General features: G+C 69.6%; 60 protein-coding genes (2 of these 60 only partly in view). 8 read left to right on the forward strand and 52 right to left on the reverse strand.

The window, feature by feature from the left end; genetic code table 11:
• Both eccE and NYF13_RS02065 read left to right on the forward strand, forming a co-directional pair.
• On the forward strand, positions 1-642 hold the 3' portion of the coding sequence (gene eccE, locus NYF13_RS02060; RefSeq protein ID WP_315653775.1) for a type VII secretion protein EccE. 600 nt of this gene lie to the left of the window's left edge; the window shows 642 of its 1,242 coding nt (coding positions 601-1,242); its start codon lies off the left edge, out of view; its stop codon occupies positions 640-642.
• Positions 639-1,358 carry a hypothetical protein gene (locus NYF13_RS02065; RefSeq protein WP_315653776.1) on the forward strand — a complete coding sequence of 240 codons (720 nt, stop codon included), beginning with the start codon at positions 639-641 and terminating at the stop codon, positions 1,356-1,358. Before eccE ends, NYF13_RS02065 begins: the two co-directional genes overlap by 4 nt.
• A 54-nt stretch (positions 1,359-1,412) precedes the next feature.
• Here the strand turns inward: NYF13_RS02065 and NYF13_RS02070 are convergent, their stop codons facing one another.
• The 44 genes from NYF13_RS02070 to NYF13_RS02285 form a co-directional block, all read right to left on the reverse strand.
• Positions 1,413-2,045, reverse strand: a complete 633-nt coding sequence (locus NYF13_RS02070) for a class I SAM-dependent methyltransferase (protein ID WP_315653777.1) — start codon at positions 2,043-2,045, stop codon at positions 1,413-1,415.
• A gap of 11 nt (positions 2,046-2,056) precedes the next feature.
• A complete protein-coding gene (gene truA, locus NYF13_RS02075; RefSeq protein WP_315657153.1) occupies positions 2,057-2,899 on the reverse strand; it encodes a tRNA pseudouridine(38-40) synthase TruA in 843 nt (280 codons plus the stop codon).
• A gap of 73 nt (positions 2,900-2,972) precedes the next feature.
• Positions 2,973-3,533: a 50S ribosomal protein L17 gene (gene rplQ / locus NYF13_RS02080; protein ID WP_315653778.1), complete on the reverse strand. Its 561-nt coding sequence runs from the start codon at positions 3,531-3,533 to the stop codon at positions 2,973-2,975.
• Positions 3,534-3,574: 41 nt separating this feature from the next.
• A complete protein-coding gene (locus NYF13_RS02085) occupies positions 3,575-4,669 on the reverse strand; it encodes a DNA-directed RNA polymerase subunit alpha (RefSeq protein WP_315657154.1) in 1,095 nt (364 codons plus the stop codon).
• A 99-nt stretch (positions 4,670-4,768) separates the two neighbouring features.
• Entirely contained in the window at positions 4,769-5,374 is a 606-nt protein-coding gene (gene rpsD, locus NYF13_RS02090; protein WP_315653779.1) for a 30S ribosomal protein S4, read from the reverse strand.
• A gap of 23 nt (positions 5,375-5,397) precedes the next feature.
• Entirely contained in the window at positions 5,398-5,805 is a 408-nt protein-coding gene (rpsK, locus tag NYF13_RS02095; RefSeq protein ID WP_315653780.1) for a 30S ribosomal protein S11, read from the reverse strand.
• An 18-nt stretch (positions 5,806-5,823) separates the two neighbouring features.
• Complete coding sequence (locus NYF13_RS02100) at positions 5,824-6,009, reverse strand: hypothetical protein (protein ID WP_315653781.1); 186 nt, start codon at positions 6,007-6,009, stop codon at positions 5,824-5,826.
• A complete protein-coding gene (gene rpsM, locus NYF13_RS02105; protein ID WP_315653782.1) occupies positions 6,006-6,386 on the reverse strand; it encodes a 30S ribosomal protein S13 in 381 nt (126 codons plus the stop codon). The genes NYF13_RS02100 and rpsM overlap by 4 nt, the downstream gene beginning before the upstream one ends.
• A gap of 206 nt (positions 6,387-6,592) precedes the next feature.
• Positions 6,593-6,706 (reverse strand): 50S ribosomal protein L36, encoded by a 114-nt coding sequence (rpmJ, locus tag NYF13_RS02110; RefSeq protein WP_004558882.1) that lies wholly within the window; start codon positions 6,704-6,706, stop codon positions 6,593-6,595.
• A 37-nt stretch (positions 6,707-6,743) separates the two neighbouring features.
• Entirely contained in the window at positions 6,744-6,965 is a 222-nt protein-coding gene (gene infA / locus NYF13_RS02115; RefSeq protein WP_004558881.1) for a translation initiation factor IF-1, read from the reverse strand.
• A gap of 401 nt (positions 6,966-7,366) precedes the next feature.
• The gene (gene map, locus NYF13_RS02120; RefSeq protein WP_315653785.1) at positions 7,367-8,143 is read right to left on the reverse strand and encodes a type I methionyl aminopeptidase; all 777 of its coding nucleotides are present in this window, start codon (positions 8,141-8,143) and stop codon (positions 7,367-7,369) included.
• Between the two features lie 44 nt (positions 8,144-8,187).
• Positions 8,188-8,742: an adenylate kinase gene (locus NYF13_RS02125; protein ID WP_315653786.1), complete on the reverse strand. Its 555-nt coding sequence runs from the start codon at positions 8,740-8,742 to the stop codon at positions 8,188-8,190.
• A complete protein-coding gene (secY, locus tag NYF13_RS02130; protein WP_315653787.1) occupies positions 8,739-10,046 on the reverse strand; it encodes a preprotein translocase subunit SecY in 1,308 nt (435 codons plus the stop codon). The genes NYF13_RS02125 and secY overlap by 4 nt, the downstream gene beginning before the upstream one ends.
• Before the next feature lie 391 nt (positions 10,047-10,437).
• A complete protein-coding gene (gene rplO, locus NYF13_RS02135; protein ID WP_315653788.1) occupies positions 10,438-10,884 on the reverse strand; it encodes a 50S ribosomal protein L15 in 447 nt (148 codons plus the stop codon).
• The gene (gene rpmD / locus NYF13_RS02140; protein ID WP_315653789.1) at positions 10,881-11,066 is read right to left on the reverse strand and encodes a 50S ribosomal protein L30; all 186 of its coding nucleotides are present in this window, start codon (positions 11,064-11,066) and stop codon (positions 10,881-10,883) included. The genes rplO and rpmD overlap by 4 nt, the downstream gene beginning before the upstream one ends.
• Before the next feature lies 1 nt (position 11,067).
• The gene (gene rpsE, locus NYF13_RS02145; protein ID WP_091618516.1) at positions 11,068-11,715 is read right to left on the reverse strand and encodes a 30S ribosomal protein S5; all 648 of its coding nucleotides are present in this window, start codon (positions 11,713-11,715) and stop codon (positions 11,068-11,070) included.
• A gap of 31 nt (positions 11,716-11,746) precedes the next feature.
• Positions 11,747-12,148 carry a 50S ribosomal protein L18 gene (rplR, locus tag NYF13_RS02150; protein WP_315653790.1) on the reverse strand — a complete coding sequence of 134 codons (402 nt, stop codon included), beginning with the start codon at positions 12,146-12,148 and terminating at the stop codon, positions 11,747-11,749.
• A gap of 2 nt (positions 12,149-12,150) precedes the next feature.
• A complete protein-coding gene (gene rplF, locus NYF13_RS02155; protein ID WP_315653791.1) occupies positions 12,151-12,690 on the reverse strand; it encodes a 50S ribosomal protein L6 in 540 nt (179 codons plus the stop codon).
• A gap of 16 nt (positions 12,691-12,706) precedes the next feature.
• Positions 12,707-13,105 (reverse strand): 30S ribosomal protein S8, encoded by a 399-nt coding sequence (gene rpsH / locus NYF13_RS02160; protein ID WP_076163008.1) that lies wholly within the window; start codon positions 13,103-13,105, stop codon positions 12,707-12,709.
• Positions 13,106-13,212: 107 nt separating this feature from the next.
• Positions 13,213-13,398 carry a type Z 30S ribosomal protein S14 gene (locus tag NYF13_RS02165; RefSeq protein WP_315653792.1) on the reverse strand — a complete coding sequence of 62 codons (186 nt, stop codon included), beginning with the start codon at positions 13,396-13,398 and terminating at the stop codon, positions 13,213-13,215.
• Between the two features lie 4 nt (positions 13,399-13,402).
• Positions 13,403-13,999: a 50S ribosomal protein L5 gene (gene rplE / locus NYF13_RS02170; RefSeq protein ID WP_315653793.1), complete on the reverse strand. Its 597-nt coding sequence runs from the start codon at positions 13,997-13,999 to the stop codon at positions 13,403-13,405.
• Between the two features lie 2 nt (positions 14,000-14,001).
• Positions 14,002-14,316, reverse strand: a complete 315-nt coding sequence (rplX, locus tag NYF13_RS02175) for a 50S ribosomal protein L24 (RefSeq protein ID WP_091618505.1) — start codon at positions 14,314-14,316, stop codon at positions 14,002-14,004.
• Between the two features lie 3 nt (positions 14,317-14,319).
• A complete protein-coding gene (gene rplN / locus NYF13_RS02180; RefSeq protein ID WP_091618504.1) occupies positions 14,320-14,688 on the reverse strand; it encodes a 50S ribosomal protein L14 in 369 nt (122 codons plus the stop codon).
• Between the two features lie 86 nt (positions 14,689-14,774).
• A complete protein-coding gene (gene rpsQ, locus NYF13_RS02185; protein WP_315653794.1) occupies positions 14,775-15,053 on the reverse strand; it encodes a 30S ribosomal protein S17 in 279 nt (92 codons plus the stop codon).
• Complete coding sequence (rpmC, locus tag NYF13_RS02190; RefSeq protein ID WP_091618502.1) at positions 15,050-15,295, reverse strand: 50S ribosomal protein L29; 246 nt, start codon at positions 15,293-15,295, stop codon at positions 15,050-15,052. The genes rpsQ and rpmC overlap by 4 nt, the downstream gene beginning before the upstream one ends.
• Positions 15,295-15,714, reverse strand: a complete 420-nt coding sequence (gene rplP / locus NYF13_RS02195) for a 50S ribosomal protein L16 (RefSeq protein WP_004558864.1) — start codon at positions 15,712-15,714, stop codon at positions 15,295-15,297. The genes rpmC and rplP overlap by 1 nt, the downstream gene beginning before the upstream one ends.
• Before the next feature lie 3 nt (positions 15,715-15,717).
• On the reverse strand, positions 15,718-16,581 hold the full coding sequence (gene rpsC, locus NYF13_RS02200; RefSeq protein WP_315653795.1) for a 30S ribosomal protein S3: 864 nt from the start codon (positions 16,579-16,581) through the stop codon (positions 15,718-15,720).
• Entirely contained in the window at positions 16,581-17,012 is a 432-nt protein-coding gene (rplV, locus tag NYF13_RS02205; protein ID WP_315653796.1) for a 50S ribosomal protein L22, read from the reverse strand. Before rplV ends, rpsC begins: the two co-directional genes overlap by 1 nt.
• 31 nt (positions 17,013-17,043) lie before the next feature.
• Positions 17,044-17,325 (reverse strand): 30S ribosomal protein S19, encoded by a 282-nt coding sequence (gene rpsS / locus NYF13_RS02210; protein WP_091618498.1) that lies wholly within the window; start codon positions 17,323-17,325, stop codon positions 17,044-17,046.
• Positions 17,326-17,343: 18 nt separating this feature from the next.
• Positions 17,344-18,180: a 50S ribosomal protein L2 gene (gene rplB / locus NYF13_RS02215; protein WP_315653797.1), complete on the reverse strand. Its 837-nt coding sequence runs from the start codon at positions 18,178-18,180 to the stop codon at positions 17,344-17,346.
• A gap of 14 nt (positions 18,181-18,194) precedes the next feature.
• Entirely contained in the window at positions 18,195-18,506 is a 312-nt protein-coding gene (rplW, locus tag NYF13_RS02220) for a 50S ribosomal protein L23 (protein WP_091618496.1), read from the reverse strand.
• On the reverse strand, positions 18,503-19,192 hold the full coding sequence (gene rplD / locus NYF13_RS02225; protein ID WP_315653798.1) for a 50S ribosomal protein L4: 690 nt from the start codon (positions 19,190-19,192) through the stop codon (positions 18,503-18,505). The genes rplW and rplD overlap by 4 nt, the downstream gene beginning before the upstream one ends.
• The gene (rplC, locus tag NYF13_RS02230) at positions 19,189-19,845 is read right to left on the reverse strand and encodes a 50S ribosomal protein L3 (RefSeq protein WP_315653799.1); all 657 of its coding nucleotides are present in this window, start codon (positions 19,843-19,845) and stop codon (positions 19,189-19,191) included. Before rplC ends, rplD begins: the two co-directional genes overlap by 4 nt.
• A gap of 32 nt (positions 19,846-19,877) precedes the next feature.
• Positions 19,878-20,183: a 30S ribosomal protein S10 gene (gene rpsJ, locus NYF13_RS02235; RefSeq protein ID WP_003102098.1), complete on the reverse strand. Its 306-nt coding sequence runs from the start codon at positions 20,181-20,183 to the stop codon at positions 19,878-19,880.
• Positions 20,184-20,595: 412 nt separating this feature from the next.
• Positions 20,596-21,789, reverse strand: coding sequence for an elongation factor Tu (gene tuf, locus NYF13_RS02240; RefSeq protein WP_315653800.1), 1,194 nt, complete (start codon positions 21,787-21,789; stop codon positions 20,596-20,598).
• A 127-nt stretch (positions 21,790-21,916) separates the two neighbouring features.
• Complete coding sequence (fusA, locus tag NYF13_RS02245) at positions 21,917-24,016, reverse strand: elongation factor G (RefSeq protein ID WP_315653801.1); 2,100 nt, start codon at positions 24,014-24,016, stop codon at positions 21,917-21,919.
• A 63-nt stretch (positions 24,017-24,079) separates the two neighbouring features.
• Complete coding sequence (rpsG, locus tag NYF13_RS02250) at positions 24,080-24,550, reverse strand: 30S ribosomal protein S7 (RefSeq protein WP_315653802.1); 471 nt, start codon at positions 24,548-24,550, stop codon at positions 24,080-24,082.
• Positions 24,550-24,924, reverse strand: a complete 375-nt coding sequence (gene rpsL / locus NYF13_RS02255) for a 30S ribosomal protein S12 (protein ID WP_003102113.1) — start codon at positions 24,922-24,924, stop codon at positions 24,550-24,552. Before rpsL ends, rpsG begins: the two co-directional genes overlap by 1 nt.
• Positions 24,925-25,278: 354 nt before the next feature.
• Positions 25,279-25,425 carry a hypothetical protein gene (locus NYF13_RS02260; protein WP_315653803.1) on the reverse strand — a complete coding sequence of 49 codons (147 nt, stop codon included), beginning with the start codon at positions 25,423-25,425 and terminating at the stop codon, positions 25,279-25,281.
• Positions 25,426-26,037: 612 nt separating this feature from the next.
• Entirely contained in the window at positions 26,038-26,676 is a 639-nt protein-coding gene (locus tag NYF13_RS02265; RefSeq protein WP_315653804.1) for a zinc ribbon domain-containing protein, read from the reverse strand.
• Positions 26,677-26,834: 158 nt separating this feature from the next.
• Positions 26,835-30,746, reverse strand: a complete 3,912-nt coding sequence (locus NYF13_RS02270; protein WP_315653805.1) for a DNA-directed RNA polymerase subunit beta' — start codon at positions 30,744-30,746, stop codon at positions 26,835-26,837.
• 133 nt (positions 30,747-30,879) lie between these two features.
• On the reverse strand, positions 30,880-34,383 hold the full coding sequence (locus NYF13_RS02275; RefSeq protein ID WP_315653806.1) for a DNA-directed RNA polymerase subunit beta: 3,504 nt from the start codon (positions 34,381-34,383) through the stop codon (positions 30,880-30,882).
• A gap of 1,401 nt (positions 34,384-35,784) precedes the next feature.
• Positions 35,785-36,999, reverse strand: a complete 1,215-nt coding sequence (locus NYF13_RS02280; RefSeq protein WP_315653807.1) for a LuxR C-terminal-related transcriptional regulator — start codon at positions 36,997-36,999, stop codon at positions 35,785-35,787.
• A 649-nt stretch (positions 37,000-37,648) separates the two neighbouring features.
• The gene (locus NYF13_RS02285; RefSeq protein ID WP_315653808.1) at positions 37,649-38,104 is read right to left on the reverse strand and encodes a type II 3-dehydroquinate dehydratase; all 456 of its coding nucleotides are present in this window, start codon (positions 38,102-38,104) and stop codon (positions 37,649-37,651) included.
• 188 nt (positions 38,105-38,292) lie between these two features.
• On the opposite strand from NYF13_RS02285, the gene NYF13_RS02290 reads away from it, so the two are divergent.
• Positions 38,293-39,558 (forward strand): cytochrome P450, encoded by a 1,266-nt coding sequence (locus NYF13_RS02290; RefSeq protein WP_315653809.1) that lies wholly within the window; start codon positions 38,293-38,295, stop codon positions 39,556-39,558.
• Positions 39,559-39,685: 127 nt separating this feature from the next.
• On the opposite strand, the gene NYF13_RS02295 is transcribed toward NYF13_RS02290, so the two are convergent.
• Complete coding sequence (locus NYF13_RS02295; protein WP_315653810.1) at positions 39,686-40,597, reverse strand: transketolase; 912 nt, start codon at positions 40,595-40,597, stop codon at positions 39,686-39,688.
• Positions 40,594-41,286 (reverse strand): thiamine pyrophosphate-dependent enzyme, encoded by a 693-nt coding sequence (locus NYF13_RS02300; protein WP_315653811.1) that lies wholly within the window; start codon positions 41,284-41,286, stop codon positions 40,594-40,596. Before NYF13_RS02300 ends, NYF13_RS02295 begins: the two co-directional genes overlap by 4 nt.
• Positions 41,287-41,554: 268 nt before the next feature.
• Here NYF13_RS02300 and NYF13_RS02305 point away from each other — a divergent pair, with 268 nt between their 5' ends.
• The 4 genes from NYF13_RS02305 (at position 41,555) to NYF13_RS02320 (ending at position 46,364) form a co-directional block, all read left to right on the forward strand.
• On the forward strand, positions 41,555-42,823 hold the full coding sequence (locus tag NYF13_RS02305; protein ID WP_315653812.1) for a cytochrome P450: 1,269 nt from the start codon (positions 41,555-41,557) through the stop codon (positions 42,821-42,823).
• 61 nt (positions 42,824-42,884) lie between these two features.
• The gene (locus NYF13_RS02310) at positions 42,885-43,628 is read left to right on the forward strand and encodes an alpha/beta fold hydrolase (protein WP_315657155.1); all 744 of its coding nucleotides are present in this window, start codon (positions 42,885-42,887) and stop codon (positions 43,626-43,628) included.
• Positions 43,625-44,827 carry a phthiocerol/phthiodiolone dimycocerosyl transferase family protein gene (locus NYF13_RS02315; RefSeq protein ID WP_315653813.1) on the forward strand — a complete coding sequence of 401 codons (1,203 nt, stop codon included), beginning with the start codon at positions 43,625-43,627 and terminating at the stop codon, positions 44,825-44,827. Before NYF13_RS02310 ends, NYF13_RS02315 begins: the two co-directional genes overlap by 4 nt.
• 7 nt (positions 44,828-44,834) lie before the next feature.
• Positions 44,835-46,364 (forward strand): bifunctional 3-(3-hydroxy-phenyl)propionate/3-hydroxycinnamic acid hydroxylase, encoded by a 1,530-nt coding sequence (locus NYF13_RS02320; RefSeq protein ID WP_315653814.1) that lies wholly within the window; start codon positions 44,835-44,837, stop codon positions 46,362-46,364.
• A gap of 4 nt (positions 46,365-46,368) precedes the next feature.
• On the opposite strand, the gene NYF13_RS02325 is transcribed toward NYF13_RS02320, so the two are convergent.
• From NYF13_RS02325 to NYF13_RS02345, 5 genes are read right to left on the reverse strand one after another with little or no spacing between them, the layout of a single operon-like run.
• Complete coding sequence (locus tag NYF13_RS02325) at positions 46,369-47,403, reverse strand: CoA transferase (RefSeq protein WP_315653815.1); 1,035 nt, start codon at positions 47,401-47,403, stop codon at positions 46,369-46,371.
• Positions 47,400-47,792 carry a cobalamin B12-binding domain-containing protein gene (locus NYF13_RS02330; RefSeq protein WP_315653816.1) on the reverse strand — a complete coding sequence of 131 codons (393 nt, stop codon included), beginning with the start codon at positions 47,790-47,792 and terminating at the stop codon, positions 47,400-47,402. Before NYF13_RS02330 ends, NYF13_RS02325 begins: the two co-directional genes overlap by 4 nt.
• On the reverse strand, positions 47,792-49,372 hold the full coding sequence (locus tag NYF13_RS02335; RefSeq protein ID WP_315653817.1) for a methylmalonyl-CoA mutase family protein: 1,581 nt from the start codon (positions 49,370-49,372) through the stop codon (positions 47,792-47,794). The genes NYF13_RS02330 and NYF13_RS02335 overlap by 1 nt, the downstream gene beginning before the upstream one ends.
• Position 49,373: 1 nt before the next feature.
• A complete protein-coding gene (locus NYF13_RS02340; RefSeq protein WP_315653818.1) occupies positions 49,374-51,161 on the reverse strand; it encodes an ABC transporter ATP-binding protein in 1,788 nt (595 codons plus the stop codon).
• Positions 51,161-52,930: an ABC transporter ATP-binding protein gene (locus tag NYF13_RS02345; RefSeq protein ID WP_315653819.1), complete on the reverse strand. Its 1,770-nt coding sequence runs from the start codon at positions 52,928-52,930 to the stop codon at positions 51,161-51,163. The genes NYF13_RS02340 and NYF13_RS02345 overlap by 1 nt, the downstream gene beginning before the upstream one ends.
• A 317-nt stretch (positions 52,931-53,247) precedes the next feature.
• Between NYF13_RS02345 and NYF13_RS02350 the strand changes: the two genes are divergently transcribed.
• Positions 53,248-55,245: a multicopper oxidase domain-containing protein gene (locus NYF13_RS02350; RefSeq protein WP_315653820.1), complete on the forward strand. Its 1,998-nt coding sequence runs from the start codon at positions 53,248-53,250 to the stop codon at positions 55,243-55,245.
• A gap of 80 nt (positions 55,246-55,325) precedes the next feature.
• Here the strand turns inward: NYF13_RS02350 and NYF13_RS02355 are convergent, their stop codons facing one another.
• Positions 55,326-56,539: the 3' portion of an acyl-CoA carboxylase subunit beta gene (locus tag NYF13_RS02355; protein WP_315653821.1), read on the reverse strand. It continues 385 nt past the right edge of the window; the window shows 1,214 of its 1,599 coding nt (coding positions 386-1,599); its start codon lies beyond the right edge, outside the window; the stop codon is at positions 55,326-55,328.

Raw genomic sequence — 56,539 nt, forward strand, 5'->3', positions numbered from 1 at the left:
TCGGATTCGCCGGCGCTCAGCTCGTACATGGAGGTGCTCGGCCCGCTGCCCGCGGCGGCCCGGCGGACCACGTGGATCGCGATCCGGCTCGACCCGCGGCGCTGCCCGGCGGCGATCCGCGAGCGCGGCGGCGGCGTCGTCGGCGCCCACCGTGCGCTGATCGGCGCGATGTCGCGGGTGCGCAACGCACTGGAGTCCCAGGGCGTGCCGACGCGGCCGCTGGACCCGGACGAGCTGCTGCGCTCCAGCATCTCCGCGGCGGAGCTGACCGCCGTCGCGGGCTCACCGTCCCCGGTCTCGCTGCAGGAGAGCTGGACGGGCGTCACCGCGGCCGGCATCGGGCACTCCAGCTACGCCATCACCGGCTGGCCGAAGGGCAAGATCAGCGGCAGCCTGAACGCGCTCACCAGCGTCCGCGCGCTGTCGGCCACGGTCGCCATGTCGATCTCGCCCGCTTCGGACGAGGGCCGGATCGGGCTGCGCGGCGTGGTCCGGATCAGCGCGCGCAACCCCCGTGAGCTCGACGTCGCCGACCAGCGGCTCAAGACCATCTCGGAGCGGCTGGGCGTGGACCTGACGCCGCTGCGGGGCCTGCAGATCTCCGCCTTCGCGGCGACGCTGCCGATCGGAGGCACGGCATGAGTTCGCGCGTCCGCGACGCCGGCCAGAACGCCGGGGTGGCCCCGGAGTTCACCGTCGACCCCGCGATGCTCGACGCGATCAGCCCCTCGGGCGACCGCGGCGGCATCGTGCTCGGCTCGGGCCTCAAGGGCGAGCCGCTGACCATCTCGGCCCTGCGCTCCACCCCGACCCGCATCGTGCTCGTCGGCGGGCTGTACCTGGCCCGTCAGGTGGCCCTGCGCGCGATGGCGGTGGGCGCCTGGGTGGTGGTCGCCACCGGGCGTCCGGCGGCTTGGCAGGTGCTCTCCCAGGCCGCGGGCGACCGCGACGGGCGCCCGTCCCCGCTGGTGCAGATCCGGCGCCTGTCGCCGGTCGAGCTGCCGCGCCCCTCGGAGGACGCCCCGCTGCTGGTCGTCACCGACGGCGGGCCGACCCCGCAGGACCTGTTCCCGCCGCGCTCGGCCTGGCAGACCACCGTCTACGTGCTGCCGTACCTGCACCCGCAGGCCGGCGCCACGGCCAACGCGGCCGATCTCGTGCTGATGCAGCGGCTGCCCGCCGGGCAGGCCGAGCTGGCCGCCCGCATCTGGCGCCTGCCGCCGCAGATGATGCGGCAGCTCACCACGCTCAAGGACGACCAGGTGGTGGCGCTGGGCCGCAACCTGTGGCGTCCGCTGCGCCTGGTCACCACGCAGAAGGAGCAGCAGTTGCTCGGACCGGTCCGCCGCGGCGACTGACCGGCCCTCGTGGGGGTCCGGGCCGGCCGGAGCCGTCCCGCGCCCCCACGGGCTTCATCGGCGGGCCAGCAGGTGCGCGTCGAGGTAACCCCGCTCCGACCCCGGGTCCTGCACCAGCCGCGCGAACGGCTCCAGCCCCGCCCCGGCCAGCAGTTCCGCGAACCGGTCCACCGGCCAGCAGTACGCGGGCGCCACCTTGTGGTCGAAACGGACCGGCTCCGCGCCGTCTTCGAGCGCGAAGAACGAGACGAGCGAGAGTCCCCCCGGTGCCAGCACCCGTGCTTGCTCGGCGAGCAGGGCCGGTACCTCTTCGGGCGGGGTGTGGATCAGCGAATAGTGGGCCAGCACGCCGCCGAGCGCACCGTCCTCGACCGGCAGCGCCTCCATCCGAGCCTCGTCGAACCGCAGGGCCGGATAGGACTTTCGGGCACATTCGACCATCCCCGGGGAGAGGTCGAGCCCGAAGGCGTCCACCCCCTGGTCGGCCAGGAAGGCGGTCAGGTGCCCGGGCCCGCAGCCGAGGTCGGCCACCCGCGGATTCGGTGCCCCGCGCACCAGCTCGGCGAAGGTGCCGGCCATGGCCCGGGTGAACGGCATCGCCGCCAGCCGCCGGTCGGCGAACAGCGACGCGTACAGCTCGACGACCCCGTCGTAGGCCGCCCTGGTCTCAGTTTGGTGCTCGGTCACGGGAAGAGAAGCTACCCGGCCGGTCGAGGCGAAGTGCGCACGTTGCGGGTCTGTTCGGCCCGCGCGGCCAGCTCGGCGTCCGGCGGGTAGTCGACGGCCGTCAGGGTGAGGCCGTGGGCCGGGGCGACCGCGCTGTCGCGGATTCCGCTCGCGAGGACCTCGGCGGGCCAGTCGCCGCCGCGGCGGCCGTCACCGACCAGCAGGAGCGCGCCGACCAGGCTGCGGACCATCGAATGGCAGAACGCGTCGGCCGAGACCTCGACTTCGAGCAGGTGCTCGTCCACCCGCCGCCAGACGAGCCGCTGCAGCTCGCGGACAGTCGTGCCGCCTTCGCGCTGCTTGCAGTAGGCGGCGAAGTCCCGCAGCCCCAGCAGGGCCTGCGCGGCCTCGTTCATCGCGTCCGTCGAAAGTGGACGGCCCCAGGCCAGGGTGTCGTTGCGGCGCAACGGGTCCACTCCCCACGGGGCATCGGAGACCCGGTAGCGGTAGTGCCGCCGGACCGCGGAGAACCGGGCGTCGAACCCCGGCGCGGCCACCTGGGCCCGCAGCACCCTGACGTCCCCGGGCAGCAGCCGGTTCCAGCGGCCGGTCATCCGGCCCAGGTCCGGTACCCCGTACGGGTCCACCGGGATCCGGCCGGGCGCCTCCGCCGGCCACGGGACGACGTCGACGTGCACGACCTGCCCGGTCGCGTGCACCCCCGCGTCCGTCCGGCCCGCCACCACCACCGACTTCGGCACCGAGGCGCCGGGCGGCTGCCGCTGCAGAGCCTCCTCCAGAACGCCCTGGACGGTGCGACGGCCCGGCTGCCGGGCCCAGCCCGAGAAGTCCGTGCCGTCGTAGCTCACGTCCAGGCGCAGACGAACGAGCCCGCCCTCCCCATGGGGAGTGGCGGGCTCGTCCGGTGTCGACTGTGCCGTCAGGACGTCAGTCCTTCTTGGCGTCCGCGTCGTCCGAAGCCGAGACCTCAGAAGTCTCGGTGGTCTCGGCGGACTCCGTGGCCTCGGTCGCCGAGCCGGCCTCGGCGACCTCAGGGGTCTCCTCGGCGGCGGGAGCGGCCTCGACGGCGGCGGGCTTCTCGTCCTTCGCGAACTTCGTCTTGCGAGCCCGCTCGGCCTCCGACGTCACGGTCTTCTCCGCGACCAGTTCGATGACCGCCATCGGGGCGTTGTCGCCCTTGCGCGGCACCGTCTTGGTGATGCGGGTGTAACCGCCGGCGCGCTCCGAAAAGTGCGGGCCGATCTCGGCGAACAGCTTGTGGACGACGTCCTTGTCACGGACGAAGCGCTGCACCTGACGGCGGTTGTGCAGGTCGCCCCGCTTCGCCTTGGTGATCAGCTTCTCGGCCAGCGGGCGCACCCGGCGGGCCTTCGCCTCGGTCGTCGTGATCTTGCCGTGCTCGAACAGCTGCGTGGCCAGATTGGCCAGGATCAGCCGCTCGTGCGCGGCGGACCCGCCGAGCCGGGCTCCCTTGGTAGGGGTGGGCATCGTTTCTCCTAGTTCAGCTCACAGCGTCCAGGCGCGAGGCCTCAGAGCTGCTCGGTCTCTGCGTAGTCCTGGCCATCGTCGTGGCCCTCGTCCGAAATCCCGCCGCCGATGCCGGTGACGCTCTCCGACCAGCCCTCACCGTCGTAGCTGGTGGCCGCCGCGGTCGGGTCGAACCCGGGCGGGCTGTCCTTGAGCGCCAGGCCGAGCCCGACCAGCTTCAGCTTGACCTCGTCGATCGACTTGGCGCCGAAGTTGCGGATGTCGAGCAGGTCCGCCTCGCTGCGCGAGACCAGCTCGCCCACCGTGTGGATGCCCTCGCGCTTGAGGCAGTTGTACGACCGGACGGTGAGGTCCAGGTCCTCGATCGGCATCGCGTAGGCGGCGATGGTGTCCGCCTCCTGCGGCGACGGGCCGATCTCGATGCCCTCGGCGTCGACGTTCAGCTCGCGGGCGAGACCGAACAGCTCCACCAGCGTCTTGCCCGACGACGCGACCGCGTCGCGCGGCGTGATCGACGGCTTGGTCTCGACGTCCAGGATCAGCTTGTCGAAGTCGGTCCGCTGCTCGACTCGCGTGGCCTCGACCTTGTAGGTCACCTTCAGCACCGGCGAGTAGATCGAGTCGACCGGGATCCGGCCGATCTCCGCGCCCGCCTGCTTGTTCTGCAGGGCCGGAACGTAACCGCGGCCGCGCTCGACGACCAGCTCGATCTCGAGCTTGCCCTTGCCGTTCAGCGACGCGATGTGCAGGTCCGGGTTGTGCACGGTGACGCCCGCGGGCGGCACGATGTCGGCGGCCGTGACCTCACCGGGGCCCTGCTTGCGCAGGTACATGGTGACCGGCTCGTCCTCTTCCGAGGACACGACCAGCTCCTTGAGGTTCAGGATGATGTCGGTGACGTCCTCCTTCACCCCCGGGACCGTGGTGAACTCGTGCAGCACGCCGTCGATGCGGATGCTCGTCACGGCCGCGCCCGGGATGGACGACAGCAGCGTGCGCCGCAGGGAGTTGCCGAGCGTGTAGCCGAAGCCGGGCTCCAGCGGTTCGATGGTGAACCGGGAGCGGGTCTCGTTGACCGTCTCTTCGCCGAGAGCCGGCCGCTGGGAAATCAGCATTTCTTCCTTGTTCCTTTCCAGACGACGCCCGCCATATGACGTCGAAGGGATGGCGTGGCGGCGGCGCGCTCTGGGCGCCGCCGCCCTTGGTCCGGCCGGGCCGGACCGATCGGCCGAAAGCTACTTGGAGTAGAGCTCGACGATCAGCTGTTCCTGAACCGGAACGTCGATCTGCGCGCGCTCCGGGAGCTGGTGGACCAGCACGCGGAGGTTCGACGCGACGACCTGCAGCCACGCCGGGACGGGGCGCTCGCCGAAGGACTCCTTGGCCACCACGAAGGGCAGCATCGAGAACGACTTCGGCCGCACGTCGATGATGTCCCACTTGGAGACCTGGTAGGAGGGCACGTTGACCTTGACGCCGTTGACCAGGAAGTGGCCGTGGCTCACCAGCTGACGCGCCTGACGGCGGGTGCGGGCGATGCCGGCGCGGTAGATCACGTTGTCCAGCCGGGACTCCAGGATCTGCAGCAGCACCTCGCCGGTCTTGCCCGGACGCCGCACGGCCTCCTTGTAGTACCGGACGAACTGGCGCTCGAGCACGCCGTAGGTGTAGCGAGCCTTCTGCTTCTCCTGCGACTGCAGGAGGTACTCGGACTCCTTGATCCGGCCGCGGCCGTGCTGGCCGGGCGGATAGGGGCGACGCTCGAAAGCCTGGTCGCCGCCGATGAGGTCAACCTTCAGGCGACGCGAAATACGCGTCGCGGGGCCGGTGTAACGAGCCATTTCTTCTTACTCCTCCCCGTTCCTCAGACCCGGCGCCGCTTGGGCGGGCGGCAGCCGTTGTGAGGCTGCGGGGTCACGTCCTGGATGGTGCCGACCTCGAGGCCGGCGGCCTGGAGCGAACGGATCGCGGTCTCGCGGCCGGAGCCGGGACCCTTCACGAACACGTCGACCTTCTTCATGCCGTGCTCGGCCGCCTTGCGGGCGGCGGACTCGGCGGCCATCTGCGCGGCGAACGGGGTGGACTTGCGCGAGCCCTTGAAGCCCACGTGACCACTCGACGCCCACGCGATCACGGCACCGGTCGGGTCCGTGATCGAGACGATGGTGTTGTTGAAGGTGCTCTTGATGTGCGCGTGACCGTGCGCGATGTTCTTCTTTTCCTTGCGGCGGACCTTCTTGGTCCCTGCCGCGGAGCGGGACTTCGGTGGCATGTTGTGAGGGTTCTCCTGTTAGCGCGCGTTCTCGAGGTGAGCGGCGGCGGCTTCCTGCTGGCCGCGCCGGATGATGGAACCGGCGTCGGTGTACAGGTTGCGCAGCGCCATCGGGCGGGCGTAGAGCGCCTTGGGCGAGACACAAGCCGGGCTGTGGCGGTTGCCGCCACGCATCTGCACGGCCTTCTTGCCCTGGACGCTCACTTCTTGCCAGCCTTCTTCTTGCCGGCGACCGTCTTCTTCGGGCCCTTGCGGGTGCGGGCGTTGGTCTTGGTCCGCTGACCGCGGACCGGCAGACCACGACGCCAGCGCAGGCCCTGGTAGGTGCCGATCTCGATCTTGCGACGGATGTCGGCGTTCACCTCACGGCGAAGGTCACCCTCGACCTTGAAGTGCTCATCGATGTACTCGCGCAGCTTGATGAGGTCCTCGTCGCTGAGGTCCTTGACGCGGCTGTCCACGTTGAGCTCGGCGGCGGCGATCATCTGCTTCGAGCGGGTACGGCCGATGCCGTAGATGTAGGTCAGCGCGATCTCCAACCGCTTTTCGCGGGGGAGGTCGACGCCAGCGAGTCGTGCCATTGGCGCTGATGCTCCTTCTTCGGTTTCGTCTCCAGGTCTTCTCCCCGTCCGGTTCCGGAACCGACTCGCCTGTCGTGCCCGGGGCTTGCGCCTCGGGTGTCCCGGCCCCGGCCTGAAGTCCGGGGGTGAACCGGACCGCTCGCGCGGCCCGGCAGGTGCGGGGAGGGTGTGTAGCCGTCAAGCCACTCTGCTCGTGAGTGCGGTGCTCAGCCCTGACGCTGCTTGTGACGCAGGTTCTCGCAGATCACCATGATCCGGCCGTGACGGCGGATCACCTTGCACTTGTCGCAGATCTTCTTGACGCTCGGCTGGACCTTCACGTCTCCTGCTCTCCTGCTTCTTCTCAGCTCTTCGTGATCACTTGTAGCGGTAGACGATGCGACCACGAGACAAGTCGTAGGGCGAGAGCTCCACGACAACCCGGTCCTCGGGCAGGATGCGGATGTAGTGCTGCCGCATCTTGCCGCTGATGTGGGCAAGAACCTTGTGGCCGTTCTCCAACTCGACGCGGAACATCGCGTTGGGGAGTGGCTCGACTACGCGGCCTTCGACCTCGATGGCCCCGTCTTTCTTAGCCATGTCCTCCGCAATCCCTGAATGCAACTTCAGCGTGATCGGTTGAGCTCGAGTTCTTGCTTACCTGGGTGGTGCTCCGGCACACTCCAGCCCGACTCCATTGACCGCAAGGTTCACGAGCGCGCAGGAATCGGCGCGATGAGTGCGCCGACTTGACAGTGTACGCAACCCGTGTCGCGTCCCCAAACGGGGGTAACTGTGCTACGAGCCACGCTCGGCCGGCACCTCGGGGGCGAGGAGACCGACCACCGGCTCGACCGGACGAAACACCTGGTCAGGCGACGGAAATCACCCGTTCGGCGTAAGGGACGAGGTTCCGAAGGCCGGAAGTTCAGGCTTCCGGCGGCCCGGGGTTCGTGACCGGGCTTCGGCCAGCGCTCCGAGCCGGCCCCGCCGCAGGCCGGTCAGTCCGCTTCGGCGGCGGTGAGCACCCAGGGGCCGTCTTCGGTGATCGCCACGGTGTGCTCCCAGTGGGCGGCGCGGGAACCGTCGGCAGTGACCACGGTCCAGCCGTCTTCGAGCTCCACCGTCTCGCCGCTGCCGCCGGTCAGCATGGGCTCGATGGCCAGCGCCATGCCGACCTTCAGCCGCGGGCCCTTGCCGGGCTTGCCGACGTTCGGCAGGAACGGATCCATGTGCATCTGGCGGCCGATGCCGTGGCCGCCGTACTCGACGATCTGCCCGTATTCGACCCCACGGTCACGACCCGCCTTCTCGGCCGCGGTCTGCACCGCGAACGAGATGTCGGTGAGCCGCCCGCCCGCCCGGACCGCCTCGACGCCGGCCCACATGGCCGCCTCGGTGGACGCGGACAGCGCCAGGTCCTTCTCGCTGACCTCACCGATGGCCAGGGTGACGGCGGAGTCACCGTGCCAGCCTTCGAGGATGGCGCCGCAGTCCACCGAGATCAGGTCACCTTCGGCGAGCACCTGCCCTTCGGCCGGGATGCCGTGCACGATCTGCTCGTTCACCGAAGCGCAGATGGAAGCCGGGAAGCCGTGATAACCCTGGAACGACGGCACGGCACCGGCGTCGCGGATGGTCTGCTCGGCCAGCTCGTCGAGCTCGGCGGTGCTGACCCCGGGCGCGGCCAGCGCCCGCACCGCGGCCAGCGTCTTCGCGACGACCAGCCCGGCCGCCCGCATCGCCTGCAGCTCGCCCGGCGTCTTGACCTCGATCATGCGCCCACGGCGGAGCACTTGCAGAACACGCAATCCTCCGAGGTTCACGTGCGGTCGCGCAGTGCCTTCAGCACGCGGTCCGAGATCTCTTCGACGTCACCGACCCCGTCGACGGTGACCAGGATGCCGGCGTAGTACTCCAGCAGCGGCGCGGTCTCCGAGACGTAGATCTGCTGGCGGCGGCGGATCACCTCTTCGGTGTCGTCCGCGCGGCCCCGGCCCAGCAGCCGGCCGACCACCACGTCCTCCGACACCTGGAGCTGGATCACGGCGTCGAGCTCGAGGTCGGATTCGCCGAGGATCTCGCCGAGCACGTCGGCCTGCTTGGTGTTGCGGGGGAAGCCGTCGAGCAGGAAGCCGGCCTTGGCGTCCGGCTCGGCCAGGCGCTCGCGGACCATCTCGTTGGTCACCGAGTCCGGCACCAGCTCACCGGAGTCCAGGTACCGCTTGGCCTCCTGGCCGAGCGGGGTCTCCTGGCCGACGTGCGCGCGGAACAGGTCACCGGTCGAGATGTGCGGGATCCGAAGCTGCTCGGACAGGGCGATGGCCTGCGTACCTTTGCCCGCACCGGGCGGGCCCACGAGAACCAGGCGCGTCACTTCAAGAACCCTTCGTAGTTGCGCTGCATCAGCTGGCTTTCGATCTGCTTCACGGTGTCGAGGCCGACGCCCACCATGATCAGCACAGCCGTGCCACCGAACGGGAAGTTCTGGTTGTTCCCGCTGCCGGTGAGGGACAGGAAGAAGTTCGGGAGGATCGCGATGATGCCCAGGTAGAGCGAGCCCGGCAGGGTGATCCGGCCGAGCACGTAGCTCAGGTACTCCGCGGTGGGACGCCCGGGGCGGATGCCCGGGATGAAGCCGCCGAACTTCTTCATCTCGTCCGCGCGCTCGTCCACGTTGAACGTGATCGTGATGTAGAAGTACGTGAAGAAGATGATCAACGCGAAGTACAGCAGGATGTGCACCCAGCTGCTCTGGTTGACCACGAAGTTCTGGATGAAGGACTGCCACCCGGAGTTGCTGTTCGGGTCGCCGATGAGCTGGCTGAGCAGCTGCGGCAGGTACAGCAGCGAGGAGGCGAAGATGACCGGGATGACACCGGCCTGGTTCACCTTGATCGGCAGGTAGGTCGAGGTGCCGCCGTACATCCGGCGCCCGACCATGCGCTTGGCGTACTGCACCGGGATCCGGCGCTGGCCCTGCTCCACGAAGATGACGCTGGCGATGATCACCAGGCCGAACACGCAGATCATGACCAGGGCGACGCCGCCGCCGTTGCTCAGGATGTTGGCGCCCTCGGACGGGATGCGGGCCGCGATGTTCAGGAAGATCAGCACCGACATGCCGTTGCCGACGCCGCGCTCGGTGATCAGCTCGCCCAGCCACATCATCACGGCGGTGCCCGCGGTCATCGTGCAGACGATGATGGCCAGCGAGTAGACGCTGTTGTCCGGGATGATCTGCTGCTGGCAGCCCTGGAACAGGGTGCCGCGGTCGGCCAGCGCGACCACGCCGGTGGCCTGCAGGATCGCCAGGGCGATCGTCAGGTACCGGGTGTACTGGGTCAGCTTGTTCTGGCCGGACTGGCCTTCCTTCTTCAGCTCCTCGAACCGCGGGATTACCACGGTGAGGAGCTGGATGATGATGCTCGCCGTGATGTACGGCATGATGCCGGTCGAGAACAGCGACAGCTGGAGCAGCGCTCCACCGCTGAACAGGTTCAGCAGCTGGTAGACGCCCTGCTGGTCCGCCTGCGAGCTACAGGCCTGGACGGCGGAGAACGAGATCCCGGGTGCCGGAATGGCGGCACCGATCCGGTAGACCGCGACGATGGCTAGCGTGAACAGGATCTTCTTGCGTAGATCCGGCGTCGCGAGAGCCGAGCGGAAGGCGCTGAGCACGCGGGGGACCTCCTCGGCGTCGTCGGCTGTCCTACCGACGATCGGCTTGGCCGGCACGAGGCCGGCGGGAACACAGCTCACTGGCGGCAAAGCCAGGAACGCCTCAGGGCACACTGGTCCCGAAGCGTGGAGCCGACTCTAACAGCTTCACCGGACGTGCCCGCAGTGTGTGTGCGTTTTCCGATCCGGACCCGGCTCCGGCCTCGGGCAACAGCCGCAGGTTGGGCCGTTCGCGGGCGGTGATGATCACCTGTTCGGCCCCGGCCGGAGGTCGCTTTTCGGACCCGCTTCACCGCCGCCCCAAGCGTTTCGCCGGCGACGGGCGACCGGGTACGACCGAGGGCCCGCCCGGCTGGTGCCGGACGGGCCCTCGGTCGAACTGGAGCTGACTTCAGTGCGTGGTGGCGGAGCCACCGGCCGCCTCGAGCTTCTCCTTGGCGGAGCCGGAGAAGCCGTCGGCCGTGAGGTCGAGCTTGACGCCGTTCAGGTCGCCGTTGCCGAGGACCTTGACGAGCTGGCCCTTGCGGACCAGGCCCGCCGCGACGAGCTCCTCGACGCCGACCTGGCCACCGTCCGGGAAGACGCGGGCGATGTCGCCCACGTTCACCGGCTGGTACTCGGTGCGGAACCGGTTCTTGAACCCACGCAGCTTCGGCAGCCGCATGTGGATGGGCATCTGCCCACCCTCGAAGCCGGCCGGCACGTTCTTCCGGGCCTTGGTGCCCTTGGTACCGCGACCGGCGGTCTTGCCCTTCGAGCCCTCACCACGGCCGACGCGGATCTTGTCGCGCTTCGCACCGGGGGCGGGACGGAGGTGGTGGATCTTGATGGCGGTCATGACTGGACCTCCTCGACCTCCACGAGGTGGCGGACGGCCCGGATCAGGCCGCGCACCTCGGGGGTGTCTTCACGCACGGTCGACTGGCGGATCTTGCGCAACCCGAGGGTGCGCAGCGATTCGCGGTGCTCGTGCTTCGTGCCGATCTTGCTCTTGATCTGCGTGACCTTCAGCTGAGCCATGTCAGACCCCCTGGCCCGCGCGCTGGCGCAGCATCCGGGCCGGGGCCACGTCCTCGAGCGGGAGGCCGCGGCGGGCCGCGACCTCTTCGGGACGCTGAAGGCCCTTGAGGGCCGCCACGGTCGCGTGGACGATGTTGATCGCGTTGTCGGAGCCCAGCGACTTCGACAGCACGTCGTGCACGCCCGCGCACTCCAGCACCGCGCGCACCGGGCCACCGGCGATGACACCGGTACCGGCGGAGGCCGGACGGAGCAGCACGACCCCGGCGGACGCCTCACCCTGGATGGGGTGGGGAATCGTGCCGGCGACGCGAGGCACGCGGAAGAAGTTCTTCTTCGCCTCCTCGACGCCCTTGGCGATGGCCGCGGGAACTTCCTTGGCCTTGCCGTAGCCGACGCCGACCTGACCGTCGCCGTCACCGACGACGACGAGGGCGGTGAAGCTGAAGCGACGACCACCCTTGACGACCTTGGCGACGCGGTTGATCGTCACGACCTTCTCGAGGTGCGGGGTCTTGTCCTGGCCGGCCCCGCCACGGCCGCTGTCGCGCCGGTCCCGGCCGCCACCGCGGCGATCATTGCGGTCGTTGCCGCCCTGTCCGCCCGGTCCGCCCTGGCCGCCGCCGAATTGCCGTGTACGTCCCGGCATCAGGCTTTCCTTCCCTTAACGAGCATGTGCATCAGAACTCCAGCCCCGCCTCACGCGCGGCGTCGGCCAGTGCGGCGATGCGACCGTGGTAGGCGTTGCCGCCCCGGTCGAACACCACGGCCGAGATACCGGCGTCCTTGGCCCGGGCGGCGACCAGCTGGCCGACCTTGGCGGCCTTGGCCTTCTTGTCGCCCTCGGTCGTCCGGACGTCCGCCTCGAGGGTGGACGCCGAGGCCAGGGTGTGGCCGGCCAGGTCGTCGATCACCTGCACGGCGATGTGCCGCGAGGAGCGCTTGACGACCAGGCGCGGACGCGCCGAGGTGCCGCTGACCTTCTTGCGGAGGCGGAAGTGCCGACGGGTCTTGGCGACGCGGCGGCGGGTCGAGATGTCCTTGCCGACCGGCTTGCGCTTCGTAGTAGTCGTGTCGCTCATGATCACTTACCCGTCTTTCCGACCTTGCGGCGGATCTTCTCACCCTCGTAGCGCAGGCCCTTGCCCTTGTAGGGGTCGGGGCGGCGCAGCCTGCGGATGACGGCCGAGATCTGGCCGACCTTCTGCTTGTCGATGCCGGAGACCGAGAACCGGGTCGGGGTCTCCACCTTGAAGGTGATGCCCTCCGGGGCCTCGATCTTGACCGGGTGGCTGAAGCCGAGGGCGAACTCGAGGTCCGCTCCCTTGGCCTGCACGCGGTAACCGACACCGTGGATCTCGAGCTTCTTCTCGTAGCCCGCGGTCACACCGACGACCAGGTTGTTCACCAGGGTGCGGGTGAGACCGTGCAGGGCCCGGCTATCGCGCTCGTCGTCCGGACGCTTGACCAGCAGCGTGCCGTCTTCGTCACGCTCGACGACGATCGGCTCGGCGATGGTGTGCTCCAGGGTGCCCTTGGGCCCCTTGACCTGAATGTGCTGACCGTTGATGGTCACCTCGACCCCGGAAGGGACGGCGACCGGCAGCTTACCGATACGAGACATGCCTGTACCCCCTTCCTTACCAGACGTAGGCGAGGACTTCGCCGCCCACGCTGTTGCGCTTGGCCTGACGGTCGGTCTGGAGCCCGGAGGACGTCGAGATGATCGCGACGCCGAGGCCACCGAGAACGGACGGCAGTTCGGTCGATTTTGCGTAGACCCGCAGACCGGGCTTGGAGACGCGCCGGAGGCCGGCGATGCTCCGCTCACGGTTGGGGCCGTACTTCAGCTCCACCACGAGGTTCTTGTGCTTCTCGCCCGGCTCGTCGCGGTAGCTAGCGATGTAGCCCTCGCGCTTGAGGATCTCGGCGATGTTCGCCTTGATCTTCGAGTGGGGAAGCACGACCTCGTCGTGGTACGCCGAGTTCGCGTTGCGCAGACGGGTCAAGAAGTCTGCGATGGGGTCGGTCATCGTCATGGTGACCTGTCAACCTTTCTCGCCTGGTTCCCCGACCTCCGGCCCCCGGGTGATTCCGGGGGCCGGGCGGGCGGGGCCTGTGGCGAACTGGGAAATAGTTTCGAGCCTTACCAGCTGGACTTGCGGACGCCGGGCAGCTCGCCCGCGTGTGCCATCTCTCGAAGGCAGATCCGGCAGAGCCCGAACTTGCGGAACACCGAGTGCGGCCGGCCGCACCGCTGGCAGCGGGTGTAGCCGCGCACCGCGAACTTCGGCTTCTTCGCGGCCTTGTGGACTAGCGCTTTCTTGGCCATCGGCTCAGTTCTCCTTGAACGGGAAGCCGAGCTTGCGCAGCAGCGCCCGGCCCTCGTCGTCGGTGGTGGCGGTGGTGACGACGGTGACGTCCATGCCGCGCGGGCGGTCGATGTCGTCCGGGTTGATCTCGTGGAACATCGACTGCTCGTTGAGACCGAACGTGTAGTTGCCGTTGCCGTCGAACTGCTTGCCCGAGAGGCCGCGGAAGTCGCGGATACGCGGGAGCGCGATGGTCAGCAGCCGGTCGAGGAACTCCCACATCCGGTCGCCGCGCAGCGTGACGCGTGCGCCGATCGGCTGGCCCTCGCGCAGCTTGAACTGCGCGATGGACTTGCGGGCCTTGCGGACCTCGGGCTTCTGGCCGGTGATCGCGGCGAGGTCGCGGACCGCACCGTCGATCAGCTTGCTGTCGCGGGCGGCGTCGCCGACACCCATGTTCACGACGACCTTCACGACGCCGGGAATCTGGTGCACGTTGGCGATGGTGAACTCCTTCTGGAGCTCGCCCTTGATCTCTTCGCGGTACCGGGTCTTCAGACGCGGAACCGTCTTCTCGCCCGAAGAACCGCTTGCGGGTTCGAGCGTGGTGTCAGTGCTCATGATCAGATGTCCTTACCGTTCCGGCGCGAGACCCGGACCTTCTTGCCGTCCTCGCCGAAGCGGTAGCCGACCCGGGCCGGCTTGCCGTCCGAGTCCACGACCATCACGTTCGACACGTGGATGGGCGCCTCCTGGGTGACGATGCCACCGGACTGCGCACCACGCTGGGTCTGGGTGATCCGAGTGTGCTTCTTGATCCGGTTCACGCCCTCGACCAGCACTCGCTCACGCTCGGGGTAGGCCTGGATGACCTTGCCCTTGGCGCCCTTGTCCTTGCCGGCGATGACGACGACCGTGTCGCCCTTCTTCACCTTCATGCTCTACAACACCTCCGGCGCGAGCGAAATGATCTTCATGAACTTTCGGTCGCGCAGCTCGCGGCCCACCGGGCCGAAGATGCGGGTGCCCCGGGGCTCGTTGTCACTCTTGATGAGCACGGCGGCGTTCTCGTCGAAGCGGATGTAGGAGCCGTCCGGACGACGCCGCTCCTTGACCGTGCGGACGATGACCGCCTTGACGACATCGCCCTTCTTCACCCCGGCAGCCGGGATGGCGTCCTTCACGGTGGCGACGATGATGTCGCCGATGCCCGCGTAGCGCCGCCCGGATCCGCCGAGCACCCGGATGCAAAGGATCTCCTTCGCCCCGGTGTTGTCGGCGACTCGTAGCCGCGACTCCTGCTGGATCACGTCAACTCCTGTATGTCGCGCCGGTTCTCGCCCGCCTTGAGCGGCAGCGCGAGCCTTGCGGAACTAAGGACTCCGAGGAGCCCTGCTTACTTGGCCTTCTCCACGACCTGCACGAGGCGCCAGCGCTTGGCCGCCGACAGCGGACGGGTCTCCATCAGGGTGACCCGGTCGCCGACGCCCGCCTCGTTGTTCTCGTCGTGCACCTTGACCTTGGTGGTGCTGCGGAGAACCTTCGAGTACCGCGGGTGCTTCTTGCGGTCCTCGAGCTCGACCACGATCGTCTTGTCCATCTTGTCCGAGACCACGTAGCCCTCGCGCACCTTGCGGTAGTTGCGGGCGGTCGTCTCGGTCGTCGGCTCGCTCATGCGGCACCTTCACTCTCGGCGTCGGGCGCGACGGACAGGCCGAGTTCACGCTCGCGCATGACCGTGTAGATCCGCGCGATGTCCGTGCGGACGGTGCGCAGCCGACGGTTGTTGTCCAGCTGCCCGGTCGCCATCTGGAAGCGGAGGTTGAACAGCTCCTCCTTGAACTCCTTCAGACGCAGCACGAGCTCTTCCGCGGTGAGCTCACGCAGCTCCGATGCCTGAGCGGCTCCGTTAGCCATCAGAACTCACCACCTTCACGGGTCACGATGCGGCACTTCATGGGCAGCTTGTGGATCGCGCGACGGAGCGCCTCGCGGGCGGTCTCCTCGTTCGGGAAGCTGATCTCGAACATCACGCGGCCCGGCTTCACGTTGGCGATCCACCACTCGGGCGAACCCTTACCGGAACCCATGCGGGTCTCCGCCGGCTTCTTGGTCAGCGGGCGGTCCGGGTAGATGGTCGTCCACACCTTGCCACCACGCTTGATGTGACGGGTCATGGCGATACGAGCGGACTCGATCTGCCGGTTCGTCACGTAGCTGTGCTCAAGCGCCTGGATGCCGTACTCGCCGAAGCTGACCTTCGTACCGCCCTTGGCGGCGCCGTGGCGCTTCGGGGAGTGCTGCTTCCGGTGCTTGACCCTGCGCGGGATGAGCACGTCTCAGCCCTCCGTCTTTTCTGCGGTCTCGGCGGCCGGGGCCGACTCGGTCGCGACGTCGCTCTTGGCGGCGGCGGTCGTCTCCGCCTCCCGGGCCGCGGCCCGGGCGGCTTCGGTCGAGGTCGCCGTGGTGCCCGACGCGCCGGAACGACGCGGGCGGGCGGGACGGTCACCGCGGTCGCGGCGGGGGGCCCGCTCGGCCGCCGCGGCGGCGTCGCGCGCCTCGCGGGCCTTGAGGCCACCGACCAGCTCACCCTTGTAGATCCACACCTTCACGCCGATGCGACCGAACGTCGTCTTGGCCTCGAAGAAGCCGTAGTCGATGTCGGCGCGCAGCGTGTGCAGCGGGACCCGGCCGTCGCGGTAGTGCTCGGAGCGGGACATCTCGGCCCCGCCGAGACGACCACCGCACTGCACGCGAATGCCCTTGACCTGCGGCGAGCGCATGGAGGTCTGGATCGCCTTGCGCATCGCGCGGCGGAAGGCCACGCGGTTGGACAGCTGCTCCGCGACACCCTGCGCAACGAGCTGGGCGTCGGCCTCGGGGTTCTTGACCTCGAGGATGTTCAGCTGGACCTGCTTGGCGGTCAGCTTCTCCAGCGCGCCGCGGATCCGGTCGGCCTCCGCACCACGACGGCCGATGACGATGCCCGGCCGGGCGGTGTGGATGTCCACGCGGACGCGGTCACGGGTGCGCTCGATCTCGACCTTGGAGATGCCGGCGCGCTCCATGCCGGTGGAGAGCAGCTTGCGGATCTTGACGTCCTCGGCCACGTACTCCGCGTACTGCTTGTCGGCGTACCAGCGAGACTTCCAGTCCGTGGTGATACCCAGGCGGAAGCCGTGCGGGTTGATCTTCTGGCCCACTACCGGCCACCTGCCTTCTTCTTGCTCTGCGCCTTCTTCACGTCGGCCTTGGGACGCGACTCCACCTCGACGGTGATGTGGCTGGTCCGCTTGCGGATCCGGTACGCACGGCCCTGGGCCCGCGGGCGGATGCGCTTGAGGGTCGGGCCCTCGTCGGCGTACGCGTTCTTGATCCAGAGCGTCTCCGGGTCAAGCTGAAGATTGTTCTCGGCGTTGGCCACGGCACTGGCGATCACCTTCGCGACCGGCTCGCTGGCCGCCTGGGGGGCGAACCGGAGCACGGCCAAGGCGTCGGCGGCGCTACGTCCCTTGATGAGCTCGATCACCCGGCGCACCTTGGTCGGCGAGTCCCGGACGAAGCGAGCCCGCGCGTAAGCCGTAGGCAGTGTTGACTCCCCTGCCTCGGCCACCACGTTTTTCTGGGCGTTCATCGCAACTTCCCTTGTCTTGTCTCGTGCCCGCTCAGCGGCGGCGCGACTTGCGGTCGTCCTTGATGTGGCCCTTGAAGGTCCGCGTCGGGGCGAACTCGCCCAGCTTGTGACCCACCATGGCCTCGGTGACGAAGACCGGAACGTGCTTGCGGCCGTCGTGCACCGCGATCGTGTGTCCCAGGAAGTCCGGGATGATCGTGGAGCGACGCGACCAGGTCTTGATCACGGTCTTCTTGTTGGCCTCGTTGAGAACGTCCACCTTCTTGAGCAGGTGGTCGTCCACGAACGGCCCCTTCTTAAGGCTGCGTGGCATGTTCTTCTACCTCCCTGCTCAGCGCTTGTTCTTGCCGGTACGCCGGCGGCGGACGATCATCGAGTCACTGGCCTTGCGGCGACGCGTGCGACCCTCGGGCTTGCCGTTCGGGTTGACCGGGTGGCGACCACCGGAGGTCTTGCCCTCACCGCCACCGTGCGGGTGGTCGACCGGGTTCATCACGACACCACGGACGGTCGGGCGCTTGCCGCGCCAGCGGTTGCGCCCGGCCTTGCCCCAGTTGATGTTGGCGTGCTCGGCGTTGCCGACCTCGCCGATCGTGGCGCGGTTGCGCACGTCGACGTTGCGGATCTCGCCCGAGGGCAGCCGGAGCTGGGCGTAGGGCCCGTCCTTGGCCACCAGCTGCACCTTGGCGCCGGCGGAGCGCGCCATCTTCGCGCCGCCACCGGGGCGGAGCTCGATCGCGTGCACCACGGTGCCGACCGGGATGTTGCGCAGCGGCAGGTTGTTGCCCGGCTTGATGTCGGCCCGGGGGCCGTTCTCGACCGTGTCGCCCTGCTTCAGCTTCTCCGGCGCGATGATGTAGCGCTTCTCGCCGTCGGCGTAGTGCAGCAGCGCGATGCGCGCGGTGCGGTTGGGGTCGTACTCGATGTGCGCGACCTTGGCCGGCACGCCGTCCTTGTCATTGCGACGGAAGTCGATGACGCGGTAGGCACGCTTGTGGCCGCCACCCTTGTGCCGGGTGGTGATCTTGCCGGACGAGTTGCGACCGCCCGAACCGCTCAGCGGACGCAGCAGCGACTTCTCCGGCGTGGACCGGGTGATCTCGGCGAAGTCCGAGACACTGGAACCGCGACGACCCGGGGTCGTCGGCTTGTACTTGCGGATGCCCATGTCAGCTCAGTCCTTTACGCGGTGGGTCCGCCGAAGATCTCGATCGCCTTGCTCTCAGGCGAAAGAGTCACGATGGCGCGCTTGGTGTCCTTGCGCTTGCCGAAGCCCGCGCGAGTCCGCTTCCGCTTGCCCTGACGGTTGGCCGTGTTGACGCTGACCACCTTGACGCCGAACACCTTCTCGACCGCGATCTTGATCTGGGTCTTGTTGGCGTCCGGGCGGACGATGAACGTGTACTTGTGGTCCTCGAGCAGCCCGTAGGACTTCTCGGAGATGACCGGCGCGAGCAAGATGTCGCGGGGGTCGGCAATGGCGACCGAACTCACTGCTCGTCACTCCCTTCCGAAACCTCGCTCGACCGTGCGACGGCCTTCGCGCCCTTGCCCCGGACGGGGCCGGCGACGAACGCGTCGTACGCGGCCTTGGTGAACACGACGTCGTCGTTGACCAGTACGTCGTAGGTGTTGAGCTGGTCCGACCAGATCAGGTGGACCTGCTCCAGGTTCCGCAGGGAAACCCAGCTGAGCTCGTCGTCCCGGTGCAGCACCACGAGAACGCGCTTCGCCTGCGTCACCGCGGCGATGGCGGACTTGGCGGCCTTGGTCGAGGGCTTCTCGCCACCGACCAGCTCGGTCACGACGTGCAGCTGCCCGGCGCGCGCCCGGTCCGAGAGGGCACCGCGCAGGGCGGCGGCCTTCATCTTCTTCGGGGTGCGCTGGGTGTAGTCGCGCGGCGTGGGTCCGTGGACCACGCCACCGCCGTTGAACTGCGGGGCGCGGGTCGAACCCTGGCGGGCACGGCCGGTGCCCTTCTGCCGGTACGGCTTCTTGCCGCCACCGGAAACCTCGCCACGGGTCTTGGTGTCGTGCGTGCCCTGGCGGGCGGCGGCCAGCTGGGCCACCACCACCTGGTGCATCAGCGCGATGTTGGCCTGCACGTCGAAGATCTCCCCGGGGAGATCCACGGTGCCGTCGGCTTTACCGGCCGGGGTCTTCAGCTCGACGTTCGTCATTCGGTGATACCACCCTTCGCGGCGCTGCGAACGAACAGCAGGCCACCCTTGGGACCGGGCACCGCACCCTTGATCAGCAGCAGGCCGTCCTCGGCCCGCACGGCGTGCACGGTCAGGTTCTGCGTGGTGACCCGGTCGTTGCCCATCCGGCCCGCCATGCGCAGGCCCTTGAAGACGCGGCCGGGGGTGGCACAGCCACCGATGGAGCCCGGCTTGCGGTGCACGGCCTGGGCACCGTGGCTCGCGCCCTGGCCCTTGAAGCCGTGGCGCTTCATGACACCGGCGTAGCCCTTGCCCTTGCTGGTACCGGTGATGTCGACCTCGACGCCGGCGGCGAACACCTCGGCGGTGATCTCCTGGCCGACCTCATAGGTCTCGGCATCGGTGGTACGCAGCTCCGCGAGGAACCGCCGGGGCGTCACGCCCGCCTTGTCGAAGTGGCCGGTGCGCGGCTTGTTCACCCTGCGCGGGTCGACCGCGCCGAACGCCAGCTGCACGGCCGCGTAGCCGTCCTTGTCATTGGTGCGAACCTGGGTCACCACGTTCGGACCGGCCTTGACGACGGTGACCGGAACGATCCGGTTCTGCTCGTCGAAGACCTGGGTCATGCCGAGCTTGGTGCCCAGGATGCCCTTCATCTGCCTGTCAGACATGAGTTTCTCTATCTCCGCCGCTCGCCCAACGCTTACTGGATGTTGACGTCGACGCTCGCCGGCAGGTCGATGCGCATGAGCGCGTCGACCGTCTTCGGCGTCGGGTCGAGGATGTCGATCAGACGCTTGTGCGTGCGCATCTCGAAGTGCTCGCGCGAGTCCTTGTACTTGTGCGGCGAGCGGATGACGCAGTAAACGTTCTTCTCGGTGGGCAGCGGCACCGGCCCGACAACACGGGCGCCGGTGCGCGTGACCGTCTCCACGATCTTGCGCGCCGAGGTGTCGATCGCCTCGTGGTCGTAGGCCTTGAGCCGGATGCGGATCTTCTGTCCCGCCATGGTGGCTGCTCGTTCCTTCGTCGTCTCGTGCCGCTTTGTCTCGTCAACCTGGGCCTGAGCCCCGGTTTCAGCAGTTCAACGGCCCTGTCCCCGGTCCACGCGGTCGGGCGTGTCGCGCCCGACGCACAGACGGATCCCGCGGGATCGTCCTGCCTGGTCTTCCTCAACGTGAGGTGGCCGCGAGCCGGCAGTCCGAAGACTGCGCAACCCCTGGCCTTTGCCCGCTAGCCGCACCCCGAAGGAAGAGCTGGACGGACCGTGGCCACTCGTACGGGGGCGGCCGGAACCCGCTGAGTCGAGAACGCAACTCTGGGATTCGGCCGCCCCGGGACGAGCAACCTGAATAGTGTCGCACACGTGATTTGACGCCCCGAACCCGGGGGTGTAGAGCCTCCGGGCCGGGGCGTCCGAATCACTTGTTGATCTTGGTGACCTGGCCCGCGCCGACGGTCCGGCCACCCTCGCGGATGGCGAACCGCAGGTTCACGTCCATGGCGACCGGCTGGATCAGCGCCACCGTGATGTCGGTGTTGTCGCCCGGCATGACCATCTCCGTGCCCTCGGGGAGGGTCACGACGCCGGTCACGTCGGTGGTGCGGAAGTAGAACTGCGGGCGGTAGTTGTTGAAGAACGGGGTGTGACGGCCACCCTCGTCCTTCGACAGGATGTAGACCCGGCCCTCGAAGTCGGTGTGCGGGGTGGTGGTGCCCGGCTTCACGACGACCTGGCCGCGCTCGACGTCCTCGCGCTTGATACCGCGGACGAGGAGGCCGACGTTGTCGCCCGCCTGGCCCTGGTCCAGCAGCTTGCGGAACATCTCGACGCCGGTGACCGTGGTCTTGGTCGACTTCTCCTTGATGCCGACGATCTCGACCTCTTCGTTGACGTTGACCACGCCACGCTCGACGCGGCCGGTCACGACGGTGCCGCGGCCGGTGATCGTGAAGACGTCCTCGATCGGCATCAGGAACGGCTTCTCGAGCTCGCGCACCGGGTCCGGCACGTTGTCGTCGACGGCGGTCATGAGCTCGAGAACGGCCTCGGCCCACTTCGCGTCGCCCTCGAGGGCCTTGAGGCCGGACACGCGCACGACCGGCGCGTCGTCGCCCGGGAACTCCTGCGAGGACAGCAGCTCGCGGACCTCCAGCTCGACGAGCTCGAGGATCTCCTCGTCGTCGACCATGTCGGCCTTGTTCAGCGCGACCACGATGTAGGGCACGCCGACCTGGCGGGCGAGCAGCACGTGCTCGCGGGTCTGCGGCATCGGGCCGTCGGTCGCCGCGACCACGAGGATCGCACCGTCCATCTGGGCCGCACCGGTGATCATGTTCTTGATGTAGTCCGCGTGGCCCGGGGCGTCCACGTGAGCGTAGTGACGCTTCTCGGTCTGGTACTCGACGTGCGAGATGTTGATCGTGATACCGCGCTGGCGCTCTTCGGGCGCGTTGTCGATCTGGTCGAACGCACGCGACTCGTTGAGCTCCGGGTACTTGTCGTGCAGAACCTTGGTGATCGCCGCGGTCAGAGTCGTCTTACCGTGGTCAACGTGACCGATGGTCCCGATGTTGACGTGCGGCTTGCTCCGCTCGAACTTCGCCTTCGCCACTGGAATGTCCTCCTGGACTGATTTCGCTCTTGTGCTCGCGGGCCGGCGTGGCTGCCGGCCCGCGATGGTTACTCGTCTGTGCTGCGGACGTTCAGGAGTGTCCCTCATGCCCGCGAGCGAACGGGGACTACTCCCCGGTCGCCTTCGCGATGATTTCCTTCGCGACGTTCGCGGGAACCTCGGCGTAGGAGTCGAACACCATGGAGTAGTTCGCGCGACCCTGGGTGCGAGACCGCAGGTCGCCCACGTAACCGAACATCTCCGACAGCGGGACCAGTGCCTTGACGACACGGGTACCGGCGCGCTCCTCCATGGCCTGGATCTGGCCACGGCGGGAGTTGAGGTCGCCGATCACGTCGCCCATGTAGTCCTCGGGCGTCGTGACCTCGACGGCCATCATCGGCTCGAGGATGACCGGGCTGGCCTTCCTCGCGGCTTCCTTCATCGCCATGGAGCCGGCGACCTTGAAGGCCATTTCCGAGGAGTCGACCTCGTGGTACGCACCATCCAACAAGGTGAACTTCAACCCGACGAGCGGGTAGCCGGCCAGGATGCCGTACTGCATGGCGTCCTGCGCGCCCGCGTCGACCGACGGGATGTACTCCCGCGGCACGCGGCCACCGGAGACCTTGTTGTCGAACTCGTAGAGAGCACCGTCGGTGCGCTCGAGCGGCTCCAGCTTCACGATGACCTTCGCGAACTGGCCGGAACCACCGGTCTGCTTCTTGTGGACGTAGTCGAGCTTGTCCACCGTCTTGCGGATGGTCTCCCGGTAGGCCACCTGCGGCTTACCGATGTTGGCCTCGACCTTGTAGTCGGACTTCATCCGGTTGACCAGCACCTCGAGGTGCAGCTCGCCCATGCCGGCGATGATGGTCTGCCCGGTCTCCTCGTCCAGCTTCACCTGGAACGTGGGGTCCTCTTCGGCCAGCTTCTGGATCGCCAGGGACAGCTTCTCCTGGTCGGCCTTCGTCTTCGGCTCGATCGCGACCCGGATGACCGGCTCGGGGAAGGTCATCGACTCCAGCACGACCGGCTTCTGCGGGTCGGCCAGGGTGTCACCGGTGGTGGTGTCCTTCAGCCCGATCACCGCGTAGATGTGACCGACCTGGGCGTCGTCGACCGGGTTCTCCTTGTTGGAGTGCATCTGGAAGATCTTCCCGATGCGCTCCTTGCGCTCCTTCGTCGCGTTGACGACCTGCGCGCCGGCGGCGACCTTGCCCGAGTACACCCGGATGTAGGTCAGCTTGCCGAAGAACGGGTGCGCCGCGATCTTGAAGGCGAGCGCGGCGAACGGCTCGTCCACCGAGGGCTTGCGGGTGACCGGGGTCTCGCCGTCGGGCAGCGTGCCCTCGACCGGAGGCATGTCCAGCGGCGAGGGCAGGTAGTCGACGACCGCGTCGAGCATGGGCTGCACGCCCTTGTTCTTGAACGCGGAGCCGGCCAGCACCGGGAAGATCTCGCGGGCGATGGTGAGCTTGCGGATGCCGGCCTTGATCTCGGCCTCGGTCAGCTCCTCACCCTCGAGGAACTTCTCCATCAGCGTGTCGTCGGCCTCGGCGGCGGTCTCCACGAGCTTCTCGCGGTACTCCGCAGCCAGCTCGGCGAGCTCGGCCGGGATCTCCTCGATCGAGTAGTCCTCGCCCTTGCTCACTTCGCCGCGCCAGGTCAGCGCCTTCATGCGGACCAGGTCGACGACACCCTCGAAGTCGTTCTCGGCCCCGATCGGCAGCTGGATGACCAGCGGCCGGACGCCGAGACGGTCGACGATGGTCTTCACCGTGTAGTAGAAGTCCGCGCCGAGCTTGTCCATCTTGTTGACGAAGCAGATCCGCGGGACGTCGTACTTGTCCGCCTGCCGCCAGACCTGCTCGGACTGCGGCTCGACGCCTTCCTTGCCGTCGAACACCGCGACCGCGCCGTCGAGCACCCGGAGGTTGCGCTCCACCTCGACGGTGAAGTCGACGTGGCCCGGGGTGTCGATGATGTTGATCTGGTTGTCGTCCCAGAAGGTGGTGGTCGCAGCCGAGGTGATGGTGATGCCCCGCTTCTGCTCCTCCTCCATCCAGTCCATGGTGGCGGCGCCGTCGTGGACTTCACCGATCTTGTAGTTGACCCCGGTGTAGAACAGGATCCGCTCGGTGGTGGTGGTCTTACCGGCGTCGATGTGCGCCATGATCCCGATGTTGCGGACCTTGTTCAGGTCTGTCAGCACGTCACGTGCCACGAGAATGTTCCCCTGTCTCAAGCGTGGGGCCCGGCATGGCTTGGATCGGCAGCCGGGCGGAAATCACCAGCGGTAGTGCGCGAAGGCCTTGTTGGACTCGGCCATCTTGTGCGTGTCTTCACGGCGCTTGACGCTGGCACCGAGACCGTTGCTCGCGTCGAGCAGCTCGTTCTGCAGGCGCTCGATCATCGTCTTCTCACGACGGGCCTGCGAGAACGAGACCAGCCAGCGGAGCGCCAGGGTGGTCGAGCGGTTCGGCTTGACCTCGATCGGCACCTGGTAGGTGGCGCCACCGACGCGGCGGCTCTTCACCTCGATGCTGGGCTTCACGTTGTCGAGCGCCCGCTTCAGCGTGACGACCGGGTCGGTGCCGGACTTCTCGCGAGCGCCTTCGAGGGCGCCGTACACGATGCGCTCGGCCAGCGAACGCTTACCGTCCTTCAGCACCTTGTTCACCAGCTGGGTGACCAGCGGGGAGGCGTAGACGGGGTCGGAGATCAGCGGCCGCTTCGGGGCCGGACCCTTGCGGGGCATTAGCTCTTCTCCTTCTTCGCGCCGTACCGGCTGCGCGCCTGCTTGCGGTTCTTGACACCCTGGGTGTCGAGCGAGCCGCGGATGATCTTGTAGCGGACACCCGGCAGGTCCTTAACTCGGCCGCCGCGCACGAGCACCATCGAGTGCTCCTGGAGGTTGTGGCCCTCACCGGGAATGTAAGCCGTGACCTCGATGCCGCTGGTCAGCTTCACACGCGCGACCTTGCGCAGCGCCGAGTTCGGCTTCTTGGGGGTCGTGGTGTACACGCGGGTGCACACGCCACGACGCTGCGGGCTCCCCTTGAGGGCCGCGGTCTTCTGCTTGGCAGCCTTGTCCTGGCGGCCCTTGCGGACCAGCTGCTGGATCGTGGGCAATGGACCAGCTTCCTGTCGTGATCTTGCTTCTTCGTGTCTTCACCGGCCCCCGCGGTCGGGCGTGTCGGCCCGCGTCACAGTCTCTCGACCGGTAACTTCCCCGAGGGTTTTCCGTCGGAACCCCACGTGGACCAGGCCGGTGAACCGGGTGCGCGAGCACCCCGCTCATGCCATACGGCACGCGGAGCGGCCCGACGCCTGCCGGGCACGGTCTCCAAAGATACCCGGCCACTTCCCGGGAGGTCCGGGCGGGGGGTCCGAAGCGACGGTGACCGCCCATCGTAACCCCAGCTGGGCCCCGTGCGGCCGAGCCGCGCGGCGGTCCCGTGATCCGGAACGACGGGGGCGGAGCGCTTATTCCTCGTCCGGCTTGGCGTGGTCCGGCCGGCCCGGGTGCGGGTCGCGCGAGAGGTCGATCAGCGGGTGCACCCCCGCGCCCTCCGGCGCGGCGTGGCTGCCCCGCGGCTGGTCCTGCTGCTCTTCGACCCTGTTTCCGTCCATGACGCACTCCCCTGGTCGGTCGGTTTCCCTCTGCGGCTCGCACCGTACCCACTCCACGATCGAGTGACACACGTGGCCGCAACGCACCGTTGGCTCCGTGCTGGTCGGGGTGGCCGAGCTGCTCGTGGGTGGGGTCCGGTCCGGCTGGTCCGGGACCGGGACGGCGATCTCCCCCAAGCGGGTGAGCGGAGTGACGAACACCTCGCGTCTCGGCTCGGAAGTGACTCGCACGGAGGTGAATTTCGGTGGTCGCCCCGATGACGCCGCGGCCGAGAGCCGGGGCCGCTGTGGACGATCCGGAGCCGGCCCCGACTGCACGGACGGGCCGGATCCAGCCCGGCATCGGAACTCCCGGCGAGGCGATACCCGTCGGTTGTCCAGACCACCGAGATCCGATTTTACCAGTGCTCTTCGCCGATTTCTTTGCTGCTTCAGGAATCGAGGTAAAACGTTGCTGCGTAAGGGAAAAGGTCGCACCCAGGCGGCGGAACCAGTTCGCGAAAGGCAGGACACCGGGCCACCGGGGAAGGCCGAAGCGACAAGGGGTAAATGGTCCGGGACCGCCCCCGCCCGCCGCGACGGATCCGCAAGCTGCGTGAGGAGAAGACCGGCCTAGAGCCGGGTGCCGCAGTCACCGCAGAACATCGCGCCCACCTTCGACGAGTGGCCGCACTCCGTGCAGTGCACCACCGGGGCCAGCGACCCACCGCACGAGGCGCAGAACTTGCCGCCCTCGGCCTTGACGCCGCAGCTGGGGCAGGTGAGCTTGGCGCGGGTGTCGAGGTCGATGTCCCTGGTCCAGTTCTTCGTGCGCGCACGGTCCCAGATCTGGTCGCGCTGCGCCGACGCCTGCGCGCGGGAGACCTCCTCCGCGACGCTCGGCGAGCACTTCAGGCACTGGCCGATCTCCTCGTTCCAGCACTGGTCCGCGCACATCCAGTCCCCGCAGCCGCGGCACTGGCGGAAGCTCGGCGTGATCTCCCGGACGGCGGTCGTGAGCGCCTTGTCCTTCGCCGCGGAGTTGGTGGCCTGGTTGTACCGCCACTGGTCGGCCGAGTAGCTCAGGTCCTGCAGCTTCCCGCCGAAGAACGAGCCCACGGCCCGCAGCACGCTCCGGCCGGTCTCCACGGTGTCGCGCTGGAAGGCCGAGCGGAACCCGTTGCCGCACCGCTCGCAGCGGAACTCGAACTGGTAGCCCTGCGGGTTCGAAAGATCGGAGAAGTTGTCCGTGAACGGCACTGCGTCAGCCACGCGGAGAACCTACGAACCGGCTGCCGCCCCAGCGACCGTACAAGTGCCCACAACGGTCCGATCACCGTCCGCTCACGGCCTTTCCGCCTGGTCGCGCCCACGGAAGAGCCCCCACCCCGGTGACCCGGGATGGGGGCTCTCCACGACCGCGGAGCGGATCAGCGGAAATCGCGACCGAAGTCGTAGTCGTCCAGCGGAACCGCGGCACCGGTGCCCGAACCGAACACGTCCGGGGTGTAGTAACCGTCGTCGTAGGACGGGATCGCGTAAGCGGCGACCCGCGCCTCCTCGGTCGGCTGCACCTGGATGTTGCGGTAGCGGTTGATGCCCGTACCGGCCGGGATCAGCTTACCGATGATCACGTTCTCCTTGAGGCCGACGAGGCGGTCCGAACGGCCGTTGATGGCCGCGTCGGTCAGCACTCGCGTGGTCTCCTGGAACGACGCCGCCGACAGCCACGAGTCCGTGGTGAGCGACGCCTTCGTGATCCCCATCAGCACCGGACGGCCCGAAGCCGGCTCGCCGCCTTCGGCCACCGAAGCCCGGTTCGTGGCCTCGAACTTGGTCCGCTCGGGCAGCTCGCCCGGCAGGAAGTCCGTGGCCCCGGAGTCGATGATCGTCACGCGGCGCAGCATCTGCCGCACGATGACCTCGATGTGCTTGTCGTGGATCGACACACCCTGGGCGCGGTACACCTTCTGCACCTCGTCCACGAGGTGCATCTGCGCCTCGCGCGGACCCATGACCCGCAGGACCTCGTGCGGGTCCGGCGTGCCCTCGAGCAGCTGCTGGCCGACCGACACGTGGTCGCCGTCACCCAGCGGGCCGTTCGCGGTGTTGGCGAGCCGCTGCCGCTTGGACAGCTTGTCGAAGACGATCTCCTCGGCCCCGTCGTCCGGGATCAGGGTGATCTTCCAGAACCGCTCGCTCTCCTCGATCCGCACGCGGCCGTCGACGTCGGCGATCGGCGCCTTGCCCTTCGGCACCCGGGCCTCGAACAGCTCGGTGACCCGGGGCAGACCGGTCGTGATGTCGTCACCGGCGACACCACCCTGGTGGAAGGTACGCATGGTCAGCTGCGTACCCGGCTCACCGATCGACTGGGCCGCGACGATACCGACGGCCTCGCCGACGTCGACCAGCTGACCGGTCGCCATCGAGCGGCCGTAGCAGGTCGCGCAGATGCCGACGGCCGATTCGCAGGTCAGCACCGAGCGGACCTTGACCTTCGAGATGCCGCTGGAGAGCAGCTTGTCGATGGCCGGGTCACCGATGTCGTCGCCGCCGTTGAGCACGACGTTGCCCTTGGCGTCCACCGCGTCCGTCGCGAGGTTCCGCGCGTACACGCTGGTCTCGACGTGCTGGTCGCGCACGACCTTGCCGTCGCCGAGGTCCTCGCCGATCGGCATGTTGATGCCGCGGGTGGTGCCGCAGTCGACCTCGCGGACGATGACGTCCTGCGAGACGTCCACCAGACGACGGGTCAGGTAACCCGAGTCGGCGGTCCGCAGGGCCGTGTCCGCCAGGCCCTTGCGGGCACCGTGCGTCGCGATGAAGTACTCCGCCACCGACAGGCCCTCGCGGAAGTTGGCCTTGATCGGACGCGGGATGTACTCACCCTTCGGGTTCGACACCAGTCCACGCATGCCGGCCAGCGACCGGACCTGCGTCATGTTGCCCGCCGCACCCGACTTCACGATGATCGCGATCGGGTTGTCGTCCGGCAGCGCCGTCTCCATGATCTTGTGGACCTCTTCGGTGGCCTGCGTCCACACCTTGACGAGCTCGTTGTTGCGCTCGGTGTGCGAAAGCTGACCACGCTGGTACCGCTTCTCGACCTGGTCGGCCTTGCCCTCGTACTCGTCGAGGATGGCCTTCTTGCCGACCGGGGTCAGCACGTCGGAGATGGCCACCGTGACGCCGGAGCGCGTCGCCCAGTAGAAGCCGGCGTCCTTCAGCCGGTCCAGGGTCTGCGCGACCTGCGTCATCGAGTACCGCTCGGCCAGGTCGTTCACGATCGCGGCCTGACGCTTCTTCGGCATCGGCTCGTTGATGAACGGGTAGTCCGCCGGCAGCAGCTCGTTGAACAGCACGCGGCCCAGGGTCGTCTCGGCCAGCCAGGGCTTGCCCGGCTCCCAGCCGCCCTCCGCGAGCCGCGCCTCGTCGGCCTTCGCCGGCTGACGGTCGGACACGCGGATCTTGATCGGGGCGTGCAGGCTCAGCGCCTTGAGGTCGAAGGCCATGATGGCCTCGGCCGGCGAGGAGTACGCGCCGCCCGCGCCGTCGGCCTGCTCGTTCAGCCGGGTCAGGTGGTACAGACCGGTCACCATGTCCAGCCGGGGCATGGCCAGCGGGCGGCCCGAGGCCGGCGAAAGGATGTTGTTCGCCGACAGCATCAGGATCCGGGCCTCGGCCTGGGCCTCGGCCGACAGCGGCAGGTGCACCGCCATCTGGTCACCGTCGAAGTCCGCGTTGAACGCTTCGCAGACCAGCGGGTGCAGCTGGATGGCCTTGCCCTCGACCAGCTGCGGCTCGAAGGCCTGGATGCCCAGCCGGTGCAGGGTCGGCGCGCGGTTCAGCATCACCGGGTGGCCGGTGATGACCTCTTCGAGCACGTCCCACACCTGCGGGCGCGAGCGCTCCACCATCCGCTTCGCGGACTTGATGTTCTGCGCGTGGTTCAGATCGACCAGGCGCTTCATCACGAACGGCTTGAACAGCTCGAGCGCCATGTCCTTCGGCAGACCGCACTGGTGCAGCTTGAGCTGCGGCCCGACGATGATGACCGAACGGCCCGAGTAGTCCACGCGCTTGCCGAGCAGGTTCTGGCGGAACCGGCCCTGCTTGCCCTTGAGCAGGTCGGACAGCGACTTCAGCGGACGGTTGCCCGGACCGGTCACCGGACGGCCGCGGCGGCCGTTGTCGAACAGCGCGTCGACGGCCTCCTGCAGCATCCGCTTCTCGTTGTTCACGATGATCTCGGGCGCGCCGAGGTCGATCAGCCGCTTGAGCCGGTTGTTGCGGTTGATCACGCGGCGGTACAGGTCGTTGAGGTCCGAGGTGGCGAACCGGCCACCGTCGAGCTGGACCATCGGACGCAGGTCCGGCGGAATGACCGGGACGGCGTCGAGCACCATGCCGCGCGGGTCGTTGCCGGTCGCCTGGAACGCGGCGACGACCTTGAGCCGCTTCAGCGCGCGGAGCTTCTTCTGCCCCTTGCCGTTGCGGATGGTGTCGCGCAGGTTGTCGGCTTCGGCCGCGACGTCGAACTCGGTGGCCAGCTTCTGGATGGCCTCCGCGCCCATGCCGCCGGTGAAGTACTCGCCGTAGCGGTCGATCAGTTCGCGGTAGAGCAGCTCGTCGGCGATCAGCTGACGGGTGTCGAGCTTGGTGAAGGTCGTCCAGACCTCCTCGAGCCGGTCCAGCTCGCGGCCGGCGCGGTCGCGCAGCTGGCGCATCTCGCGCTCGCCGCCCTCCTTGACCTTGCGGCGCACGTCGGACTTGGCGCCCTCCGCCTCCAGCTCGGCCAGGTCGGCTTCCAGCTTCTGCGCCCGGGCCTCGATGTCCGCGTCACGCTTGGTCTCGAGGTTCTTGCGCTCGACGCCGATCTCGTTCTCCAGCGTCGGCAGGTCGGTGTGGCGCAGTTCGGTGTTCACGCCGGTGATGACGTAAGCAGCGAAGTAGATGATCTTCTCGAGGTCCTTGGGCGCCAGGTCGAGCAGGTAGCCCAGCCGGGACGGGACACCCTTGAAGTACCAGATGTGGGTGACCGGCGCGGCCAGCTCGATGTGGCCCATCCGCTCACGGCGCACCTTGGCGCGAGTGACCTCGACGCCGCAGCGCTCACAGATGATGCCCTTGAAGCGGACCCGCTTGTACTTGCCGCAGTAGCACTCCCAGTCCCGGGTCGGGCCGAAGATCTTCTCGCAGAAGAGGCCGTCCTTCTCGGGCTTGAGCGTGCGGTAGTTGATGGTCTCCGGCTTCTTGACCTCGCCGAAGGACCACTGACGGATGTCGTCGGCGGTGGCGAGTCCGATGCGGAGTTCATCGAAGAAATTGACGTCCAGCAACTAGACCGCCTCCCCGAACTTACTGGTGTGATTGCGCTGCGAAGAAAGGTGACGAATCATGTTTCCCTCGGTCGGCCTGCGTCACGTTCCCCTGAGGTCGCGTGACGCAGGCCCAGACTAGGCGGGCTGCTAGTTAGTGGACGACGTCGTCGACGCTGGGCGACTCGTTGCGGGACAGGTTGATGCCGAGGTTCGCCGCGGCGCGCTCCAGGTCCTCGTCGTCGGAGTCGCGCATCTCGATGGCCGCACCGTCGCTGGAGAGCACCTCGACGTTGAGGCACAGCGACTGGAGCTCCTTGAGGAGCACCTTGAACGACTCCGGGATGCCCGGCTCGGGGATGTTCTCCCCCTTGACGATCGCCTCGTACACCTTGACGCGGCCGACCACGTCGTCCGACTTGATCGTCAGCAGCTCCTGCAGCGTGTAGGCCGCGCCGTACGCCTGCATCGCCCAGCACTCCATCTCACCGAAGCGCTGGCCACCGAACTGCGCCTTACCACCCAGCGGCTGCTGCGTGATCATCGAGTACGGGCCGGTGGAGCGGGCGTGGATCTTGTCGTCGACCAGGTGGTGCAGCTTCAGGATGTACATGTAGCCGACCGCGACCGGGTACGGGTACGGCTCGCCGGAGCGGCCGTCGAACAGCTTGGCCTTGCCGTTCTCCTTGACCATGCGCTCGCCGTCGCGGTTGGGCTTGGTCGCCCGGAGCAGACCGGTCAGCTCCTCTTCCTTCGCGCCGTCGAACACCGGGGTCGCGGTGTTCGTGCCGGGCGCGACGTCGTAGAGCTCCTGCGACAGGTTCTTCGCCCAGTCCGGGGCCCCTTCGATGGTCCAGCCCTGCGAGGCCAGCCAGCCCAGGTGCAGCTCGAGGATCTGGCCGATGTTCATCCGTCGCGGCACACCGTGGGTGTTCAGGATGATGTCGACCGGCGTGCCGTCCTCCATGAACGGCATGTCCTCGACCGGCAGGATCTTGCCGATGACGCCCTTGTTCCCGTGGCGGCCAGCGAGCTTGTCGCCCGGCTGGATCTTGCGCTTCTGGGCCACGTACACGCGGACCAGCTCGTTGACGCCCGGAGGCAGCTCGTCGTCGTCCTCGCGCGAGAACACGCGGATGCCGATGACCTTGCCGGTCTCGCCGTGCGGCACCTTGAGCGAGGTGTCGCGGACTTCGCGGGCCTTCTCGCCGAAGATCGCGCGGAGCAGGCGCTCCTCCGGGGTCAGCTCGGTCTCGCCCTTCGGCGTGACCTTGCCGACCAGGATGTCGCCGTCGCGGACCTCGGCACCGATCCGGATGATGCCGCGCTCGTCGAGGTCGGCCAGGACCTCTTCGGAGACGTTCGGGATGTCCCGGGTGATCTCCTCGGCGCCCAGCTTGGTGTCGCGGGCGTCGATCTCGTGCTCCTCGATGTGGATCGACGTGAGCACGTCGTCCTGCACCAGGCGCTCCGAGAGGATGATCGCGTCCTCGTAGTTGTGGCCCTCCCACGGCATGACCGCGACGAGCAGGTTCTTGCCGAGCGCCACCTCACCGTTCTCGGTGGACGGCCCGTCGGCGATGACCTGGCCGACCTCGATCCGATCGCCCTCGTTGACGATCGGGCGGTGGTTGAAGCAGGTGCCGTGGTTCGAGCGGCGGAACTTGTAGAGGCTGTAGCTCTTGCGCGTGCCGTCGTCGTGCATGACCGTGATCAGGTCGGCGGAAAGCTCCTCCACCACACCCGACTGCTCGGCCACCAGCATGTCGCCGGAGTCGATCGCGGCCCGCAGCTCCACCCCGGTGCCGACGTACGGCGCCTGGCTGCGCAGCAGCGGCACGGCCTGGCGCTGCATGTTCGCGCCCATCAGCGCGCGGTTCGCGTCGTCGTGCTCGAGGAACGGGATCATCGCGGTGGCGATGGAGACCATCTGCCGCGGCGACACGTCCATGTAGTCGACGCCGGCCGGGTCGATCAGCTCGACCTCGCCGCCCTTGCGCCGCGCCATGACCCGGTCCTCGACGAAGGTGCCGTCTTCGGAGATCGGCGCGTTGGCCTGCGCCTTGACGTACCGGTCCTCCTCGTCCGCGGTCAGGTAGTCGACCTGGTCGGTGACCCGCCCGTCGACGACCTTGCGGTACGGCGTCTCGATGAAGCCGAACGGGTTGACCCGCGCGTAGGAGCACAGCGAACCGATCAGGCCGATGTTCGGGCCTTCCGGCGTCTCGATCGGGCACATGCGGCCGTAGTGCGACGGGTGGACGTCGCGGACCTCCATGCCGGCGCGCTCACGCGAAAGGCCACCCGGGCCGAGCGCGTTCAGGCGGCGCTTGTGGGTCAGGCCGTCGATCGGGTTCGTCTGCTGCATGAACTGCGACAGCTGCGAGGTGCCGAAGAACTCCTTGATCGCCGCGCCGATCGGGCGGATGTTGATCAGGGTCTGCGGGGTGATCGCCTCGACGTCCTGGGTGGTCATGCGCTCGCGCACGACCCGCTCGGTGCGGGACAGGCCGACCCGGATCTGGTTCTGGATCAGCTCGCCGACCGTGCGGATGCGCCGGTTGCCGAAGTGGTCGATGTCGTCGGTCTCGACCGGGATGTCGGTGCCGTTGGCCGCGTCCATCTTGTCCTCGCCGGCGTGCAGCCGGACCAGGTACTCGATGGTCGTGACGATGTCCTCTTCGGTCAGCGTCCCGTTGTCGATCGGGGTCGACAGGCCCAGCTTCTTGTTGACCTTGTACCGGCCGACCTTGGCCAGGTCGTAGCGCTTGGGCTTGAAGAACAGGTTCTCCAGCAGCGTCTGCGCGCTCTCCTTGGTGGGGGGCTCGCCCGGGCGCAGCTTGCGGTAGATGTCGAGCAGCGCCTCGTCGGTGCCGGCCGTGTGGTCCTTCTCGAGGGTGGCGAGCAGCGTCTCGGAGAACGAGAAGCGCTCGCGGATCGCCTCGGTGCTCCAGCCGAGCGCCTTGAGCAGCACGGTGACCGGCTGGCGGCGCTTGCGGTCGATGCGGACGCCGACGGTGTCGCGCTTGTCGACGTCGAACTCCAGCCAGGCGCCGCGGCTCGGGATCACGCGGACGCTGAAGACGTCCTTGTCGCTGGTCTTGTCGATTTCCTTGGAGTAGTACACGCCCGGCGAGCGGACCAGCTGGGACACCACGACACGCTCGGTGCCGTTGATGACGAAGGTGCCCTTGTCGGTCATGACCGGGAAGTCGCCGAGGAAGACCGTCTGGCTCTTGATCTCGCCCGTGTTGTTGTTGACGAACTCCGCCGTGACGAACAGGGGGGCGGCGTAGGTCATGTCCTTGTCCTTGCACTCCTCGATCGAGGCCTTGACCTCGTCGAAGCGCGGGGCGGAGAAGGACAGGGACATCGAACCGGAGAAGTCTTCGATCGGGGAGATCTCGTTGAGAACCTCCTCGAGGCCACCGACCGGGTTCTCCTCACCCGCCTCGACCCGACGCTCGAACCACGCCTCGTCGCCGGTGAACCACTGGAACGACTGGATCTGCACGTCGAGCAGGTTGGGGGTCTTGAGGGGCTCGCGAATCTTTGCGAAGGAGACCCGCATGGGCGCGCCGGGGATTCCCGTGGCCTCAGAGCGGGATACAGCCGAGGTGGTCGCAGCAGTGGCCTGGTTCGCGGGAGAGACTGCCAAGATGCGTCCTTCCGGGGACAATGAGCGGTGACGGCCGCCATAGCAACAGCTATCAGCGACTGTCAAGGGTGCCGTGTGCCCACTATCCTAACTACCGGCTCAGGGCAGCCTGAAAGGGGGCAGCGCAAAGAGGCAGTCTAGCCTCGACGGCGCGGCCTGTCCAGGGGGCGCTCCAGATTGGGGCCCAGCCTGCGTCGCGACGACTTCAGGAGTACCTCCGCGCGATCCGGGTGGCCCTCCCGCAAGGGCCGCCGGTTCGCCGTCGGGGGTAAGCCTGACCCCAGCGGGCCCGAGAGTCAAGATGCGACACGGCGGTCCCGCCGGTTGGCGCAGCGTGGAAGCACCGGCAGCGGAGCGTGAACGGCCGAATATAGTGCCAGTTACTCGCGGGTATCGCTATCCGAAGGTCTCCAACAGCGGTTTTCGGCCGCTCGGGGGCGGCCGGGGGCACGCGGGACCGCGCGGGGCAGGGTCGGGTTTTTCGCTCGGACGGTGGCGCGGCGGGGGTGACATCGAGGGCCCGCCAGGGCGCCGGGTAGGGGTCGAGTAAGGGGCAGAGGCTCGACAAGGCAAGGCAGAGCAGGGCTCGGCGAGGCAGGGCGGAGCTCGGCGGGGCAGGGCGGAGCTCGGCGGGGCAGGGCGGGGCTCGGCTTGACGAGGCAGGGCAGGGCTCGGCGGGGCAGGGCGGGGCTCGGCTTGACGAGGCAGGGCAGGGCTTGACGAAGCAGGGCTTGGCTTGGTGGTGCGGCTTCGGTGCGCCCGGGACACATCCTGCTCATGCGACGGAGGCGGCGGGCACAACGCGGCACAACGCAGCGCGGCTCTCAGCGGCGCCGTACGACCGCGAACGGGCCGGTGCGGACGCGGCGAAGGCAAGGGCGAGGGTGAACGCAGGGCCATGATTCGGTTGCGGCGCGCGAGCGGCAGGAGACCGCAGCGATCGCGCGCGGTGTGTGACCACTGCGGCGGTACACGACCACTGCCGCGGCGTGCGACCACTTCGCACCGCGACGGCTCGGCTGCGGTGGGTGGTGTCGGCGCACCGTGCTTGTTGCGCCCGGGAAGGCCCGCTCGCGGCGTGGCCGGCGAACTTCGGCCCGCTACGGCTACGACGCTTCGACAGGGCGGCTACAGCAGACAGCTACGGCAGACAGATGGCTACGGCAGACAGCTGGCTACAGCAGACGGCTACGGCAGACGGCTGGCTGCTACAAGCAGTGCACCCGAGGTGGTTTCCGGCGCGGTGACCCGGCTGGGCGCCCGGCGGTGTCCGGATTGGACTCCGCGGTGCTCGCCGGTCGGCGCCGGGTCACCGAGCGCGTCCGAGCGGTCACCGGATCCCAGTCGTCCGGGGCCGGCACCCCGCCTACCCGGACGTTCGCGAACCCGTGACCGTCCGCGCTAGGAGGTCATGTTCCAAGCGGCCGCCAGTTCCACCCGCGAGGTGATGTTCATCTTCTGGAACACTTTTTTCAGGTGGAACGCCACCGTGTGCCGGGAAATGAACAACTGCCGGCCGACCTCGCTGTTGGTGTTTCCCTGACTCACCAGTTCGGCGACCGCGAACTCCGTGCTCGTGAGCCCGTGCGGCACCACGCCCTCGCATTCCACGGCGCGAGCCGTGCGGCGGCGCACGCCGTATTCACGGAGCTTGTTCACCACCCGGGCCGCGTCGCGGGTGGCGCCCACTTCGGCGTAGACGTCCAGCGCCGACTCCAGGAGGCGGATCGTGCGGTCGCGCTCGTCCGGCTGCGCGGCCAGCAGGTTCGCCAGGTCTTCGCGCGCCGACGCCCCGCACCAGCGGTCGGGGTGGAGGTCGGCCGCCTCGCGCAACTGGGCGGCGTCCTGCCGCAGCAGCCCGGCCGCGTGCAGGGCCGAACCGCGGAGCACGCTGAACTCCAGCTGCTCTTCGGCCATGGCCGAGGAGACCTCCACCAGGGTCCGCGCCAGGTCGTCCGCGCCCAGCTTGGTGCAGGCGCGCACCAGCCAGGACACGGCCGCCGGCTCCGACACCAGCAACTGCCGGCGGACCACCGGGTTCGTGACGATGCCGGCGATGAGGCTCGCCGCGCTCTCCACCCCGCTGCGGGCCTCCACGGCCTGCGCGGCCACCCACGCCCCGGGCGCCTGCCCGAAGTAGCCCAGCAGCGCCTCGTCGGCCAGCTTGTCCACGAAGTGCCGGCACGCGCGCATGTCCGCCCGGCGCAGCGCACCGAGCGCCAGCACGACGTAGCTCGGCGGCCGCAGGGACCGGTCGCCGCACCCCTCGGCGATCCGCAGCCCCGTGCTGATCTCGGTCATGGCCCCGTCGACCCGGCCCGTGGCGAACAGCAGGCTGCCCCGCACGTTGTGCCCCACGGCGGTCATGCGCTCGGAGGCCACCCCGCCCCGGCTCCCCTCGACCGCGTCGAGCACCCGGCGGCCCGCTTCGAGCTTCCGGGCCTTGATGAGCAGCCCGACGTACCAGAACTGAGCCAGTTCGTACAGCTCAGGAGAGTCCTGCCGACGGCCCGCCGCGGCCGCTTCGGCGTACTGCAGCCCCTTGTCGAGGCGCCCGTCGAACCACGACGAAGCCGACTGCCGAAGGAATCCGGCGGTATCGCAGGAGCCCTGCATGAAATCGTCGCCAAACCCGGTAAAAGGATTCTTCGATACTTGTAAAATTGGTACGTCCAACATCGATCAGCCATCCCCAGAATAGACGAAGCAGAATCGATCCTGCGGTACGCCGCGCTTCAGCGGCTTTGCAAAACCTGGCGTGGACGACATTGGCCGCGCCGAGTCACCCGGCGAATTCAGGGTAAAGTTCGCCGCGTCAGAACACCGTTCATGACGCGGTAGACCGATCCACCCGTGACGACGCGCCGGTACCGGCAAAATAATTGCGCCACAGCCACCTCCCAGTTGACTCGCCCAGATTAAGTTTCTCTTTTCCCAGGTAATCCGGCTTCCTCACGATAGCTTTGGCCGAAGCCGCCTCCGGCGTCAGTGTGACCTAAGTCACACTGACCCGGACGTACGGATTTGGCACGAATTTCCTTGTGCAGTAGCGGAATCCATCGTCGCGTGCGGACGGTGAATCAGTCGACTGGCCTAATAGGTATGCGGTTAGTAGCGAAACAACCGTGTATTGGACCCCGCGCACCAACCCGCCGCGACCTCGGCGGAGCCGCGACGGGCCGCAGGTGACTGCGCTATCCGGACCAGTGACGACCGGACTTCTTTGCGTGACGGTATATTTCACAAATCATTCGGGCGCGAGCAATCAGCGCAGGGGATTCGGCGATTCGGGCGAGAGGTGCAGCAGGGCCTGCGCCGCCAGGCGGTAACCGAAGGCCCCCAGGCCGACGACCAGACCGCTCGCCAGCGGGGCGATCACGGACTCGTGCCGGAACTGCTCGCGCGCCCACACGTTGCTCAGGTGCACCTCGATCCACGGCGGTGCGTAGCTCGCCAGCGCGTCACGCAGGCTCCAGCCGGCGATCATCAGGGCCCCGGGGTTGACGATCGCGCCCACCGTGGTGTCGCGGTGCTGGTGGATCGCCCCCACCAGTTCGCCCTCGCCGTCGCGCTGGATCGACCGGACCTCCCACCCACGGGCGCTCACCTCCTCGGCCACCGCCTCCTCGATGTCGGCGAGCGTGTCGGTGCCGTAGATCTCCGGCTCGCGCCGGCCCAGCACACCCAGGTTGGGACCGTTAAGGAGAAGCACAGTGCTCACGGGCACACCTCGTTCACGTCGGCCAGTCGGACCAATCCATGGTGTCCGCGCCGGGCCCCACCCGGCACCCTTACGTTTGACAGTGCGCGTCGGTCCTATCAAGACGAGGGATGCCCGGCCCGGGTCGCCGACCTACGCTCCGACTTGACCAGGCCGGCCGGGTGATCCGGGAATGGAGTTCCGCCGCAGTGACGACCGAAGTGACCGAGGACCCGCCCAGCGGCGAAGCGATGCGCTCGCCGATCCCCGAGGAGTACGTCCGGCGCGAAGACCCGTTCACGGTGCCGGCCGCCCTGCTGGCGATGGCCGAGCAGGGCCCGGTCGCCCAGGCGACGCTGTCCAGTGGTGAACCGTTCTGGCTCGTGTCCGGGTTCGACGAGGCCCGCGCGGTGCTCTCGGACCCGCGCTTCTCCTCCGACCGGTTCAGCTACCACCCCCGGTTCAAGGAACTGTCCGAAGAGGTCCGCGAGCTGATGCGCGACGACAAGGCGCGGGCCGGGTCGTTCATCAACATGGACCCGCCCGAGCACACCCGGTACCGCAAGCTGCTCACCGGGCAGTTCACCGTCCGCCGGATCCGCGAGCTCGGCGCGCGGATCGAGCAGATCGTGGCCGACCGGCTGGACGCCATGCTGGCCGCCGGCACCACCGCCGACCTGATGGCCGAGTTCGCGTTCCCCGTCCCCTCGCTGATGATCTGCGAGCTGCTCGGGGTGCCCTACGCGGACCGGGCGGAGTTCCAGCAGCGCGCGGTGCTGCTGCTGCAGATGAACATGCCGGTCAACGAGGGGCTTGAGAACCTCGAAGCCCTGCGCGCGTTCCTCCTGCGGCTGATCACCGAGAAGCGGGCGAACCCCGCCGACGACCTGCTCTCCGGGCTGATCCACCACGCCGGGGCCGATCCCGCGCTCACCGACGACGAGCTGATCAACATCGCCAACCTGCTGCTGCTGGCCGGGTACGACACCACGGCGAGCATGCTGGGGCTGGGCATCTTCGTGCTGCTGCAACGGCCCGACCAGCTCGCCGCCCTGCGCGACGACCCCTCGCGCACCGAGGACGCCGTCGAAGAGATGCTGCGCTACCTGTCCGTGGTCAACCCCGGGCTCTTCCGGTTCGCCACCGTGGACCTGGAGCTGGGCGGCCAGCCGATCCCGGCCGGCTCGACCGTCGTGGTGTCCGTGGTGGCCACCAACCGGGACGGGCAGCACTGGCCGGACCCGCAGGAGCTGGACCTCACCCGCGCCCGCGGTCCGCACCTGGCCTTCGGGCACGGCGTCCACCAGTGCCTCGGCCAGCAACTGGCCCGGATGGAGTTGCAGATCGGCTACCCCGCGCTGCTGCGCCGGCTGCCCGGGCTCCGGCTCGCCGTGCCGCCGTCGGAGATCGCCCTGCGCAACGACATGCTGACCTACGGCGTGCACTCCCTGCCGGTGGTCTGGGACGCCCCCTGACCCCGCGCACCTCCTGACGCACCGAAGGCCGGTCCGGGCCGAGTGACCTGGACCGGCCTTTTTTCGTGCCGGAAACGCCGAAAAGCTCCGCACCCGCCGGGGCGGGTGCGGAGCCAGGGGGATCGGGTCAGCGCAGGAAGGCGGCGATCGACTCGGCCAGACCGGCCGCGTCCACCCCGAGCAGCCGGTCGTGCTCCTCGGCCGTGCCGTACACGCGGGCCTCGCGGTCCCGCCAGGTGCCGAAGGACCGCAGCCGGTGCGGCACGTCGGCGAGCGCCTCGTTCACCTCGAACGCCGAGGTGCCGCGCAGGTACGGCTCGACCAGCACCACGTCCGGCCGGGCCGCCCCCACCGCGGCCCGCAGGCCGGCGTGGTCGAACGGCCGGATCGTCGCGGTGTACAGCACGGTGACGTCCAGGTTGGCGGTCGCGCCGAGCACCTGGTCCAGCACCGGGCCGACCGCGACCACGACACCGTCCCGGCCCCGCCGCAGCTCGGTGAAGCCGTCGGCGACCGGCACCGCTTCGGTGTTGACCCGCTCGGACAGCCGCACGTAGACCCGTCCGTCGCCGGCGATCGCCCGGCGCAGCAGCGGCGCGACCTCGTCCTCGTGACCCGGCACGTGCACGGTCCAGCCCGGCAGGGTGTCCAGCAGCGCCACGTCGCCGGGGGCCTGGTGGGTGCGGCCCCACGACGGGTCGTCGTAGGAGGCGCCGACGCTGACCAGCACCGCGCCGACGTCCTGGTGCCCGAGACCGATCTTGAGCTGCTCGAACGGCCGCTCGATAAGGAACGGCCCGTAGGTGTGCACCATCGGCCGCATCCCGGCCAGCGCGAAGCCACCGGCGATGTCGATCATCGCCTGCTCCCGGATGCCGAGGTTGAGCACCCGGTCCGGGTGCTGCTCCTTGGCCCCCCAGAAGAACCACGACGAGATGTCCGCGGTCAGCACGACCAGCCGGGGATCGGTGGCCATCGTCTCGACCACCGTCTCGGCCCAGACGGTGCGCATCTGCTTCCTGGTCAGCTGGGCGGTCATGCCGCGCTCCCTTCGGTGACCGGGAGGACCTCCGCCACCACGACCTGCGGCCGTCCGGCGGGTTCCCTGGTCAGTGCCTCGTACAGGGCGTCGTGGTCCCGGCCGTTCACGGTGGTCGAGTCCCAGTTCTCGGTGGCGAACCGGGTGGCGATGCCACCCGGCCAGCCGAGGCTCGAGGTCTTGTTGTCGATCACCACGGCGGTGAGGCGGTCGAGCCCGAGCCGGCCGGCGATCGCCATCGTCTCGTGGTTGCTGCCTTCGTCGAACTCGCCGTCGCCCATCAGCACGACCACCCGGGCGTCGCGGCCCTGCGCCCGCAGCGCGAGCGCGGTCCCGACGCCGAGCGGGAGCCCGTGGCCGAGGGAACCGGCGCTGATCTCGACGCCGGGCGCCAGGTTGCGGTCCGGGTGCATCCCGAGCGGCGAACCCCACGTGCGCCAGGTGTCCAGCGCCTCCGGCTCGATGAAGCCCTTCGCGGCCAGCATCGTGTAGTAGGCCATCGGCCCGTGCCCCTTGGAGAGGTAGAACCGGTCGCGGTCGGGGTCGTCGATGTTCTCCGGCGACACGTTCAGCACCCGGTCGTAGAGCACCCAGAGAACGTCCAATGTGGACGTCGCGGCCGCCAGGTGCTTGTCGTCCCCGGTCAGCCGGGCGAACAGGCTCTTGATCGTCTCTTCTGTCGTCTGCATCTCGCGCTTCCTCGGTCGGGCTTGCGGAGGTCGGGAGGCCACGTTCTCCCGCAGGCTAGGGCAGCGGCGGCCCACCGGGTATCCCCCGTCCTGATAGCCGCCGATCCCCCCGGAAAGTCCACAAGGGACACGAACCGGTCGCGGGCCCGGCACTGCCAGGTTGGGGGATGCTCGGGCGGGCGCGGCTTCCCTATCGTCGGCGAACGGGGCCGAGGTGTGCCCACGGACGCGAGCGGACCGCCCGCTCGTCACCAGGAAAGGGAGGGCCATGACAGCCACTGCGGGGCCTTCGGCCGAACCGGTCGACCTGTTGTCGGCGGCGGTGGTCGCCGACCCGTTCGGCTGGTACGCGCGGCTGCGTGAAGAGCCGTTGCCGCACACCGGGACGCTGAACCTGGGCAAGGTGATGGGCGGGCCGGACATGTGGCTGGCCACCCGCTACGAGGACGTGCTCACGGTCCTCACCGACCCGCGGTTCCTCACCAACCCGCCGTCGGACTCCCCGCTGGCGGACGTGCGGGACGGCGTGTTCAAGGCGATGGACTTCCCCGAGGACCTGATCCCGTGGATGGCCAACAAGCTGAACACCTCCGACGGCGAGGACCACACCCGGCTGCGCAAGCTGGTCTCCTACGCGCTGACCGCGCGGCGCGTCAACGCGCTGCGGCCCCGGGTCGAGAAGATCACCGAAGACCTGCTGGACGAGCTGGCGCGGCAGAGCGCGGACGGTTCCCCGGTCGACCTGGTCGAGGAGTTCTGCTTCCCGCTGCCGGTCACGGTGATCTGCGAGCTCGTCGGCATCGACGAAGCCGACCGGTCGGCCTGGCACGACTGGGGCAACGCGATGGCCACCATGGACGGGCCCAAGATCCCGCCCGCGCTGCGCAAGTGCATCGAGCTGTCGCGCGAGCTGATGGCCCGCCGGCGCGTCGAGCCGAAGGACGACCTGGTCACGGCCCTCGTCCAGGCGCAGGCGGCCGACCCCGGCCGGGTCACCGACGACGAGATCGTCGGGATCCTGTTCAGCCTGGTCACCGCCGGGCACCAGACCACGACCTACCTGATCGGGAACTCGGTGCTGTTCCTGCTCGAACAGCAGGACCAGCTCGCCCGGCTGAAGGCGGACCCGTCGCTGTGGGCGCAGGCCGTGCGCGAGTTGCAGCGCCTGGGGCCCCTCCAGTTCACGCAGGTGCGCTTCCCCTCCGAAGACGTCGAGCTGGGCGGCATCACCATCCCCAAGGGCGTGCCGGTCGCGCCGCTGCTGCTGGCGGCCAACACCGACCCGCGCAAGTTCCCCGAGCCGGACAAGCTGATCATCGACCGGCTGTCGGTCACCAACGAGACCCACCTCAGCTTCGGCAAGGGCATCCACCGCTGCCTGGGCCAGCACCTGGCCTACCAGGAGGCCGAAGTGGCGCTGCACGGGCTGTTCACCCGGTTCCCGGACCTGAGCCTGGCCGTGCCGCGGGCGGAGCTGCCGTGGATCCTGCGGCCGGCGTTCACCCGGACCAGGACGCTTCCCCTGCACCTCGCCTGAGCACCCGACCCGGGAAGGACGGACGGCCGTGTCCCACTCCGTGGAGACCGTCGACAAGTGGATACGCCGGTTCCGGCCGGCGCCGGACGCGCGGGTCCGCCTCGTGGCGCTGCCGCACGCCGGTGGGTCGGCGAGCTTCTTCTTCCCGCTGGCCCGGGCCCTCGCGCCCGACGTCGAAGTCCTGGCGGTCCAGTACCCGGGCCGCCAGGACCGGCGGCACGAGCCACCGGTCGACACGATCGGCCGGATGGCGGACCGGCTCCTGACCGCGCTGCGGCCGTTCGACGACCGCCCGATCGCGCTGTTCGGGCACAGCATGGGCGCGCTCGTCGGCTACGAACTGGGGCTGCGGATGCCGGGCGCGGGCCTGCCCGAGCCCAGGCATCTGTTCGCCTCCGGCCGGCGGGCGCCCTCGCACTACCGCGACGACGGGCTGCAGGGCGTGCCGGACGACGTGCTCGTGACCGAACTGGCGGCGCTCGGCGGCTCCGACCCGACCGTGCTCGACGACCCGGAGGTGCTGGAGCTCGTCCTGCCGGTGCTGCGCGCCGACTACCGGGCGGTCGACACCTACCGGCACGACCCCGGCGAGACGCTGAACTGCCCGATCACGGTGTTCACCGGGGCCGAAGACCCGCGGGTGTCGCTCGAGGAGGCCCGCGCCTGGGCCGGCCACACCACCGGCCCGACCGACCTGAACGTGCTGCCGGGCGGGCACTTCTTCCTGGTCGACCAGGCCGCCCCGATGCTCGCGACGATGGCGGCGAAACTGGCCGGCCCCGCGCTGACTGGAGGAAATCCGTGACCCGAGCCGGTATCCGGGCGCTGTCGCCCAGCGAGAGGATCCACGCCGTCCGGGAGGCCTACATCGGGTACACGGTCCGGGTCGCCGGGCGGCCGGATCCGGACGCGCTGCGGACCGCGTTCGAAGCCGTGTACCACGCTCACCCCCAGCTTTCGGCCCGCATCGAAGCGACCTCGGCCGGCCCCGCGCTCGCCGAGTCCGACGTGCCGCCCGAGATCCGGTTCGCCGAGGGCGACCCCGGGGCGCCGCTGGCCGGGATCGACTTCGACCAGCACCGGTCGCTGAGCGCGCTCAACGTGGTCGGCGATGGCGAGGAGACCGCCGTCTGCCTCGCGGTGCACCACAGCGTCGCCGACGCGCACCACGCCACCGCGCTCCTCTCCACGCTCTGGTCCGGCTACACCGACACCATCGTCGGAGCGCCGCTCGACCTGCCCCGGCAGCCGTACCCCCGGTCGCTGGAAGACCTGCTCGCCGACCGCGGCATCCACCCGTCCGCTCCGGGAGCACCGGCCGCCGCCCCGGGCCCGCCTCCGGCGCTGCCGGACCCGGTCGTCCGCCCCGTGGTCCAGCACCGCCTGAGCCCGGCCGAGACGACCGCGCTGACCGACCTCGGCCACCGCGAGCACGTGACGATCAACGGCCTGGTGTCGGGGGTGATCCTGCTGACCGAGGCCGAGCTGCGGGACGTGCCCCTGACCGACCTCGTCCACCGGTACTCGGTGAACCTGCGCGACCGCGTCACGCCGCCGATCGGCGCGACCGAGGGCACCAACGTGCTCGGCGGCGTGGGGTTCCGGGCCCCGGCGGAGGTCGAGCCGGACGCCGTCGCGCTCGGCCGGGCGATCGGCACCGGGCTGCGGGCCGACCTGGCCGACGGCTCCGTGCAGCGCAGCGTCCTGGACATGTTCAGCCGGCCCGCCGCCGCGAAGCCGTGGGACCCGGACCTGGCCCGCGTCACCGTCAGCATCATGAACTGGGGGGTCATCCCGCCGATGCGCACGCCGGGGGGACTGCGGCTGACCAACCTGCACTCCGCGTCCCGGATGCGGGAGCCCGTCGCGATCGGCGGGTACGTGCTGAACACCTTCGGCGGCCGGATCGGCATCGACCTGGTGTGGCCCGAGGACGATCCGACGCTGCCCGCGCGGGTCGACGCCCTGCGCGAACGGCTCGGCCACCTGCTCCGGGCCCGGTGAGGCGGCCGTGCCGGACGCGGACGTCCTCATCGTCGGCAACGGGCCGATCGGCGCGACCCTGGCCGTGCTGCTGGCGCAGCGCGGGCACCGGGTGACCGTGCTCGAACGCCGGCCCCGGCCGTACCCACTGCCCCGCGCGACCAGCTTCGACGGCGAGACCGCCCGGCTGCTGGCCGGCACCGGCATCGGCCCGGACCTCGGGCGGATCACCGAGCCGGCCAACGGCTACCAGTGGCAGACCGCCACCGGCGAAGCCCTGCTGGACATCGCGTTCACCACCAGCGGTCCGTACGGCTGGCCGGACGCCAACACCGTGCACCAGCCGGCGCTGGAGGAGCTGATCGCCGCCCGGGCGAGGGAACTGCCGGTCACCGTGCTGCGCGGGCACGAGGCCGTCGACCTCACCGACGGCGCCGACGGCGTGCGGGTGACCGCGATCGACGAAGACGACGACTCGCACACGCTGTCGGCCCGGTGGGTCGTGGGCTGCGACGGCGCCAACAGCTTCGTCCGCGAGCACCTCGACGTGCCGGTGACCGACCTCGGCTTTTCCTACGAGTGGCTGCTCTGCGACGTCCGGCTGAACGAGCCGCGCGAGTTCGTGCCGACGAACGTGCAGATCTGCGACCCGGCCCGGCCGACGACCCTGGTGGGCAGCGGTCCCGGCCGCCGGCGCTGGGAGTTCATGCGGCTGCCGGGCGAGAACGCGGCCGAACTGAACGCCGACGAGACCGCGTGGCGGCTGATGGCGCCGTTCGGCGTCACGCCGGACACCGCGGCCCTGCTGCGCAGCACCACCTACATCTTCCAGGCCCGGTGGGCCGAGCGGTGGCGGGCCGGGCACGTCCTGCTCGCCGGGGACGCGGCCCACCTCATGCCGCCCTTCGCCGGGCAGGGCATGTGCTCGGGCATCCGCGACGCGGTCAACCTGGCGTGGAAGCTGGACCTCACGCTGACCGGCCGGGCCGATGAGTCCCTTGTGGACACCTACGGGGAGGAGCGCCGGGCCCAGGCCAAGGCCGCGATCCTCGCGTCGGTCCAGCTCGGCCGGGTCATCTGCGTGACCGACCCGGACGCCGCCGCCGAACGGGACGCCACCGTGCTGGCCAACCGCCGCGGCCGGCCGGCAAGCCGGCCGGAACCGGCGAAACCGCTCACCGGCGGGCTGCGGCACGAGAGCCCGGGCGCGGGCGAGGTCGTGCCCCAGGGCCGCGTGTGCCGGCCCGGGGGCACCGGGCGGTTCGACGACGTCGTCGGCCGGGGGTTCGTCCTGCTCACCACCGAGGAACTCGACACCGAGGAGCTCGACACCGACCGCGCGGAGTTCCTCGCCGGGCTCGGCACGCACGTGCTGCGGCTGACCGCCGACCTCGACGCGGACGACGTCTACCGGCCGTACCTGGCGCGGTTCGGCGCGAGCTCGCTGCTCGTGCGGCCCGACTACCACGTCTTCGGCAGCTCGGCCGGCCGTCGCGGCCTCGAAGCCCTGGTCGACGCGCTGCGGGACCGGCTGCGGGCCACGGTGCCGGCCCGCTGACCCCTCAGCCGTGCTCGCCCAGCCGGGGTGGTGGGCGGTACTCCGGCTCGTACCCGGCGATCCGGACCGGGCTGCCGACCAGCCGGTACTCCCCCGCCGTGACCACGGCACCCGGGGCGGCGGCCAGCGCTTCCGGCAGCGTCCGGACGGCCGACACCGGCACGCCGAGCGGGCGCAACCGGGCCTCCCAGGACCGGGCGGTGTCCCGGGCGAGCACCTCGGTCACCACCGCGAGCACCTCTTCGCGCCGCGCGACGCGCTCGGCCATCGTCTCGAACCCGGCGATGCCCACCTCGCCGGCGAACGCCTTCCAGAAACCGTCGTGCGTGATGAACAGGGCCAGGTGGCCCTCGCTGGTCGGGAACAGCTGCGCGGGCACGTAGAACGAGTGCGCGCCGAACGGCCGCCGGACCGGTTCGGTGCCCTCGTTCAGGTAAGCCGAAGCCCGGTAGTTGAGCTGGGACAGCATCACGTCCCGCAGCGACACCTCGATCTGCCCGCCCCGGCCGGAGACGATCTGGGCCAGCAGACCGAGCGCGGCGGTCAGCCCGGCGGAGTTGTCGGCGGCCGAATAGCCGGGCAGGGTCGGCGGTCCGGCGGGATCGCCGGTGAGCGCGGCGACGCCGGTGGCCGCCTGGACCACGTAGTCGAAAGCCGGCTCGTCGCCCGCGGCCAGCCCGAAGCCGGTCACCGCGACGCACACGATCCGCTCGTTCCACTGCCGCAGCGCGTCGTAGGTGAGACCGAAGCGGTGGATCGCCGACGGCTTCAGGTTGGCCAGCAGCGCGTGCGCCCCGGTGACCAGCTCGCCCAGGCGCCGCCGGCCGGTGTCGGTCCCGAGGTCCAGGCAGACGCTCTGCTTGTTCCGGTTGACGCTGGCGAAGTAGGCGTCGCTGACCTGCCGGGACAGGTCACCGGACGGCGGCTCGACCTTGACCACCTCCGCGCCCAGGTCCGCCAGCAGCATCGTGGCGTACGGGCCCGCGAGGATGTGCCCGACCTCCAGCACGCGGATGCCCGCGAGCGGGCCGGTGCTCACCCCTGGCCCGTCAGCTTGCCGAACTCCGCCACGAGCGCGTCGAGCCCCGCGCCGGTCGGGAACACCGCGGCCGCGCCCGCCTCCTTCAGCCGCTCCACGTCCCCGGGCGGGATCGTGCCGCCGACGACCACCGCGATGTCCCCGGCGCCCGCGGCCCGCAACCCCTGCACCGTGCGCGTGGTCAGCGACAGGTGCGCACCGGAGAGGATGCTCAGGCCGACCACGGCGACGTCCTCCTGCAGCGCCATCGTCACGATCTCCTCGATCCGCTTGCGGATGCCGGTGAAGATCACCTCGTACCCCGCGTCGCGCAGCGCGCGGGCGACGATCTTCGCGCCCCGGTCGTGGCCGTCGAGACCGGGCTTGGCGACCAGCACGCGGGCCGGCATCAGAACACCACCGGCTGCCGGAACTCGCCCCAGACTTCCTTGAGGGCGGCGACGATCTCGCCGATCGTGCAGTAGGCGCCGGCGCAGTCGATGAGCGGTGTCATCAGGTTTCCCTCACCCTCCGCGGTCCGGGCCAGCGCGGTGAGGGTGGTGCGCACGGCCGCGCCGTCCCGCTCCGCCTTCACCCGCGCCAGCCGCTCCAGCTGCAGTTGCCGGCCTTCGGCGTCGAGCTCGTACATCGCGACCTCGGGTGGCTCCTGCGCCGAGGTGAACCGGTTGACCCCGACGACCGGGCGCAGACCCGCTTCGACGTCCCGGTGCAGCCGGTACGCCTCGTCGGCGATCAGGCCCTGGAGGTAGCCGTCCTCGATGGCCCGGACCATCCCGCCGTGCGCGTCGAGGTCCGCCATGATCGCGACGATGCGTTCCTCGGTCGCGTCGGTGAGCGCCTCGACGAAGTAGGACCCGCCGAGCGGGTCCGCCACCCGGGCCACGCCGGTCTCGTGCGCGAGGATCTGCTGGGTCCGCAGCGCCAGCGTCGCCGATTCCTCGCTCGGCAGGGCGAACGGCTCGTCCCAGGCGGCGGTGAACATCGACTGCACCCCACCCAGCACGGACGCCATCGCCTCGTAGGCCACGCGCACGGTGTTGTTCTGCGCCTGCGGCGCGTACAACGAGGCCCCACCGGCGACGCAGCCGAACCGGAACATCGCCGCCTTGTCGGTGCGGGCGCCGTACCGCTCGCGCACGATCGTCGCCCAGCGCCGCCGGCCCGCCCGGTACTTGGCGATCTCCTCGAAGAAATCGCCGTGGGTGTAGAAGAAGAACGAAATCTGCGGGGCGAACTCGTCGATGGTCATCCGGCCCCGCGCCAGCACGGTGTCGCAGTAGGTGACGCCGTCGGCGAGGGTGAAGGCCATCTCCTGCACCGCCGTCGCCCCGGCGTCGCGGAAGTGCGCGCCGGCGACGGAGATCGCGTTGAACTTCGGCACCTCGGCCGCGCAGAACTCGATGGTGTCGGCGATCAGCCGCAGCGACGGCTCCGGCGGCCAGATCCACGTGCCGCGGGAGGCGTACTCCTTCAGGATGTCGTTCTGGATGGTGCCGGTCAGCTTCGCCCGGGGCACGCCCGCGCGCTCGGCGGCGGCGACGTAGAACGCCAGCAGGATCGCGGCCGTGCCGTTGATGGTGAAGCTGGTGCTGATCGCCTCCAGCGGGATGCCGGCGAAGAGGACCTCCGCGTCGGCGAGCGTGTCCACCGCCACGCCGACGCGGCCGACCTCGTCGACGACCTCCGGGTCGTCGGAGTCGTACCCGCACTGCGTGGGCAGGTCGAGCGCGACCGACAGCCCGGTACCGCCCTGGCTCAGCAGGTAGCGGTAGCGGCGGTTCGACTCTTCGGCCGTGCCGAACCCGGAGTACTGCCGGAAGGTCCACAGCTTCTTCCGGTAGCCGGCGGCGAAGTTGCCGCGGGTGAAGGGAAACGTGCCCGGGTCGGGCGGATCGGCCGCCCGGTCCGCCGGCCCGTACACCGCCCGCACCGGAATACCGGAGGGGGTGCGCACTTGCTCGTCGGTCACTTCACACCACCGGGCCGGGGCGGGAGAACTGGGCGGCGTGGAGCCGGGCGTAGGCCCCACCGGTTTCGAGCAGCTCCTCGTGGGTGCCCTGCTCGACGATGCGGCCGGACTCCACGACCAGGATCAGGTCGGCTTCCCGGATGGTGGACAGGCGGTGGGCGATGACGAAGCTCGTCCGGCCGTGGCGCAGCGCCGCCAGTCCCTGCTGGACGAGCATCTCGGTCCGGGTGTCCACCGCGCTGGTCGCCTCGTCGAGCACCAGGATCGCCGGTTCGACGAGGAACGCGCGGGCGATGGTGATGAGCTGCCGCTCCCCGGCCGAGAGGCCGTCGCCCTCAGAGCCGAGCGCGGTGTCGTAGCCGTCGGGCAGGGTGCGGATCAGGTGGTCGGCGTGCACGGCGGTCGCCGCGGCGACGATCTCCTCCCGGGTGGCGCCGGGACGGCCGTAGGCGATGTTCTCGGCGATCGTGCCGCCGTAGAGCCAGGTGTCCTGGAGCACCATGCCGATCCGGCGGCGCAGGTCGTCGCGGGTCAGCTCGGTGATGTCCACGCCGTCGACGGCGATCGTGCCGCTGTCCGCGTCGTAGAACCGCAGCAGCAGGTTGACCAGCGTGGTCTTGCCGGCGCCGGTGGGCCCGACGATGGCCACCGTCTGTCCGGGTTGGACGGTCACCGACAGGTGCTCGATCAGCGGCCGGTCCGGCCGGTAGCGGAAGGACACGTCGGTGAACACGACCCGCCCGGTGAGCGCGGCCGACCGCTGCGGGGTGACCGGGTCGGGCCGCTGCGGCTCGGCGTCGTGCAGCTCGAACACCCGCTCGGCCGAGGCGAGGGCGGACTGGATCGGCCCGGTGAGCGACGCGATCAGCGAGATCGGCTGGTTGAACCGCAGCACGTACTGGATGAACGCCTGCAGCGCGCCGATGGTCAGCGCGCCGCCCGCGACGCGGACCCCGCCGACCACCGCGATCAGCACGAATCCGACGTTGCCGAGGAAGGTCAGGGCCGGGGCGACCAGCCCGGAGCGGAACTGCGCTTCGGCACCGGCCGTGCGCACCTCGTCGTTGTACCGGCCGAAGGTCTCCCGCGCCTGGCTCCAGCGCCCGAACGCGGTGACGAGGTCGTGCCCGGTGTAGACGTCCTCCAGGTGGCCGCCGAGCGCGCCGGTGGCCTTCCACTGCCGGGCGAACTGGGGCTTCGCGCGACGGGCCAGCGCGCGGGCCGTCCACACGGTCACCGGGACGACGGCCAGCGCGACCACGGTCAGCAGCAGCGAGATGCGCAGCATCATCACCAGCGAACCGAGGAAGAGGAACACCGACGTCAGCGCCAGGCTGGCCGTCTGCTGCACGGACTGGGCCACGTTGTCGATGTCGTTGGTGGTGCGGGAGAGCAGGTCGCCGCGGGACTGGGTGTCGAAGTAGGACAGCGGCAGCCGGGCCAGCGTCCGGTTGGTGCGTTCACGCAGCCGGAACGCCATCCGCTGCACCACGGTGGCGGTCAGCCGGCCCTGGGCGATCGTGGCCGCCCCGGACACCACGGCCAGCACCCCGGCCGCCACCAGGAAGCGGGTGACCGCGCCGAAGTCGACGGCGCCGCCGCGGATCCCGTCGACGATCGCGTCGGTGGCGTCCCCGAGCAGTTGCGGAATGGTGACCAGCGTGGCGTTGCCGACGACGGCCAGCGCGGCCATCCCGGTGATCCGCGCCCGGTCCGGGCGCATCGAGGCGAGCAGCCGCAGCGCGGCGCCGCGGCCGCCCGGCTCGGCGGGTGCCGGTGCGGTGCCCATCAGGCCGCCTCCCCGACGGTCAGCTGCGAATCGACGATCTGCGCGTAGGTGGTGCTGGTGGCCAGCAGCTCCTCGTGGGTGCCGGTGGCTTCGACCAGACCGGCTTCGAGCACCACGATCGTCTCCGCGGTGCGGATGGTGGACACGCGCTGGGCGACGACCACCACGGTGGCGTCGCCGATTTCCCGGGCCAGCGCGGTGCGCAACGCCGCCTCGGTGGCGTTGTCCAGTGCGGAGAACGCGTCGTCGAACAGGTAGATCCGGGGCCGCGCCAGCAGGACCCGGGCGATCGCCAGCCGCTGCCGCTGACCGCCGGAAACCGTGCTGCCGCCCTGTCCGATGGCGGTGTCCAGCCCGTCGGGCAGGGCCCGGACGAACTCGGCGGCCTGCGCGATCTCCAGCGCGTGCCACAGCCGCGCCTCGTCGGCGTCCGGGTCGCCGTAGCGCAGGTTGTCGGCGATCGTGCCGGCGAACAGGTACGCCCGCTGCGGCACCAGCCCGATCTGCCGGGACAGGTCGCCGCGCGCCACGTCGCGGACGTCGACGCCGTCGATGCGCACCGCGCCTTCGTCGACTTCGAGCAGCCGGGCCAGCACGGTGATCAGGGTCGTCTTGCCGCTGCCGGTCGAGCCGATGATCGCGGTGGTGCGGCCGGGCCGCGCGGTCAGGCTCACTCCCCGCAGCACCGGGCGTTCGGCGCCCGGATAGCCGAACGTGACGCCGTCGAGTTCGAGGTTCCCCCGCCACGCCGCCACGCCGACCGGCACGGCGGGTTCGGCGATACCCGGCTCGGTGTCCAGTACCTCGGTGATCCGGCCCGCGCTCACCTTCGCCCGCGGCGCCATCATGAACACGCTCAGCCCCTGCGTCACCGCGCCCAGGGTCAGCGTCAGGTAGGTCAGGAACGCGATCAGCGCGCCGAGCTGGAGCTCGCCGCCCACGACCCGGTGGCCGCCGATGGCCAGCACCGCGACCGAGGCCAGGTTGGAGATCAGCAGCGAAGTGGCGCCGAAGAACGCCTGCACCCGGCCGAGCCGGACGCCCACGCCCATCAGGTCGGTGTTCGCGTCGGCGAAGCGCTTGCGCTCGTTCTCGTCGCGGACGAACGCCCGGATCACGCGGATGCCGGTGATCTGCTCGCGCATCACGCGGTTGACCGCGTCCACGAACCGCTGCAGCAGCCGGGACGCCGGCACCATCTGCCGGATCAGCAAGCCGATCGTCACGACCCCGACCGGCACCGCGACCAGCAGCGCCAGCGAGGACGGCGCGTCCTGGCGCACCGCGAGAACGACGCCGCCGGTGCCGACGAAGGGTGCGGTCAGCAGCATGGCCAGCGCGGTGAACAGCAGCAACTGCACCTGCTGGACGTCGTTGGTGCTGCGGGTCAGCAGCGACGAGGCGCCGAACCGGCTCATCTCCCGGGCGGAGAAGCCCGACACCCGGTCGAACAACGCGGTCCGCAGGTCCGCGCCCAGCCCCATCGCCACCCGCGCGCCCAGCAGCACCGCGCCGCCCGCGCAACCGATCTGCACCAGCGTGGCGGCCAGCATGATCCCGCCGTGGCCGAGGATGTACCCGACGTCGCCGGTGAGCACGCCGCGGTCGACCACGTCGGCGTTGAGCGTCGGCAGGTAGAGCAACGCCGCCGCCTGCACGAGCTGGAACCCGGCGATCGCGGCGAGCGGCCGGCGGTAGGGGCGCAACCGGGGGCGCAGCAAGGAAACCAGCGAGGCCGGCGGGGAAGCCGGTTCGGGGGGTGCGGTCATCGCGCGACCCTAGCGGCCCGGACCGGGGCAGTGCTTCGTCCACTCGGGCCCGATCCCGGATGGACTCCGCGGTGGGCGCGGGCGGGTCGTCCGGTGACGGCGGGGGCGCGCACGGTGACCGGCCGGCCCGCGGCGGGGGGCAGCGCGCACCGAAGTGGAGCTGCTGCCACAGGAACGCCTCCGACCGGCGTGCGGGGCGCACGCGTCCTGCCAGCGTTTCCCAGGCGGCCCACCGGGGCCATCACTCACGTGAGTAGTCTCGATTACCGGCGGCCACGGCTCTGGTCACCGGGCATTCGGTAGCCGATGATGCCAGCGTGACTGATGAACGCCCGATGGATGACGATGACGGCCCGACCGATTCCGTTGGCCGCCGCACCTTCCTCACCGCCGCCATGGTCGGCTCGGCCGGTCTGGCGATCGGTGCGAACCTGCTCGGACCGAGCCTGCTCGGACCGAACGCACCCGAAGCGGTGGCCGGGACCCCGGTTCCGCTGCTCGGACCGGCGGGGCCGGACTTCGGCCTGACCAAATTCCTCGACCCGCTGCGGATCCCGCCGGTGCTGCGGCCCCGGCCGGAGCAGGAACTGCTCACCGTGCGGATGACCAACGCCCGGGTCAAGCTGCACTCGCAGCTGCCCGAAACCGCGTTGTGGACCTACGAAGGCCAGTTCCCCGGACCGACCATCGAGGTGCGCTGCGGACAGCGCACGCGCATCGCGTGGAGCAACGAACTCACCGGCAAAATTCCCCTGGTGGCCGCCCAGGTGCCGTTCGCCAAGCCGTCACCGGCGTACCTGCCCGGCTTCCGCAGCCCGGACGGCACCCTGCCCGCCGGCACCCGGCTGATCGACGGCGTCAGCGACCTGCCGCCGTGGAACGTGGTGCACCTGCACGGTTCGGTGACCCCCGCGCACAACGACGGCTGGGCGCACAACGGCATCACCACGGGGGACGCGCAGCTCTCCGAGTACCCGAACCGCCAGGCGGCGACCGCGCTCTGGTACCACGACCACGCGATGGCGGTGACCCGGTTCACCGTGTACGCCGGGCTGGCCGGCATGTACCTGATCCGCGACGCCGAAGAGGACGCGGCCGGGCTGCCCCGGGGCGAGCGGGAGATCCCGCTGATCATCACCGACCGCAACCTCGACACCGTGCCCTCGACCGGCGCGCTCACCGGTCAGCTCCTGTACAAGCAGGCCTACGTGCCCGCGTCCGGCACGACGGCCCCGCTCACCGCACCGTTCGTCCTGGTCAACGGCACCATCTGGCCGCACCTCGACGTGGCCGCGGGCCTGTACCGGTTCCGCGTGCTCAACGCGGCGAACTCCCGCTTCTTCCGCCTCGACCTGATCGACGAGGCGGGCGTCCTGCACAACGACGCGGTGAGCATCGTGGGCACCGACGCCGGGCTGCTGCCCGCGCCGGCCCCGATCCCGGTGGGCGGCCTGACGATCACCCCGGCCGAGCGCGTGGACCTGCTCGTCGACTTCAGCCGGTTCGCGGGCCAGCGCCTGCGCCTGACGAACACCGGCAGCGTCGGCGAAGCGGACATCATGGAGTTCCGCGTGGCTTCCCGCATCCGGCCGGAAAAGGTCCGCGTCCCGCAGAAGCTGTCGAAGTCCTACACGCGGCTCGGGCCCGGCACCGTGCCGGCCGACCACGACGAGGTCTTCGTCGCCCTGCTCCCGGGGACCACCGCCGGGGTGCCGGACCCGACCATGTGGGAGCTGAAGGAGATCACCGACCCGGCCCAGCTGCCGACGCAGTTCCCCACGGCCGGGGTCATCCAGCTCACCGACCCGGCCACCGGGCGGGTGCGGACGTTCAAGAAGGTCGCGGCCCTGTTCGACGACACGGTCTCGATCTTCATCAACCGCGGGCGCTGGGCGGTGTGGCACTTCCTCCAGCTCGGCGGTACGCCGCACCCGATGCACATCCACATGACGCGGCTCCAGTTCCTCGACCGCACGACGTGGACCGACCTGACCGCCTTCGACGTCCCGACGGGCGGCACCGTGCGGCCGCTGCCCGTACCGAACGCGGGACCGGCGCTGGAGAAGTGGGAGGAGGGCTGGAAGGACACCTTCCAGGCCCGCCAGGGCGAGTGGATCACCGTGGCCGGGCAGTTCGACGGCGCGTCCGGTGAATTCATGTACCACTGCCACATCCTCGAGCACGAGGACATGGGCATGATGCGCCCGTTCGTCGTCCACCCGCCGGAGATCGCCCGGTTCCACATGCACTCGAACGCGGCCGGGCCCGGCGCCGCGCCGGCCGCGGGCCACAGCGGTCACAGCGGCCACCGGTAGCCGGGAACCCGGGCCGGGGCCGAGCGGACCGGGGCCGAACGGACGCGGTCCGCTCGGCCCCGGCCCGGGACCGCCGTGGGTCAGAGCGGGATGTTGCCGTGCTTGCGGGGCAGCCGGAGATCCCGCTTCCCCTTGAGCCCCTTCAACGCCGTGGCCACGTGGTCGCGGGTCTGCGAGGGCTGGATGACGGCGTCGATGTAGCCGTGTTCCGCGGCGAGGTACGGGGTGAGCAGCGTTTCCTCGTACTCCCGGGCCAGCTTGGCGCGCAGCGCGTCCACGTCGGCGGACTGCCGAGCCGCCTCGGCGATCGTCTTGCGGTACAGCACATCGGTCGCGTTGGCGGCCCCCATGACCGCGATCTGCGCGGTGGGCCAGGCGAAGTTGAGGTCGGCACCGAGGTGCTTGGACCCCATGACGTCGTAGGCGCCGCCGTAGGCCTTGCGGATCACGACGGTGACCAGCGGGACCGACGCCTCGGCGTAGGCGTAGATGAGCTTGGCCCCGCGCCGGATGATGCCGTTCCACTCCTGCTCGGTGCCGGGCAGGAAGCCCGGCACGTCGACCAGGGTGACGATCGGGACGTTGAACGCGTCGCAGGTGCGCACGAACCGGGCGGCCTTCTCCGACGCGTTGATGTCGAGGCAGCCGGCCAGCTTCGCCGGCTGGTTGGCCACCACGCCGACGCTCTGGCCCTCGATCCGGGCGAAGCCCACGATCACGTTCGGGGCGTACAGCTCCTGCACCTCGTCCAGCTCGCCGTCGTCGACCACCGAGCGCAGCACATCGCGCATGTCGTAGGGCTGCGTCGCCAGGTCCGGGACCAGCCGGTCGAGGTCGGCGGCGGCCGCGGGCACACCGCCGGGCGCGTACGCGGGCGGGTCGGCCAGGTTGTTGGACGGCAGGTACGACAGCAACTGCTGCACGTAGCCGATCGCGTCCTCGTCGCCGGCGCCGAGGTAGTGGGCGTTGCCCGACCGCGTGTTGTTGGTCAGGCCGCCGCTGAGCTCTTCCAGGCCCACCTGTTCCCCGGTCGCGCCGCGGATGACGTCCGGGCCGGTGAGGAACATGTGCGAGTTGCCGTCGACCATCACGACGAAGTCGGTCAGCGCGGGCGAGTAGCAGGCGCCGCCGGCGCAGGAACCGAGGATGAGCGAGATCTGCGGCACGATGCCGGACGTGCGCACGTTGCGCCGGAAGATCTCCCCGTAGATCGCCTGCGCGACCACGCCTTCCTGCAGCCGCCCGCCCGCGCCGTCGTTGATGCCGACGATGGGCCGGCCGGTCCGCACCGCGA

The sequence above is a fragment of the Amycolatopsis sp. PS_44_ISF1 genome (genome assembly GCF_032335455.1).
Taxonomy (GTDB): Bacteria; Actinomycetota; Actinomycetes; order Mycobacteriales; family Pseudonocardiaceae; genus Amycolatopsis.

What these genes read in the sequence shown, in the direction of transcription:
- rpsQ (WP_315653794.1), bottom strand. Translation starts at nt 15,053, where the DNA reads ATGAGCGAGCCGACGACCGAGACGACCGCCCGCAACTACCGCAAGGTG.
- rpmC (WP_091618502.1), bottom strand. Translation starts at nt 15,295, where the DNA reads ATGGCTAACGGAGCCGCTCAGGCATCGGAGCTGCGTGAGCTCACCGCG.
- NYF13_RS02305 (WP_315653812.1), top strand. Translation starts at nt 41,555, where the DNA reads ATGACAGCCACTGCGGGGCCTTCGGCCGAACCGGTCGACCTGTTGTCG.
- NYF13_RS02295 (WP_315653810.1), bottom strand. Translation starts at nt 40,597, where the DNA reads ATGACCGCCCAGCTGACCAGGAAGCAGATGCGCACCGTCTGGGCCGAG.
- rplX (WP_091618505.1), bottom strand. Translation starts at nt 14,316, where the DNA reads ATGAAGGTGAAGAAGGGCGACACGGTCGTCGTCATCGCCGGCAAGGAC.
- NYF13_RS02165 (WP_315653792.1), bottom strand. Translation starts at nt 13,398, where the DNA reads ATGGCCAAGAAAGCGCTAGTCCACAAGGCCGCGAAGAAGCCGAAGTTC.
- rplD (WP_315653798.1), bottom strand. Translation starts at nt 19,192, where the DNA reads ATGACGAACGTCGAGCTGAAGACCCCGGCCGGTAAAGCCGACGGCACC.
- rplV (WP_315653796.1), bottom strand. Translation starts at nt 17,012, where the DNA reads ATGAACGCCCAGAAAAACGTGGTGGCCGAGGCAGGGGAGTCAACACTG.
- rplB (WP_315653797.1), bottom strand. Translation starts at nt 18,180, where the DNA reads ATGGGCATCCGCAAGTACAAGCCGACGACCCCGGGTCGTCGCGGTTCC.
- NYF13_RS02280 (WP_315653807.1), bottom strand. Translation starts at nt 36,999, where the DNA reads ATGCAGGGCTCCTGCGATACCGCCGGATTCCTTCGGCAGTCGGCTTCG.
- map (WP_315653785.1), bottom strand. Translation starts at nt 8,143, where the DNA reads ATGATCGAGGTCAAGACGCCGGGCGAGCTGCAGGCGATGCGGGCGGCC.
- rpsD (WP_315653779.1), bottom strand. Translation starts at nt 5,374, where the DNA reads ATGGCTCGTTACACCGGCCCCGCGACGCGTATTTCGCGTCGCCTGAAG.
- rplC (WP_315653799.1), bottom strand. Translation starts at nt 19,845, where the DNA reads ATGTCTGACAGGCAGATGAAGGGCATCCTGGGCACCAAGCTCGGCATG.
- rpsS (WP_091618498.1), bottom strand. Translation starts at nt 17,325, where the DNA reads ATGCCACGCAGCCTTAAGAAGGGGCCGTTCGTGGACGACCACCTGCTC.
- rplE (WP_315653793.1), bottom strand. Translation starts at nt 13,999, where the DNA reads ATGAGCACTGACACCACGCTCGAACCCGCAAGCGGTTCTTCGGGCGAG.
- rpsM (WP_315653782.1), bottom strand. Translation starts at nt 6,386, where the DNA reads ATGGCACGACTCGCTGGCGTCGACCTCCCCCGCGAAAAGCGGTTGGAG.
- rpsE (WP_091618516.1), bottom strand. Translation starts at nt 11,715, where the DNA reads ATGCCGGGACGTACACGGCAATTCGGCGGCGGCCAGGGCGGACCGGGC.
- rpmD (WP_315653789.1), bottom strand. Translation starts at nt 11,066, where the DNA reads ATGGCTCAGCTGAAGGTCACGCAGATCAAGAGCAAGATCGGCACGAAG.
- rpsH (WP_076163008.1), bottom strand. Translation starts at nt 13,105, where the DNA reads ATGACGATGACCGACCCCATCGCAGACTTCTTGACCCGTCTGCGCAAC.
- rplF (WP_315653791.1), bottom strand. Translation starts at nt 12,690, where the DNA reads ATGTCTCGTATCGGTAAGCTGCCGGTCGCCGTCCCTTCCGGGGTCGAG.
- NYF13_RS02260 (WP_315653803.1), bottom strand. Translation starts at nt 25,425, where the DNA reads ATGGACGGAAACAGGGTCGAAGAGCAGCAGGACCAGCCGCGGGGCAGC.
- infA (WP_004558881.1), bottom strand. Translation starts at nt 6,965, where the DNA reads ATGGCTAAGAAAGACGGGGCCATCGAGGTCGAAGGCCGCGTAGTCGAG.
- NYF13_RS02345 (WP_315653819.1), bottom strand. Translation starts at nt 52,930, where the DNA reads ATGACCGCACCCCCCGAACCGGCTTCCCCGCCGGCCTCGCTGGTTTCC.
- rplR (WP_315653790.1), bottom strand. Translation starts at nt 12,148, where the DNA reads ATGAGCGACACGACTACTACGAAGCGCAAGCCGGTCGGCAAGGACATC.
- NYF13_RS02300 (WP_315653811.1), bottom strand. Translation starts at nt 41,286, where the DNA reads ATGCAGACGACAGAAGAGACGATCAAGAGCCTGTTCGCCCGGCTGACC.
- rpsJ (WP_003102098.1), bottom strand. Translation starts at nt 20,183, where the DNA reads ATGGCGGGACAGAAGATCCGCATCCGGCTCAAGGCCTACGACCACGAG.
- NYF13_RS02330 (WP_315653816.1), bottom strand. Translation starts at nt 47,792, where the DNA reads ATGCCGGCCCGCGTGCTGGTCGCCAAGCCCGGTCTCGACGGCCACGAC.
- NYF13_RS02065 (WP_315653776.1), top strand. Translation starts at nt 639, where the DNA reads ATGAGTTCGCGCGTCCGCGACGCCGGCCAGAACGCCGGGGTGGCCCCG.
- rplQ (WP_315653778.1), bottom strand. Translation starts at nt 3,533, where the DNA reads ATGCCCACCCCTACCAAGGGAGCCCGGCTCGGCGGGTCCGCCGCGCAC.
- rpsG (WP_315653802.1), bottom strand. Translation starts at nt 24,550, where the DNA reads ATGCCCCGCAAGGGTCCGGCCCCGAAGCGGCCGCTGATCTCCGACCCC.
- rpsK (WP_315653780.1), bottom strand. Translation starts at nt 5,805, where the DNA reads ATGCCACCGAAGTCCCGCTCCGCGGCAGGGACCAAGAAGGTCCGCCGC.
- rplO (WP_315653788.1), bottom strand. Translation starts at nt 10,884, where the DNA reads ATGACCGCCATCAAGATCCACCACCTCCGTCCCGCCCCCGGTGCGAAG.
- NYF13_RS02340 (WP_315653818.1), bottom strand. Translation starts at nt 51,161, where the DNA reads ATGGGCACCGCACCGGCACCCGCCGAGCCGGGCGGCCGCGGCGCCGCG.